The 57671-nt window shown below is 40.2% G+C and carries 50 protein-coding genes, 1 pseudogene and 1 riboswitch (2 of these 52 running past the window's edge); of the genes and pseudogenes, 44 read left to right on the top strand and 7 right to left on the bottom strand.

All coding sequences use genetic code 11. The annotated features are described in order from the left end of the window. The 18 genes and pseudogenes from M3600_RS02440 to M3600_RS02355 form a co-directional block, all read left to right on the top strand. Positions 1 to 94 carry the final stretch of an alpha-N-arabinofuranosidase gene (locus M3600_RS02440; RefSeq protein WP_251644686.1) on the top strand. Its footprint begins 1397 nt before the window's first position, so the window shows 94 of its 1491 coding nt (coding positions 1398-1491); its start codon lies beyond the left edge, outside the window; it ends in the stop codon at positions 92 to 94. A 3-nt stretch (positions 95 to 97) separates the two neighbouring features. After that, the gene (locus M3600_RS02435) at positions 98 to 370 is read left to right on the top strand and encodes a DUF6171 family protein (protein WP_233317168.1); all 273 of its coding nucleotides are present in this window, start codon (positions 98 to 100) and stop codon (positions 368 to 370) included. Positions 371 to 414: 44 nt separating this feature from the next. Continuing rightward, on the top strand, positions 415 to 1923 hold the full coding sequence (gene arfA / locus M3600_RS02430; RefSeq protein ID WP_233317167.1) for an arabinosylfuranosidase ArfA: 1509 nt from the start codon (positions 415 to 417) through the stop codon (positions 1921 to 1923). Between the two features lie 43 nt (positions 1924 to 1966). Then, on the top strand, positions 1967 to 3013 hold the full coding sequence (locus tag M3600_RS02425) for an aldose epimerase family protein (protein ID WP_251644685.1): 1047 nt from the start codon (positions 1967 to 1969) through the stop codon (positions 3011 to 3013). Positions 3014 to 3058: 45 nt separating this feature from the next. Next, on the top strand, positions 3059 to 4297 hold the full coding sequence (locus tag M3600_RS02420) for a sn-glycerol-1-phosphate dehydrogenase (RefSeq protein WP_251644684.1): 1239 nt from the start codon (positions 3059 to 3061) through the stop codon (positions 4295 to 4297). A gap of 508 nt (positions 4298 to 4805) precedes the next feature. Continuing rightward, positions 4806 to 6275, top strand: a pseudogene (iolA, locus tag M3600_RS02415) (methylmalonate-semialdehyde dehydrogenase). An 84-nt stretch (positions 6276 to 6359) separates the two neighbouring features. Further along, positions 6360 to 7178, top strand: a complete 819-nt coding sequence (gene iolB, locus M3600_RS02410; RefSeq protein ID WP_251644683.1) for a 5-deoxy-glucuronate isomerase — start codon at positions 6360 to 6362, stop codon at positions 7176 to 7178. An 18-nt stretch (positions 7179 to 7196) separates the two neighbouring features. Beyond that, entirely contained in the window at positions 7197 to 8192 is a 996-nt protein-coding gene (iolC, locus tag M3600_RS02405; RefSeq protein WP_251644682.1) for a 5-dehydro-2-deoxygluconokinase, read from the top strand. A gap of 11 nt (positions 8193 to 8203) precedes the next feature. Beyond that, entirely contained in the window at positions 8204 to 10114 is a 1911-nt protein-coding gene (gene iolD, locus M3600_RS02400; RefSeq protein WP_237941013.1) for a 3D-(3,5/4)-trihydroxycyclohexane-1,2-dione acylhydrolase (decyclizing), read from the top strand. Between the two features lie 15 nt (positions 10115 to 10129). Continuing rightward, entirely contained in the window at positions 10130 to 11044 is a 915-nt protein-coding gene (gene iolE / locus M3600_RS02395; protein ID WP_251644681.1) for a myo-inosose-2 dehydratase, read from the top strand. Then, positions 11041 to 12462: a sugar porter family MFS transporter gene (locus M3600_RS02390; RefSeq protein ID WP_233317159.1), complete on the top strand. Its 1422-nt coding sequence runs from the start codon at positions 11041 to 11043 to the stop codon at positions 12460 to 12462. The genes iolE and M3600_RS02390 overlap by 4 nt, the downstream gene beginning before the upstream one ends. A gap of 62 nt (positions 12463 to 12524) precedes the next feature. Next, on the top strand, positions 12525 to 13562 hold the full coding sequence (iolG, locus tag M3600_RS02385; RefSeq protein ID WP_237942257.1) for a bifunctional inositol 2-dehydrogenase/D-chiro-inositol 1-dehydrogenase: 1038 nt from the start codon (positions 12525 to 12527) through the stop codon (positions 13560 to 13562). 90 nt (positions 13563 to 13652) lie between these two features. Beyond that, the gene (locus tag M3600_RS02380) at positions 13653 to 14528 is read left to right on the top strand and encodes a sugar phosphate isomerase/epimerase family protein (protein ID WP_233317157.1); all 876 of its coding nucleotides are present in this window, start codon (positions 13653 to 13655) and stop codon (positions 14526 to 14528) included. A 14-nt stretch (positions 14529 to 14542) separates the two neighbouring features. Next, entirely contained in the window at positions 14543 to 15388 is an 846-nt protein-coding gene (locus M3600_RS02375) for a sugar phosphate isomerase/epimerase family protein (RefSeq protein WP_233317156.1), read from the top strand. A 36-nt stretch (positions 15389 to 15424) separates the two neighbouring features. Beyond that, positions 15425 to 16294 (top strand): class II fructose-1,6-bisphosphate aldolase, encoded by an 870-nt coding sequence (gene fba / locus M3600_RS02370; protein ID WP_237941017.1) that lies wholly within the window; start codon positions 15425 to 15427, stop codon positions 16292 to 16294. Positions 16295 to 16490: 196 nt separating this feature from the next. Then, entirely contained in the window at positions 16491 to 18164 is a 1674-nt protein-coding gene (gene treC / locus M3600_RS02365; protein ID WP_251644680.1) for an alpha,alpha-phosphotrehalase, read from the top strand. A gap of 30 nt (positions 18165 to 18194) precedes the next feature. Beyond that, positions 18195 to 18662: a PTS sugar transporter subunit IIA gene (locus M3600_RS02360; protein ID WP_282581423.1), complete on the top strand. Its 468-nt coding sequence runs from the start codon at positions 18195 to 18197 to the stop codon at positions 18660 to 18662. Positions 18663 to 18778: 116 nt separating this feature from the next. Continuing rightward, positions 18779 to 19594 carry a histidinol-phosphatase gene (locus M3600_RS02355; RefSeq protein ID WP_233317153.1) on the top strand — a complete coding sequence of 272 codons (816 nt, stop codon included), beginning with the start codon at positions 18779 to 18781 and terminating at the stop codon, positions 19592 to 19594. Positions 19595 to 19631: 37 nt separating this feature from the next. On the opposite strand, the gene M3600_RS02350 is transcribed toward M3600_RS02355, so the two are convergent. Further along, positions 19632 to 20600 carry a Gfo/Idh/MocA family protein gene (locus tag M3600_RS02350; protein WP_237941021.1) on the bottom strand — a complete coding sequence of 323 codons (969 nt, stop codon included), beginning with the start codon at positions 20598 to 20600 and terminating at the stop codon, positions 19632 to 19634. Between the two features lie 245 nt (positions 20601 to 20845). Here M3600_RS02350 and M3600_RS02345 point away from each other — a divergent pair, with 245 nt between their 5' ends. After that, complete coding sequence (locus M3600_RS02345; protein WP_251644679.1) at positions 20846 to 22558, top strand: methyl-accepting chemotaxis protein; 1713 nt, start codon at positions 20846 to 20848, stop codon at positions 22556 to 22558. A 73-nt stretch (positions 22559 to 22631) separates the two neighbouring features. On the opposite strand, the gene M3600_RS02340 is transcribed toward M3600_RS02345, so the two are convergent. Then, the gene (locus M3600_RS02340) at positions 22632 to 22979 is read right to left on the bottom strand and encodes a hypothetical protein (RefSeq protein WP_237941024.1); all 348 of its coding nucleotides are present in this window, start codon (positions 22977 to 22979) and stop codon (positions 22632 to 22634) included. A 173-nt stretch (positions 22980 to 23152) separates the two neighbouring features. Here M3600_RS02340 and M3600_RS02335 point away from each other — a divergent pair, with 173 nt between their 5' ends. The 4 genes from M3600_RS02335 to M3600_RS02320 all read left to right on the top strand — a co-directional run bounded on the left by M3600_RS02335 (position 23153) and on the right by M3600_RS02320 (position 26475). After that, positions 23153 to 24175, top strand: a complete 1023-nt coding sequence (locus tag M3600_RS02335; RefSeq protein ID WP_251644678.1) for a C45 family autoproteolytic acyltransferase/hydrolase — start codon at positions 23153 to 23155, stop codon at positions 24173 to 24175. A 125-nt stretch (positions 24176 to 24300) separates the two neighbouring features. Further along, positions 24301 to 25515, top strand: coding sequence for a Bcr/CflA family multidrug efflux MFS transporter (locus M3600_RS02330; RefSeq protein WP_233317148.1), 1215 nt, complete (start codon positions 24301 to 24303; stop codon positions 25513 to 25515). A gap of 138 nt (positions 25516 to 25653) precedes the next feature. Continuing rightward, positions 25654 to 26088, top strand: a complete 435-nt coding sequence (locus tag M3600_RS02325) for a MarR family winged helix-turn-helix transcriptional regulator (RefSeq protein WP_233317147.1) — start codon at positions 25654 to 25656, stop codon at positions 26086 to 26088. A gap of 90 nt (positions 26089 to 26178) precedes the next feature. After that, on the top strand, positions 26179 to 26475 hold the full coding sequence (locus M3600_RS02320) for a putative quinol monooxygenase (RefSeq protein ID WP_233317146.1): 297 nt from the start codon (positions 26179 to 26181) through the stop codon (positions 26473 to 26475). A gap of 42 nt (positions 26476 to 26517) precedes the next feature. On the opposite strand, the gene M3600_RS02315 is transcribed toward M3600_RS02320, so the two are convergent. Next, positions 26518 to 26910 carry a tautomerase family protein gene (locus tag M3600_RS02315; RefSeq protein WP_233317145.1) on the bottom strand — a complete coding sequence of 131 codons (393 nt, stop codon included), beginning with the start codon at positions 26908 to 26910 and terminating at the stop codon, positions 26518 to 26520. 164 nt (positions 26911 to 27074) lie between these two features. Between M3600_RS02315 and safA the strand changes: the two genes are divergently transcribed. The 3 genes from safA (at position 27075) to M3600_RS02300 (ending at position 30072) form a co-directional block, all read left to right on the top strand. After that, positions 27075 to 27665, top strand: a complete 591-nt coding sequence (gene safA / locus M3600_RS02310) for a SafA/ExsA family spore coat assembly protein (RefSeq protein ID WP_233317144.1) — start codon at positions 27075 to 27077, stop codon at positions 27663 to 27665. Between the two features lie 270 nt (positions 27666 to 27935). Then, the gene (locus tag M3600_RS02305) at positions 27936 to 28820 is read left to right on the top strand and encodes a cation diffusion facilitator family transporter (protein ID WP_233317143.1); all 885 of its coding nucleotides are present in this window, start codon (positions 27936 to 27938) and stop codon (positions 28818 to 28820) included. 94 nt (positions 28821 to 28914) lie between these two features. Further along, positions 28915 to 30072 (top strand): ROK family transcriptional regulator, encoded by a 1158-nt coding sequence (locus tag M3600_RS02300; RefSeq protein WP_233317142.1) that lies wholly within the window; start codon positions 28915 to 28917, stop codon positions 30070 to 30072. Between the two features lie 41 nt (positions 30073 to 30113). On the opposite strand, the gene M3600_RS02295 is transcribed toward M3600_RS02300, so the two are convergent. Genes M3600_RS02295 through M3600_RS02285 form a run of 3 tightly spaced genes read right to left on the bottom strand, consistent with a single transcriptional unit; the run spans position 30114 to position 33781 of the window. Then, positions 30114 to 31598, bottom strand: coding sequence for a UDP-glucose--hexose-1-phosphate uridylyltransferase (locus M3600_RS02295; protein ID WP_233317141.1), 1485 nt, complete (start codon positions 31596 to 31598; stop codon positions 30114 to 30116). Then, positions 31595 to 32596, bottom strand: coding sequence for a UDP-glucose 4-epimerase GalE (gene galE, locus M3600_RS02290; RefSeq protein WP_233317140.1), 1002 nt, complete (start codon positions 32594 to 32596; stop codon positions 31595 to 31597). The genes M3600_RS02295 and galE overlap by 4 nt, the downstream gene beginning before the upstream one ends. 15 nt (positions 32597 to 32611) lie before the next feature. Then, positions 32612 to 33781 carry a galactokinase gene (locus M3600_RS02285; RefSeq protein WP_233317139.1) on the bottom strand — a complete coding sequence of 390 codons (1170 nt, stop codon included), beginning with the start codon at positions 33779 to 33781 and terminating at the stop codon, positions 32612 to 32614. A gap of 264 nt (positions 33782 to 34045) precedes the next feature. Between M3600_RS02285 and M3600_RS02280 the strand changes: the two genes are divergently transcribed. The 9 genes from M3600_RS02280 (at position 34046) to M3600_RS02240 (ending at position 47698) form a co-directional block, all read left to right on the top strand. Beyond that, a complete protein-coding gene (locus tag M3600_RS02280; protein WP_233317138.1) occupies positions 34046 to 35038 on the top strand; it encodes a galactan degradation operon transcriptional regulator GanR in 993 nt (330 codons plus the stop codon). 186 nt (positions 35039 to 35224) lie between these two features. Continuing rightward, complete coding sequence (gene ganS, locus M3600_RS02275; RefSeq protein WP_233317137.1) at positions 35225 to 36502, top strand: arabinogalactan oligomer ABC transporter substrate-binding protein GanS; 1278 nt, start codon at positions 35225 to 35227, stop codon at positions 36500 to 36502. 89 nt (positions 36503 to 36591) lie between these two features. Continuing rightward, on the top strand, positions 36592 to 37848 hold the full coding sequence (gene ganP, locus M3600_RS02270; protein WP_251644677.1) for a galactooligosaccharide ABC transporter permease GanP: 1257 nt from the start codon (positions 36592 to 36594) through the stop codon (positions 37846 to 37848). Positions 37849 to 37851: 3 nt separating this feature from the next. Beyond that, positions 37852 to 38703 carry a galactooligosaccharide ABC transporter permease GanQ gene (gene ganQ / locus M3600_RS02265; protein ID WP_233317135.1) on the top strand — a complete coding sequence of 284 codons (852 nt, stop codon included), beginning with the start codon at positions 37852 to 37854 and terminating at the stop codon, positions 38701 to 38703. Positions 38704 to 38734: 31 nt separating this feature from the next. Beyond that, the gene (locus tag M3600_RS02260) at positions 38735 to 40798 is read left to right on the top strand and encodes a beta-galactosidase GanA (protein WP_233317134.1); all 2064 of its coding nucleotides are present in this window, start codon (positions 38735 to 38737) and stop codon (positions 40796 to 40798) included. Positions 40799 to 40929: 131 nt separating this feature from the next. Further along, the gene (locus tag M3600_RS02255; RefSeq protein ID WP_251644676.1) at positions 40930 to 43668 is read left to right on the top strand and encodes a glycosyl hydrolase 53 family protein; all 2739 of its coding nucleotides are present in this window, start codon (positions 40930 to 40932) and stop codon (positions 43666 to 43668) included. Between the two features lie 270 nt (positions 43669 to 43938). Beyond that, positions 43939 to 45522 carry a PTS sugar transporter gene (locus M3600_RS02250; protein WP_251644675.1) on the top strand — a complete coding sequence of 528 codons (1584 nt, stop codon included), beginning with the start codon at positions 43939 to 43941 and terminating at the stop codon, positions 45520 to 45522. Positions 45523 to 45645: 123 nt separating this feature from the next. Further along, the gene (locus tag M3600_RS02245) at positions 45646 to 46665 is read left to right on the top strand and encodes a threonine aldolase family protein (RefSeq protein WP_237941040.1); all 1020 of its coding nucleotides are present in this window, start codon (positions 45646 to 45648) and stop codon (positions 46663 to 46665) included. Between the two features lie 118 nt (positions 46666 to 46783). Then, positions 46784 to 47698 carry a dihydrodipicolinate synthase family protein gene (locus M3600_RS02240; RefSeq protein ID WP_237941043.1) on the top strand — a complete coding sequence of 305 codons (915 nt, stop codon included), beginning with the start codon at positions 46784 to 46786 and terminating at the stop codon, positions 47696 to 47698. Between the two features lie 156 nt (positions 47699 to 47854). On the opposite strand, the gene M3600_RS02235 is transcribed toward M3600_RS02240, so the two are convergent. After that, complete coding sequence (locus tag M3600_RS02235) at positions 47855 to 48253, bottom strand: (deoxy)nucleoside triphosphate pyrophosphohydrolase (protein WP_233317129.1); 399 nt, start codon at positions 48251 to 48253, stop codon at positions 47855 to 47857. 421 nt (positions 48254 to 48674) lie between these two features. Continuing rightward, a riboswitch (ZMP/ZTP riboswitch) is annotated at positions 48675 to 48755 on the top strand. 122 nt (positions 48756 to 48877) lie between these two features. On the opposite strand from M3600_RS02235, the gene M3600_RS02230 reads away from it, so the two are divergent. The 9 genes from M3600_RS02230 to M3600_RS02190 form a co-directional block, all read left to right on the top strand. Beyond that, a complete protein-coding gene (locus M3600_RS02230) occupies positions 48878 to 50077 on the top strand; it encodes a phosphoglycerate dehydrogenase (protein WP_233317128.1) in 1200 nt (399 codons plus the stop codon). 231 nt (positions 50078 to 50308) lie between these two features. After that, positions 50309 to 50509, top strand: coding sequence for a hypothetical protein (locus tag M3600_RS02225; protein ID WP_251644674.1), 201 nt, complete (start codon positions 50309 to 50311; stop codon positions 50507 to 50509). A 114-nt stretch (positions 50510 to 50623) separates the two neighbouring features. Continuing rightward, positions 50624 to 51829, top strand: a complete 1206-nt coding sequence (locus tag M3600_RS02220) for a M20 metallopeptidase family protein (protein WP_251644673.1) — start codon at positions 50624 to 50626, stop codon at positions 51827 to 51829. 153 nt (positions 51830 to 51982) lie between these two features. Then, positions 51983 to 52549 carry a phosphate propanoyltransferase gene (pduL, locus tag M3600_RS02215; protein ID WP_237941047.1) on the top strand — a complete coding sequence of 189 codons (567 nt, stop codon included), beginning with the start codon at positions 51983 to 51985 and terminating at the stop codon, positions 52547 to 52549. A 139-nt stretch (positions 52550 to 52688) separates the two neighbouring features. Further along, positions 52689 to 53657 carry an SIS domain-containing protein gene (locus tag M3600_RS02210; protein WP_251644672.1) on the top strand — a complete coding sequence of 323 codons (969 nt, stop codon included), beginning with the start codon at positions 52689 to 52691 and terminating at the stop codon, positions 53655 to 53657. A 104-nt stretch (positions 53658 to 53761) separates the two neighbouring features. Next, on the top strand, positions 53762 to 54580 hold the full coding sequence (locus M3600_RS02205; protein ID WP_251644671.1) for a PfkB family carbohydrate kinase: 819 nt from the start codon (positions 53762 to 53764) through the stop codon (positions 54578 to 54580). A 72-nt stretch (positions 54581 to 54652) separates the two neighbouring features. Beyond that, positions 54653 to 55363 (top strand): GntR family transcriptional regulator, encoded by a 711-nt coding sequence (locus M3600_RS02200; protein ID WP_251644670.1) that lies wholly within the window; start codon positions 54653 to 54655, stop codon positions 55361 to 55363. A gap of 348 nt (positions 55364 to 55711) precedes the next feature. Further along, positions 55712 to 56494, top strand: a complete 783-nt coding sequence (locus tag M3600_RS02195; RefSeq protein ID WP_282581424.1) for a transporter substrate-binding domain-containing protein — start codon at positions 55712 to 55714, stop codon at positions 56492 to 56494. Positions 56495 to 56807: 313 nt separating this feature from the next. Then, positions 56808 to 57671, top strand: partial view of a proline dehydrogenase family protein gene (locus M3600_RS02190; RefSeq protein WP_233317121.1) — the 5' portion only. 51 nt of this gene lie beyond the right edge of the window; only the first 864 of its 915 coding nucleotides appear in the window; the start codon lies at positions 56808 to 56810; the stop codon falls past the right edge of the window.

Below are 57671 nucleotides of genomic sequence, written 5' to 3'. Positions count from 1 at the left end.
AGCTGCATTTACAGATGTGTTAGTAAACGGAAGCAAGCTGTCTGTGAATATTCCACCGATGTCTGTAGTGACATTAGCTATAACAGGAGCTTAAAACATGATGCAAAAGAATGCATGCAAGGGCTGTGTCGAGAGTGTAATAGTTTCAGAGGAAGTCATTGAGGAGCTGCTTAAAGAGGCAGCAGAAACACCGGAAAAGCTTGTGCTTGATTCAGTCTATCAAGAAAGGCTGAGCATTTGCCGAGACTGCACTTCTTTACAATACGGGACGACTTGTGCCTATAGCGGATGTATTGTCCGCTATAGAGCAAAGTTTAAAAGAAAAGCATGCCCGAATATCGGAAACCCTAAATGGTCTAAAGTTGTATAAAGCTTATCTTTAAAAAACTTTCAAGAAGAAAGGAAGTAAAGCACATGACAGCGAATAAAGCAAAGATGATTCTAGAAAAGGATTTTAAAGTTGGAGAAATTGACAATCGGATTTATGGCTCATTCATTGAACATCTCGGAAGGGCTGTGTATGGAGGTGTCTATGAACCGAATCATCCGGAAGCAGATGAGAACGGTTTCAGGAAAGACGTTATCCATTTAGTTAGAGAACTTCAAGTGCCCCTTGTCCGCTATCCAGGCGGTAACTTTGTGTCCGGCTATAATTGGGAAGATGGTGTTGGTCCTGTTGAAAGCCGCCCGCGCAGATTGGATCTGGCTTGGAGAACGACAGAGACAAATGAAGTAGGTACAAATGAATTCATGAAATGGGCAAAACTGGTAGGTGCAGATGTAAACATGGCAGTCAACCTTGGGACAAGGGGAATTGATGCTGCCAGAAATCTTGTTGAGTATTGCAACCATCCAGGAGGTTCCTATTACAGTGATCTTCGTGCTGCGCACGGGGTGAAGGAACCATACAATATTAAAACATGGTGCTTGGGAAATGAAATGGATGGTCCTTGGCAAATCGGCCACAAGACTGCAGCAGAGTATGGAAGAATTGCTCAAGAAGCAGCCAAAGTGATGAAATGGGTCGATCCGTCCATTGAGCTGGTAGCCTGCGGCAGCTCTCATCGCAATATGCCAACATTTGCAGATTGGGAAGCAACAGTGCTTGACCATACATATGACCATGTTGATTATATTTCCTTACACCAATATTACGGAAATCAGTCTAATGATGTAGCCAATTATTTGGCTTTATCACTCGAAATGGATGACTTCATCTCCTCTGTCATCTCGATTGCAGACTATGTAAAAGCAAAAAAACGAAGCAAAAAGAAAATAAATCTGTCCTTTGATGAGTGGAATGTCTGGTACCACAGCAATGAAAACGACAAGTTGATCGAGCCTTGGAGCATCGCGCCGCATCAGCTTGAAGACGTTTATAACTTTGAAGATGCTCTGCTTGTAGGCTGTATGCTGATTACGATGTTAAAGCATGCAGACAGATTGAAGATTGCTTGTTTAGCACAGCTTGTAAACGTTATTGCGCCAATTATGACAGAGGATAATGGGCCAGCATGGAAACAGACTATTTTCTACCCGTATATGCATACATCTGTTTACGGAAGAGGAGTATCCTTGAATCCAATTATCTCCAGCCCGAAATATGACAGTAAGGACTTTACAGATGTCCCATTTTTAGAATCAACAGCCGTATATAACGAAGAACAGGAACAGCTGACTATCTTTGCTGTGAATCGTCATTTAGAAGAAGGTCTCCTGCTTGAATGTGATATTCGCAATTTTGAAGGGTATCAAGTTGTCGAACATATCGTTTTAGAAAACGATGATATCAAGGCGGAAAACAGTGCCGAAAAACAGCGCGTAGAGCCGCATACAAATGGGAATGCCGAATATAAAGACGGAATTATTACAGCTGTTTTGCCAAAGCTGTCCTGGAACGTAATCAGGTTAGAAAAACGATAATGCGCTATTAAACTAATAGCTGCTAGCGGAAGGGATAGATTATATGAACATAACAGTAGAAGCATATGGGAAAATCGGCGATAAAGCCGTAGATCAATACAAACTGACGAATGATAACGGAATGGATGTTACGTGTATCAACTACGGCTGCATTATTACAAGCATAGTAACACCAGACAAAAATGGCAGCTTTGAAAATATTGTTCTTGGATACGATTCACTTCAAGAATACGAGCAGGATTCCTACTTTTTAGGAGCGGTTGTCGGCAGGATAGCAGGCAGAATTAAAGGAGCTGGTTTTGAACTGGATGGCAAGCAGTATACACTTGCCAAAAATGACGGAGCAAACCATCTGCACGGAGGAGTAAAGGGCTATAACAGAGTCGTTTGGCAAGCGGAGCCAATAGAAGAGGACGGGGCAGTTGGCGTTAAGTTTACTCATACAAGTCCTGATGGTGACGAAGGCTATCCAGGTGAGCTGAGGCTAACAGTATCCTACTTGCTCAATAATGATAACGAATTAAGCATTACTTACGCAGGTACAGCAGATCAAAAAACAATCGTCAATTTAACAAACCACTCTTACTTCAATTTAAGCGGAAATCTTAAAAGAGATGTCCTAAACCATAAGCTGACAATAGCTGCTGACCGTTTTCTGGAATTGGATGGAGAACTGATTCCCACAGGTATCCTAGCAAACGTGGAAGATACAGTTTTTGACTTTAGGGAAGGACGACTTATTGCGTCTGGTGCTGAATCAAGAGATGAACAAATATCACTTGCAGGTGGCGGCTATGATCATCCATTCCTTCTGAATAAAGAGAAGACGGACGAAATTCTGTTAACGGAAGAAGAGTCAGGCAGAACTTTGACAATCAGTACAGATGAAGCTGGTGTTGTGTTATATACTGGCAATCAAATTGACGAGTCCAGCAGATTTTTTGAAGTTCCGGCAAAACGATACCATGGACTTTGCCTAGAAACACAAGGACTTCCAGATGCAATCAATCAACCTGAATTTCCGACATGGGTAATGGAGGCAGACGAGGAATTTAAAAGAAAAACAACTTACACTTTTGGAACATTATAATAAATAAACACGTGGACTTGGCGGGTGTTAGAGGAGGAGTTTGCAATGGAAAATTTTGTTGCCGAAATTCATGATCTATTTAAAACATGCAGCTGCGGAAATCATCATAATGACATACCGATTGAAACAATTATGGCAGAGAACGGAGCTCTGAACAAAGTAGCTTCCTTCCTGGCTGAAAAGTCTTTTGGCAGTCCGAAAATCGTTGCTGACAGCAATACGATGACTGCGGCGGGAGATAAATTGACAGAGCTGCTTAACTCAGCAGGTTTAGCGGTAACATCCTGTGAAGTAACTCCAGATGAGAACGGAGATGTAGTAGCAGATGAAAAGGCACTTGTTCAAGTGCTGCTTGAAACAGGGAGAAACAGCGATTGTATGATAGCAGTCGGTTCAGGGACAATTCATGATATTACCCGCTTTTGCAGCGCTACATTAAATATACCATTCATTTCCATACCTACTGCACCTTCCGTTGATGGATTTACTTCACTGGGGGCGCCGCTCATTGTTAGGGGTGTGAAGAAAACATTTCAAATGACATCACCTATTGCAGTATTTGCTGATATTGATGTCTTAAAAAAGGCACCGAAAGAGATGATTGCAGCAGGTGTCGGCGATATGATTGCCAAGTACACGTCTCTAGCTGATTGGAAGTTTGAGCGTTATGCAGCGGATGTTCCTTATTGTGAGCTTTCTGCTGAATTAACTCAGCTCGCATTGGATGAATGTGTTGCCAATATCGAAAAAATAGCGAAAGCAGAGGACGAAGGCATCACCATCTTAATAGAAAGTCTTATCAAGTCAGGCATCGCCATGCTTGTCTTCGGGCAATCACATCCAGCTTCAGGAGGAGAACATCATTTATCTCATTATTGGGAAATGGACCTTTTGAAAAACAATCGTCCCCAAGTCCTGCATGGAGCGAAGGTTGGCGTTACTACTATATTGTTAAGCTCCATATATAAGAGTGAGTTTCTTAATGAACTGGACAATATATTAGAGAATGGCGAAATACAAGAAAAGCATGGTAAAGTGTTGGCTAATTTAAGAGAGAATAAAGACAAAGTGAAAGAAATACTTGAAGCGATACCTGATCCTGAAAGCACTAAAAGGCTGATTGAAAATTTAGGTGGGCCAGTTTTGCCAAATGAACTAGGCATCTCGGATTCATTAGTGCACGACAGTCTAAAACATGCTCACCATCTTAGAGACCGTTACACAGTCTTGAAGTTTTTGAATGTAGTGTTACAAACAGAGTATGATTTTGCGGCAAAAGCATAATACAAAAAAACCTGCTGTTTAAAACAGCAGGTTTTTTTGTATTATGAATGGTTAACTTTTGAATATCTATCCAAAACTGTTGTGAAAATAAGTACCAAGAATCATTTTCAATAAAAACAAAAATAAATAGAGGAAAACACCTTTATTTGTAAAATATTTAGGTTGGTAGACAATTTTTTCAGTATTTACAGCTCTTATTCACTATTAATAACAAAAATGCACCAGAGATAGACAGGAAACCTATCCTTTTTATCTCTTTATCTCCAAAAATATGAAAAAATAAAGAGGAAAACGGTTGACTGAAAGCGTTATCCGTATTATGATGTAATCATAAATTATCAAAACATAACCAAAACATAACAACAAGATGATGATAGTATGAATAAGTTTTCCCAATATATTTATGAACTGCAGTATCAGCAGACAGAATAAAGTGAGAAGGGAAGCAATACAATCAACTTATTAGCTGTTCAAACAGCCGAAATAATATCTGGAGGAGGAAATGAAGATGTCTACAGTTACAGCAGAAAAACTGAAAAACTATATTAATGGTGAGTGGGTTGAAAGCAATACTTCTGTTTACGAAGAGGTATTTAACCCTGCTACAAAAGAAGTCATCGGTCGTGTTCCTATTTCCACTAAGGAAGATATTGAGCAGGCAACAGAAGCTGCAAAGGCAGCATTTGAAAAATGGAAGAATGTCGCGGTGCCAAGAAGAGCTAGAATATTATTCAACTATTAGCAGCTGCTTATGAAAAATAAAGAAGAGCTGGCAAGGCTGATTACTATTGAAAATGGAAAAAACTTAACAGAGGCTTTGGGAGAAGTACAAAGAGGAATTGAGAATGTAGAATTCGCAGCAGGTGCACCAACATTAATGATGGGTGACTCACTTGCTTCCATTGCAACAGATGTTGAAGCGACAAACTATCGTTACCCAATCGGTGTAGTCGGCGGAATTGCACCATTCAACTTTCCAATGATGGTGCCATGCTGGATGTTCCCAATGGCAATTGCTCTTGGCAATACTTTCATCTTAAAGCCATCTGAGAGAACACCGCTGTTAACAAGAAGATTAGTAGAGTTGTTCACAGAAGCAGGATTACCTAAAGGGGTATTCAATGTAGTTTATGGAGCACATGATGTTGTAAACGGCATCTTGGAGCATCCTGAAATTAAAGCAATCTCTTTCGTCGGCTCAAAGCCGGTTGGTGAGTATGTTTATAAAAAAGGTTCAGAGAACTTAAAGCGTGTTCAAGCACTGACAGGTGCAAAAAACCATACAATCGTCCTGAATGATGCTAACTTGGAAGAAACAGTCACTAATGTTGTTTCAGCTGCATTCGGTTCAGCTGGTGAACGCTGCATGGCATGTGCTGTCGTTACAGTAGAAGAAGGCATTGCAGATGAGTTTATGGCTGCATTAAAAGCGAAAACAAGCAGCATCAAAATTGGAAACGGCTTGGAAGACGGTGTGTTCTTAGGTCCTGTTATCAGAGAGGAAAATAAACAAAAAACATTAGGTTATATCGAAAAAGGTATTTCCGAAGGCGCAAACTTGATTGCAGACGGTCGACAAAATGCTCCAGAAGAAGGATATTTCGTTGGACCAACAATCTTTGATAATGTCACAACAGATATGACAATCTGGAAAGAAGAAATATTTGCTCCTGTATTGTCCGTCATCCGTGTGAAAAACTTAAAAGAAGCAATTGATATTGCGAACCAATCAGAGTTTGCTAACGGTGCCTGCTTGTTTACATCCAATGCATCTGCCATTCGCTACTTCAGAGAAAATATTGATGCAGGTATGCTTGGCATTAACCTGGGAGTACCAGCGCCGATGGCATTCTTCCCATTCTCAGGCTGGAAGTCTTCTTTCTACGGAACACTTCATGCAAACGGCAAGGATAGTGTAGATTTCTATACTCGCAAAAAAGTAGTTACAGCAAGATATTTGGCACCGACTTTTGATTGATAGATAGAATGAGAGTTTTTGTGAATTTTTTGGCCTCGATCAGAGTGGGAAACTCTGATCGTAAGGCTTAAGGAGGAAAAACGTATGAGTCAACTGCTGCGAAAATTTCAGCATACGGAAGCAATCGATGGTGTAAAAGTTATTCATGATGTTACGCAAGAAAACTCCCCGCTAAAATATGTTGGTTTTAAATTAATTGAATTATCCCAAAATGCTCAATACAAAGAGACGCTCGGTTTAGAAGAATGCTGCATTGTTGCTGTAACAGGAAAAATTACTGTTAGTGACGGCACAGCTGTATTTGAGAATATCGGCACTCGAGACAGCGTGTTTGAACGGATTCCAACAGACAGTGTCTATGTTTCTAATGGGAATGAATTCACAATCTCTGCAAACAGCAGAAATGCTAGAGTAGCCCTATGTTATTCCCCTTCTGATGAGGCAAAGCCAACGAAGTTGATTAAAGCAGAAGAAAACAGTGTAGAGCATAGAGGGAAATTTAATAACCAGCGCCTTGTCCATAATATCCTTCCCGATTCGCATCCTGCAGCCAACAGCCTTCTCGTTGTTGAGGTCATCACAGAAACTGCGAATTGGTCAAGCTATCCGCCCCACAAACATGACCAGGATAATTTGCCAGAGGAATCATTTTTGGAAGAAACATACTACCATGAAATCGATCCAAGACAAGGATTCCTGTTTCAACGCGTATACACTGATGACCGATCATTAGATGAGACGATGGCAGTTGAAGATGGTGATGTAGTAATTGTGCCTAAAGGTTATCATCCTGTTGGTGTGCCGGATGGTTATACATCTTACTATTTAAATGTCATGGCAGGACCGACAAGAATTTGGAAATTCAATAATGATAAAGACCATGAATGGATTTTAAACCGCTAAATTAGGAGGATGCTACCAATGAAATATGAATTCAATTCAGATAAAGAGTTTGACTTAATAGCAATCGGCAGAGCCTGCATCGACTTAAATGCAGTGGAATATAACCGTCCAATGGAAGAGACGATGACATTTTCCAAGTATGTAGGAGGATCACCGGCAAATATAGCAATTGGCAGCAGCAAACTAGGCTTAAAAGCTGGCTTTATCGGAAAAATTGCTGATGATCAGCATGGCCGCTTTATCAAGAGCTATATGCAAGGTGTTGGCATAGATGTTTCTAACATAGTGACAGACACAGAAGGACATAAGACAGGCCTTGCCTTTACAGAAATCAAAAGTCCTGATGAATGCAGTATCCTCATGTACCGTGATGATGTAGCAGATTTATATCTTGAGCCTTCTGAAGTAAACGAAGAATATATCAAAAGAGCAAAGCTGCTGCTTGTATCTGGAACAGCTCTAGCTGCAAGTCCTTCTAGAGAAGCTGTAATTAAAGCAGTCCAACTAGCTAAGAAGAATGGCGTTAAGGTAGCGTTCGAACTAGATTATCGTCCATATACATGGAAATCACAGGAAGAAACAGCTGTTTATTATTCTCTTATTGCAGAGCAAGTGGAAATTATTATTGGTACACGTGATGAGTATGATGTGATGGAAAACAGGAAAGATGGCCGTAATCATGAAACAGTGCAGCATCTTTTTGGCCAAAGTGCTGAATTAATTGTCATTAAGCATGGTGTTGACGGATCATACGCTTATGTGAAATCAGGTGATGTCTTCAGAGCGCAAGCGTATAAGACGAATGTATTAAAAACCTTTGGAGCTGGAGATTCCTATGCATCTGCCTTCTTGTATGCATTAATTTCCGGCAAGGAGATCGGCGAAGCTCTGAAATACGGAAGTGCGTCCGCTTCTATTGTAGTAAGCAAGCACAGTTCATCTGAGGCGATGCCGCAAGTGGAAGAAATTGAGGAACTGATTGCGAAAAATGAAAAGATTGAAGCATCAAGATAGGAGGCAAAAGAATGGAAACGATTCGTTTGACAACTGCACAAGCGCTGGTCAAATTTTTGAATCAGCAGTATATCCATGTTGATGGTAATGAGTTTCCTTTTGTAGAAGGAATCTTCAATGTATTTGGTCACGGAAATGTATTAGGAATTGGTCAAGCCCTGGAACAGGACCGAGGACATTTAAAAGTGATTCAAGGTAAGAACGAACAAGGGATGGCACATGCTGCTATTGCTTACAGCAAGCAAATGCTCAGACAGAAGATATTTGCTGTTTCCACTTCTTCAGGTCCTGGCTCAGCAAATGTTATTACAGCAGCTGCCACAGCGCACGCTAATAATATTCCTGTTTTATTTATTCCGGCAGACACTTTTGCATCAAGACAGCCAGACCCTGTTTTGCAGCAAATGGAGCAAGAGTACAGCATTGCAGTAACAACAAATGATGCATTTTTGCCAGTTTCCCGCTACTGGGACCGCATTACTCGCCCGGAACAGCTGATGTCAAGTTTGCTGCGCGCATTTGAAGTGATGACAGATCCAGGGAAGGCTGGCCCGGCAACGATTTGTATCGCTCAAGATGTCGAAGGGGAAGCCTTTGATTATGATGTGAAGTTCTTTGAGAAAAGAGTGCATTATGTTGACCGGAAAGCCCCTCATGAGCGTGAGCTCGACGGTGCTGTCAAGCTGATCCAATCCTCTAAAAAGCCGCTTATTTTAGTAGGCGGAGGCGCGAAATATTCAGAGGCAAGAGAAAGCTTAATCGCATTTTCTGAAAAATACAACATCCCGCTCGTTGAAACACAGGCAGGCAAATCGACAGTAGAAAGTGACTTCAAAAACAATCTTGGCGGTATGGGTATTACTGGTACTCTTGCTGCTAATAAAGCAGCAAAAGAAGCAGATCTCATTATTGGTATTGGTACAAGATATACCGATTTTGCGACATCCTCCAAAACGGCCTTTGATTTTGCTTCAGCTAAGTTTTTAAACATTAACGTAAGCAGAATGCAAACATATAAATTTGATGCATTCCAAGTCGTAGCAGATGCAAAAACAACACTCGACCGGTTATTCCCGCTTCTTGAAGGCTATGAAAGCGAATTTGGAAGCAGAATCGGCCAATTGAAAGATGAGTGGCTTGCAGAAAGAGAGCGATTAGGCAAGGTTGAATTCAACCGTGAAGCATTTAATCCTGAGATTAAAAACCACTTTTCACAAGAAATTCTGAATGAATATGCTAACGCTCTTAATACAGAGTTAGCCCAAACAACAGCATTGCTAACTATTAATGATAGTGTTGCAAAAGACAGTACGGTTATCTGTTCTGCTGGTTCTCTGCCAGGCGACTTGCAGCGCTTATGGCATTCTAGTACCCCGAACACATACCATCTTGAATACGGATATTCCTGTATGGGCTATGAAATTTCTGGAGCATTAGGTGTGAAATTAGCTGATCCATCAAAAGAAGTTTACTCCTTTGTCGGAGACGGAAGCTTCCTCATGCTGCATTCAGAGCTTGTGACATCCTTGCAATATAAGCAAAAAATTAATGTTCTCTTGTTTGATAATTCAGGGTGGGGCTGTATCAACAACCTGCAAATGGATCATGGCAGCGGCAGCTTCGATTGTGAGTTCCGCGATGCTGATAATCAGATTATGAACATTGATTACGCTAAAGTTGCAGAAGGCTATGGAGCAAAGGTTTATCGTGCCAACACAGTCGAGGAATTGAAAGCAGCTATAGAAGATTCGAAAAAACAAGATATTTCTACCTTGATTGAAATGAAAGTGCTGCCAAAGACAATGACAGACGGCTATGACAGCTGGTGGAATGTTGGGGTTGCTGAAGCCTCTAACATGGAAAGTGTCCAAAAAGCTAATGACTCCAGGAAGGCGAAACTTCAAGAAGCAAAACAATATTAAAAGGGGAGAATGGGGATGGGGAATCAAATCTTATGGGGTATGGCACCGATTGGCTGGCGCAATGATGATATTCCCGAAATTGGTGCCGGCAATACGTTGCAGCACTTGCTTAGTGATATTGTAGTTGCAGGTTTTCAAGGAACAGAAGTAGGCGGCTTTTTCCCAGAACCGAGTGTCTTGAATAAGGAGCTTGGTTTGCGAAACTTAAAGATAGCTGGGAAATGGTTCTCAAGTTACATCATCCGAGACGGCATGGATTCAGCGGCAGAAGCGTTCCATGAGCATTGCAAATATTTACAAGAAGTGAATGCGTCTGTTGCTGTTGTGTCTGAACAGACCTACAGCGTGCAAGGCACTTCAGAAAATGTATTTTTGACAAAGCCCTTCTTTACCGATCAAGAATGGAGTCTGTTGTGCAGCGGCTTGAATGAGCTCGGTAAAATTGCTGAAACTTATCAATTGAAGCTTGTCTATCATCATCATATGGGAACAGGGGTTCAGACATTAGCGGAAATAGACCGTTTGATGGATCATACAGATGCCAATCATGTACACCTTCTTTATGATACTGGCCATATATTCGTATCTGACGGAGATTATATGACATTGCTTATGAAGCACAGAGACCGTATCAAGCATGTTCATTTTAAAGATGTCAGAGAAAATGCGCTTACTGAATGCAGTAAGGAAGGCTTGTCCTTTCTGCAATCCTTCCTTCGGGGCATGTTTACAGTACCTGGGGATGGCTGTATTGACTTTACAGAAGTGTATGCCTACTTGCTTGAGACGAATTACAGCGGCTGGATTGTGATTGAAGCAGAACAAGATCCCGCAGTCGCAAATCCTTTAGAATATGCTCTTATCGCCAGAAATTATATAAATAAGAAATTGCTTGTCCAAACATACACGGAAAAGGGGAATGTTGTATGACTACAAGCAAGGATACCCATAAAAAACACTTGAAGAAAATCACCATTATTTCAACATTCGGGGGGCTGCTGTTCGGTTATGATACAGGCGTCATAAATGGGGCCCTCCCCTTTATGTCAGAAGAAGATCAGTTGAATCTTACTCCCTTTACAGAAGGGCTTGTCACAAGTTCTCTCTTGTTTGGAGCTGCTTTTGGAGCAATGTTTGGCGGCAGATTATCTGATCATCATGGCCGGAGGAAGAATATTCTTTATCTTGCTATCTTGTTTATCTTTGCTACATTAGGCTGTACTTTTGCACCAAGTGTAGAATTGATGGTTACCTTCCGCTTCATTTTAGGTCTTGCTGTCGGCGGAGCTTCGGTAACAGTACCTGCTTTCCTGGCAGAAATGTCGCCTGCTGAAAACAGGGGAAGAATGGTTACACAGAATGAGCTAATGATCGTATCAGGGCAGCTGCTCGCATTTACTTTCAATGCTATTTTAGGAAATACACTAGGTGATACAGCTCATGTCTGGCGATATATGCTTGTCATTGCATCCCTTCCTGCTGTATTTCTATGGTTTGGAATGCTCGTTGTCCCGGAAAGTCCGCGCTGGCTTGCTTCTAAAGGCAGAATCGGCGATGCACTGCGCGTGCTGCAAAAGGTAAGAGCAGAAGCAAGAGCACAAGCAGAACTGAAAGAAATTGAGAAATCGCTTGAAGATCAGTCTCAAATGAAAAAAGCGACTTTTAAAGATTTGAATGTTCCATGGGTTCGAAGAATTGTGTTTATTGGTTTGGGGATTGCTGTTGTACAGCAAATAACAGGCGTTAACTCAATCATGTATTATGGAACAGAAATCTTAAAGGATGCTGGTTTTGAGACAAGAGCAGCTTTAATAGGAAATATTGCAAACGGTATCATATCGGTTGTTGCTACGTTTGTCGGAATCTGGCTCCTAGGTAGGGTCGGCCGCCGTCCAATGTTGATTACAGGTCAAATCGGCACAACCATTGCCTTGCTGTTAATCGGAATCTTTTCTCTTACGATGGAAGGATCACCAGCATTGCCATATATCGTCTTATCCTTAACTGTAACCTTTTTAGCCTTCCAGCAAGGAGCTATCTCACCAGTGACTTGGCTCATGCTTTCGGAAATTTTCCCGCAAAGGCTTAGAGGACTTGGAATGGGAGTGACAGTGTTTTGCTTGTGGATCACGAACTTCTTAGTTGGCTTGCTGTTCCCTGTATTAATGGCAGGAATTGGACTGTCCACAACATTCTTCGTTTTTGTCGGATTGGGAATCATTGCGATTGCGTTTGTTAAGAAGTATTTGCCGGAAACAAAGGATCGCTCCTTAGAGCAATTAGAACAGGAATTTCGCAACTACGGGAAGAACCTCTCAGATGATGATGCAATACCAGAAGCGAAATAAGTTTTTTTGTAAGCGTATACCAAAGGATAGAAAAGAAACTAATCGAAAAGAGGATGAGAGATATGACATTGAATATCGGGGTAATTGGCACAGGTGCTATTGGGCGTGAACATATTAAAAGAATTACAAACACACTGTCAGGCGGAAAAATCGTAGCTGTTACAGATGTAAATCAAGAGTCGGCAAAACAGGCTGTTGAGCAATATGGTTTAGATGCTGTCGTTTATCCAGATGATGTATCATTAGTTGCAGCAAATAACGTGGATGCTGTTTTTGTAACAAGCTGGGGACCTGCCCATGAAGCAAGTGTGCTCGCAGCTATTAGTGCAGGTAAATATGTGTTTTGTGAAAAGCCTTTGGCAACAACAGCAGAAGGCTGCATGAGAATAGTAGAAGCAGAAATGAAGCATGGCAAACGACTAGTGCAAGTTGGATTTATGCGCCGTTATGACAGCGGCTATGTTCAGCTGAAAGAGGCAATTGATAATAAATTTATTGGAGAGCCATTATTAATTCATTGTGCTCACCGCAATCCGGAAGTTAATGAAATGTATACAACAGATATGGCAATCTCAGACACATTAATACATGAAATTGATGTTCTTCATTGGCTAGTAGATGATGACTATAAATCTGTGCAAGTTCTATTTCCAAGAAAATCTAAATACGCACATGAAAACTTAAGAGATCCACAAATTGTCCTATTAGAAACACATTCAGGCATTATCATAAATGTAGAAATCTCCGTTAATTGCCAGTATGGCTATGATATTCAATGTGAGGTAGTTGGTGAAGACGGGATTGTGAAGCTTCCTGAATTCCAAAGCATCACATACCGCAAAAATGCTACATTAGGTTCTAATATATTAGTAGATTGGAAGCAGCGCTTTCTTGATGCCTATGATACAGAGCTTCAGGATTTTATGGATTCTATTAAAAAGACTGGAGAACCAAACGGCCCGACAGCATGGGATGGCTATATCGCTCAAGTGACTGCAGATGCATGTATTAAATCCCAGCAATCAGGCGAAAGAGAAGAAGTTGTTCTAGCGGATAAACCAGATTTCTATAAAAAAGGATTATCAGCAGCAAGTCTATAATTTATAAGTATAAGTTTCTGCATGGTTGAGGGGATTTATTTTCCCCTCACAAGCATATTTATAATTTTCAAAGGGAAGAGGTTAAAAAATATGAGATTAGCATACGATCCATCACACTTTAGGGATAATACAGGTTTAAAGGAAACAATCGACAATGTAGCAAGACTCGGCTACGAATATGTAGAGCTTTCTCCGCGCAAGGATTTCATCTGGTTTTACGAATATCCAAAAGTTGATAAGCAGCTAATCAAGGATTTGAAGAGATACTGTTCAGATGCAGGGGTGAAAATTTCATCTGTTTTGCCTGTACAGCAATGGTCTTCCCCAAATGAATTAGAACGGCAGGCTGCTGTGAGGAACTGGAAACGATGCATTGAAATCACATCTGATTTAGGTGTTGATTTAATGAACAGTGAATTTGCCGGCGATAAAACCCGCCCAACCGAAAGTGAAGCATCCTTCATTCGCTCCATGGATGAGCTTATGCCTATTTTCGAAAAGGAAGGAATTGCCCTTAATCTGCAATCACATCCTCATGACTTCATTGAATTGAATATTGAGGCTGTTCGAATGATTCGCGCGTTAGATAAGGATTGGATTAAGCTTGTTTACTCTGTGGCACATGCTTTCTTTTATGATGACGGCATCGGCGATATCGGAAAACAGCTGGATGAGGCAAAGGACTTGCTGGCACATGTATTGATTGCAGATACGCTGAACCATAAAGCAGCATTTGGCTTGCGCTATATCGTCAATCCGCCGAATGCTAATGTGACTGTTCATCAGCACTTGAACCCAGGCGAAGGCGAAATTGACTTTGATACACTATACCGCAAGCTGAGAGAATTCAATTTCAACGGCATTATCACAAACTCTGTTTTTGCTTATCCGGATAAACCAGATTGGTCCAATGAAGTGACATTGAGATCCATTAAAGAAGGATTAGGATTATCAGCAGTTAAATAAGGAGGATTGTCAGAATGAAAATAGGATTAAATCAAGGGACAACATTGGAAAACTCAAGCTTAGAGAAGGATTTAGAGCTTTGTGAGAAATACGGCTATGACTATATAGAAATCAGATCAATCGACCAGCTGAAAGACTACTTAAAAACACATACACTTGAAGATTTAGCCCAGTACTTTCAAACTCATCATGTAAAGCCGCTCTCATTAAATGCACTAGTGTTCTTTAATAATCGCACAGAGGAAGAATATGCAGCATTGCGTGAAGAGTTTCAGGAAATGCTTGAGATTTCAAAAGTAATTAATTGTAAGAATATTGTTGTAGTACCGCTTGTTTCTGAACAGAAGATTCTGCGTAAAGACATTATCAACAGCAGTGTCGAGACTTTACGAGATTTGTCTGACTTGGCAGAGCCATATGGAGTGAAACTAGCAATTGAATTTATCGGCCATCCACATGCCACTATCAACACATTGGAATTCGCCAATGAAGTGGTCAAGGAAGTCGACAGACATAATGTTGGCATCGTGTTTGATACATTCCAATATTATGCGATGAATTCTACGCTGGAAAGCTTGAAAAACACAGATTCTGAAAAGATATTTATCTTTCATATTAATGACGTCGAAGATTATCAGCCTGGTATTTTAATGGATGTTGACCGAGTATGGCCAGGGCATGGAGCCATTGATTTAGACAGCATTATCCCTATCTTAAAGAATAAGGGTGTAGACCATGTGTCTGTTGAACTCTTCCGACCAGAATACTATCAGCTTGATGCGGAAGAAGTTATCAAGACTGCAAAGGAAACAACACTTCAAGTGCTTGCTAAGCATTTTGAAGCGGAAAAAGCTCTGTAAGTTTTAGGGGGAAAATAAATAGATGGAGGTGTAGCAATGGCGATTGTTTCGATGCATGATATGTTGAGAAAAGCGAAAGAAGAAAAGTATGCTGTCGGTCAATATAATATGAACAGCTTTCAGTGGGTTCAAGCAATTCTGCAGGCAGCCGAAGCTGAGCAAGCACCTGTCATTGTTGCCGCTTCCGACCGGTTAGTTGATTATTTGGGAGGCTTTAAAATAATTGCAGCAGGTGTATCTGCATTAGTAGAAGAATTAGAAATCACTGTGCCTGTAGCTCTCCATTTAGATCACGGCAAAAGCGTAGCAAGATGCAAGCAAGCGATTGATGCAGGCTTTAGTTCGGTCATGATTGACGGCTCCCATTCACCTATTGAAGAAAATATCAGGATGACAAGAGAAGTCGTTGATTATGCTAGGAACTTTGGTGTTTCTGTCGAAGCAGAGGTAGGAACGGTCGGCGGAAATGAGGATGGTTTAATCGGAGGTATTTCCTATGCAGATCCAAATGAGTGTTTGCAGCTCGTCAATGAAACTGGTATTGATGCACTGGCAGCAGCATTAGGATCTGTTCATGGACCGTATAAAGGAGAGCCAATCCTTGGCTTTAAGGAAATGGAGCATATTTCTCGGATTACAAATGTTCCGTTAGTCCTGCATGGCGGGTCGGGAATTCCGCTCCATCAAATCCAAAGATCGATTGAACTAGGTCATGCAAAAATAAACGTTAATACAGAATGTCTGCAGGCATGGGCTCAGGCTGTACGAGAGCTTCTCGTCCAGGATGACAAAGTATATGATGCGAGAACGATACTTGCACCTGGGCAAGCAGCGATAATAGCAACGGTGAGAAGCAAAATGAAAGAATTCGGAACAAGCCGGAAAGCTGTAAAGCTCGAAGCGTAAAGGAAATATGTAAATATTGGATGAAGACAAAGCTTATTGTGAAACCTAATCACAATAAGCTTTTTTGATTTTGTCAGAAGAAATCAAAAATGAAAACGCATTATTTTTTAATTGACAACATGTATATACATGTTATCATAAATATATAACCTGTATATACAGGGTTCATAAATGTAAATAATGGCGGTGTATATAGATGAATCAAACATGGTGGGAAAAGGCAGTTGTATATCAAATATATCCGAAAAGCTTCAATGATACTACTGGTAACGGTGTCGGTGATATTCAAGGCATTGTGGAAAAATTGGACTATTTGCATGAGCTTGGTGTAGATGTCATATGGTTAACACCAATTTATGCTTCTCCTCAAAGAGATAATGGCTACGATATTAGTGATTATTTCTCCATTCATCCTGAATACGGGACAATGGAGGATTTCGATGTATTGCTGAGTAAGGCTCATAAAAAAGACATTAAGGTTATTATGGACATTGTCGTGAATCATACGTCAACAGAGCATGAATGGTTCAAACAGGCGGCTTCCTCGAAAGATAATCCGTATCGAAATTATTATATTTGGAAAGACGGTAAAGAAGATGGAAGTGCACCGAATAATTGGCAGTCAAAGTTTGGCGGAAATGCATGGCAATATGATGAAAAAACAGGGCAGTATTATCTTCATTTGTTTGATGTCACACAAGCTGATTTAAACTGGGAAAATGAAGAAGTTCGCCATAAAATCTATGAAATGATGAACTTTTGGTTTGAGAAGGGCGTCGATGGCTTCCGCCTTGATGTTATCAACTTAATTTCAAAAAATCAGCAATTTCCATATGACAATGTGGGGGACGGAAGAAGATTTTATACCGACGGACCAAGAGTGCATGAATTTATTCATGAGATGAACAAGGAAGTCTTCTCAAAATATGATTCTATGACAGTTGGCGAAATGTCATCTACAACATTAGAGCATTGTATTCAATATTCCAACCCGACACGGGAAGAGCTTAGCATGACTTTTAATTTTCATCATTTAAAGGTTGATTATCCGAATGGAGAAAAGTGGGCGCTGGGCGATATGGATTTCCTTTCCTTAAAGAAAATATTATCTGATTGGCAGACAGGCATGAATAAAGGCGGAGGCTGGAATGCGCTGTTTTGGTGTAATCATGATCAGCCCCGGGTCGTTTCAAGATATGGCAATGATCAAAAATACCATAAGGAATCAGCGAAAATGCTTGCTACAGTCATTCACATGATGCAGGGAACGCCTTATATTTACCAAGGAGAAGAGTTTGGGATGACAGACCCTAAATTCGATTCTATTGAAGATTACCGGGATGTTGAATCAATCAATATGTTTCAACTATTAAAGCAAGCGGGAAAAACAGAAGAGGAAATCCTCGAAATATTAAGACGTAAATCTCGTGATAACTCAAGAACTCCTGTACAATGGAATGCAGAGGCAAATGCTGGCTTTACAACAGGAACACCGTGGATAAATACAGCTAGAAACTATCATGAAATAAATGCAGAAGCAGCCTTAAAGGATTCTGATTCGGTCTTCTATCATTACCAAAAGTTGATATCATTGAGAAAAGAGTACGATATTGTTACAAATGGCGATTATGAGCTATTGCTTCCAGATCACCAGCAGCTTTTTGCATATGTTCGTTCCAATGATAACGAAAAGCTGATTGTGGTTAATAATTTTTATGGAGAGCCTATTTCATTCGAATTGCCTGACACATTAGAGGTTGAAGGTTATACAAAAACCATGCTGTTATCTAATTACTCTGACTCAAAAGAGGATCTAGAAAATATCGAATTACGTCCTTATGAATCAATTGTGTTTTATTTAAAGAAATGACGTTCGTCCTAAATTCATGGAGGTGCTAGTATGTTCAAAAACCTGTTTAAGAAAAACCAGTCAAATGCAGATGAGAATTCCTTTATTCTTCCATTAGAAGGAAGACTTCTTCCTATTGAAGAAGTGCCAGACCCAGTCTTTTCCCAGAAAATGATGGGAGACGGTGCAGCCATTGATCCAACAAATGGCACACTAATCTCACCGGTTAATGGAACAGTTATTAATGTTTTTCCTACAAAGCATGCCATTAGTCTGTCAGATAACAACGGCAGAGAAATTCTCATTCATGTAGGATTGGATACAGTTACTTTAAAAGGGGAAGGCTTCACATCCTTTGTTACGGACGGTCAAAAAGTGAAGCAAGGTGAGAAATTAATGGAAATAGATTTTGAGGCAATTAAGGACAAGGTGCCGTCTGTTATTACACCAATTATTTTCACAAACCTAAAGGAAAATGAAAAGGTAGTTATAGAGGATAACCAGATAAAAATTGTGTAATTGATGCGGGCATGGAGAATTCTCCATGCTTTTTTTATAGTCCGCCTCACATGACAGTACGATTCAGATTCGTATATACTTAGTTTACAAGATAAAAAGCAAGTGAGGAGAGGCATATGAACAGCATCTTATTTGATTTGCATACACACCATGACAGATGTGGCCATGCAATTGGTAAAATCGAAGAGTATATTCAGGCAGGGATTGAGAAAGGGCTGCATTATATTGGTATATCAGATCATTCTCCCTTGTTCTTTCATAAAGAAGACCAGCCGTTTCCACGGTACTCCATGGGGAAAAGTGAGTTTGTTCACTATGTGGAAGAGGTCCTTAAGCTGAAGGAAGCCTATAAGGACAAAATTCATGTTCTGCTTGGAGTGGAAAGTGATTATTATCCACATCTTCTTCATATGTACAAAAAAGAATATGATAAATATCCATTTGATTATATTATCGGTTCTGTTCATTATGTGAATGGAAAGAGTATTTTTGATAAAAGCAGATGGCCAGGGCTTACTGCGTCACAGCAAGTTCAAGAGAAGGAAGATTATTACCGATTAATTCAAGGATCAGCCAAAAGCGGTGTTTTCCAAATCCTTGGTCATATTGATGCAATGAAAGGTTATTATCCTGCCTTTTCAGCCATTGAAACACCAATCTTAGATGAGACACTGAAAATTATTGGCGAATCAGGTGTATCCATTGAAGTGAACACATCAGGAAAAATGAAGGATGTGGGCGGCTGGTATCCAGCTGATGACATGTTAGAACGTGCCTTTTATTATAATGTCGATATAACATTTGGATCCGATTCTCATCATCCTGACCGAATCGGCGATGATTTGTTCGCTGTCCAGAAGAAGCTGAAACAGATTGGATATCAAGAAATGGTCTATTATGTTGGCCAGAAAAGGCAAACAGCACCACTATAAAAGAGAGAGGAATGCAGAACAACTGCATTCCTCTTTTTTATTCAAATGGATAACGTATACCCCATTGATTGCGAACATCTGTCATAATTTCCATCACATCAACCGTTAATGGCAATGTGCTTTCCTTTTCTTTTTCTGCAACAAATCGCTCCATATCTTCAATTTCATAATGCAAAGCTTTACTGCTCTCGCCTGCTTCCACCGTCTCTTGTGCACCATCTAAATAATGAATGGTTGCCTTATCGGCTCTAGGAAAATCAGGAACCATGATATAGCCGTTGTCGCCAGCGATAATGCCAAGCTTTTGTGTTCTGGCTCTCATTGCAAGTGTGACGACAGCCATTTCGTCTTCTTTGTTTTTTAGGATAATTCCTGACTGTTCATCTGCACCTGTTGAATATTTATTAACGGTTGTCAGAATCTCATGAGGCTGGCTTGAAAGAAAGGATCTAGCAAATGAAAGAGCATATGTACCGATATCAAGCAAGGCCCCGCCTGCCAAATCCATATTAAAATAACGGTTTGTAGGATCATCTTCCTTAGAGCTGCCAAACAGCACATTAACCATTTTCAATTTGCCGATACTGCCTGAAGTGATCCGATGACGCAATTCTTTATACAGCGGCATATGGTAAATAGTCATTGCTTCTGCTAGTACAAGCTGTTTGTCTGCAGCTAGCTTTACTGCAGCAAGAAGCTGCTCAGAGCTAACCGTAATTGCTTTCTCACAAAAGACATGTTTATTGTTTTCTAGGCTTTTCATAATGAATTCATAGTGGTTTGAGTGCGGGGTTGCAATATAGACAACATCTATTTTGTCATCGTGAAGCATTTCCTCATAACTTCCGTATGCCTTTGCAACATTATATTGCTTTGCAAACTGCTCTGCTTTTTCTAATGTTCGTGAACCGACTGCATAGATGCTCCCGTGCATGTCATTTAACGCTCTTGCAAAATCAGCAGCGATACTGCCAGGTCCAAGGATTGCCCAATTTAATTTTTTCATCTACTGTCACCTCTTAAATAGTTTCATAGCCCGAAACCTATATAGAATAATTCCCTATATTATTCCATTGTAAACCATTTACGTAAGTGATTACCAATCCTGTAACTTGAAATTTAAACCAAATATTATAACTAATTTGTACATTATTTGCAAGAATAATAAATTTTATAAAGTGCTAATGTTTAAGGTAGAGTTGGACGATAGAGCAAGTAGGGGAGAGAAATATAAAATGAGGAGCGAAAGGCATGAAAGTGATAAAAAACAGTAAAATTTCTATTAAAATATTAATGATCATTATATTCAGTGCTATATCATTAATTACAGTCGGAATTTATGCTATTAATGGTATGAAAAACATGGCTGACGGATCTGAAGAGATGTATAATGACCGCCTAATACCAAACACATGGGTGGCTAAAATAGTAAGCGACGATCAGGCGACAGATCGGTTTGTTTTAGAGCTGATGTTAAATGAGGATGACTCAAGAAATAGTCAGCTTAATGAAATGTACAAGAAAACAACTGACGAAATAGATCAGTATGTAAGCAAATTAGACCAGCTGGATTTGTCTTCAGAGGAACAGACAGCGCTTGATCAATATAAACAGTCACTGACTGAAATCAGTGAAACAACAAATGAAGCTTTAGCATTAGCATTGGACAATAAAAATGCAGAAGCATATCGTCTTTATTCTGACGAAGTAATAAGAAAACGGGAAGAAATGACAGATTTGCTCGAATCATTACAAAAGGCAAATGAAGACCAGGCAAGTAAAATCGCACAGGAAAACAAAGATAATTACAGTACAACGCTTGTGCTTTCCATCAGCATTATTGCGGTATTTCTAGTGCTGTCTGTATTATTCGGTCTCTATATTTCACGGACAATCACAAATCCAATTAAAAAGCTAAAAGGTTTAATGGAAAGTGGAGAAAATGGCGATTTCTCTCAAAGATCTGACTATGCATCGAAGGATGAAGTAGGCTCTCTGTCTTTAAGCTTCAATAGTATGGCTGACGGAATCAAAGAGCTTGTGGAAACAATCGGTGAAACATCTCAAGCTCTCGCTTCCTCTTCTGAGGAATTAAGTGCAAGCTCAGAGGAAAGCAGCAAAGCGAGTGAGCATATCTCAGAGACGATTCAGGAGCTTGCATCAAGCTCAGAGAATCAAATGAGATTAATGGCATCAAGCTCAGAGGGAATTAACAATGTAACGGCAAGCACGGAAAAAATCTCCGAAAACGCAGAAAAAGTAGCGCAAACAGCCTCCTCTACAGCTGAAGCCTCAAAAGAAGGGCTGCAAAACATTGAGGAAGTAACAGCTCAAATGAATTCGATTAATACAAATGTTGGGAACTTAGCTATGTCTATTGATACGTTGGAAGGACGTATTAAAGAAATCGGCGAAATCACAAAGGCAATTACGGACATCTCTTCACAGACAAACTTGCTTGCACTTAATGCAGCTATTGAAGCTGCAAGAGCAGGAGAGCAAGGCAAGGGCTTTGCTGTAGTAGCCGATGAAGTAAGAAAGCTGGCTGAACAGTCTGCCCAATCTGCAGAGCAGATCACAAGTCTTATCGGTCAAATTCAAGGCGATACAAGAGTTACGATTCAATCTATGTCAAGTGCAAAAAATGAAGTTGATTTAGGCTTAAACATTGTGAAAAATGCAGGAGAATCCTTCGGTAAAATAGAAGTGTCTGTTCTGGACTTAGTCAGCTTGTTTGAGAATGTGTTCACTTCATTGAAGGAATTGAAGGAGAATACAGAAGTTATTAATGTATCGGTAATGGAAGTAAACAGCATGGCAGGGGAAGCGGCAGCAAATACTGAAAATGTGTCCGCTGCGACAGAAGAGCAAGTGGCGTCAATGGAAGAGATTGCAGCATCGTCGTCTTCTCTAGCAAATCTTGCCGAAAGCTTGCAAGAACTTATCCGGAAGTTTAAAGTGTAAATCACGTATCCCCTAAAAAGGCAAAGGCAGCAACGCTGCTTTGCCTTTTTTTATGCGTCCATATTCAGGTCAATTATACCTCTAGTATGGCAGCATTCTCAAAACCAGTGTTTTTAATGATACGATTAAATTGCATTTTAAGCATGGGGCTTTTGTTAATAATGAGAATCATGCTTTTGCATCCTGTTTCCTGGTAAACACGGAAACAGCGCTCCATATATGGAATCATTGCCTGTGTCAGCACATCAATATCTAAACAGTTAATTCTTAATGTGTGCTCACAAGATGGGATGCAATTTACCTGTAAAGCGTATTCAGCAAGAAACTCCTCTACCTTTTCAGGTGTAAAAGTCCCCGCAATAATCATATCAATTGATTTGGCTGAGGGATTCACTGTAATTTCAAATTTTCCACTGTTCATGTCCCTAGAATCTCCTTATTAGATGATGCAGCCTCCTCTTAAAACGAAGAAAGTTTTTATTTCTGTTCTCAATGAGCAAAAATTGACAGGTCTCATCAGTCTGTCGGATATAAACTAATTATAATAGCAGTGCAAGCTTGCTCTGCTACAATTTTAATTTAGGGGGCATATAAATGACAACTTTCAAGGCTTATATTTGGCAGCTGAGAAAAAGTTCCTTTGAAATCGGTCAGGATTATGGAGTTTTCTTGAAGAAACAGCCAGATTTGCTGACTATGTATAAACATGTAACAAAAGAAACGATTGATTGGCGCAATATGGAAGCCATCTATAGGGAACTTGCTCCACATCTTCTAGAGGAGCTTCAAGGTGTGGCAGAAAAGCTAGAAGTTAGCTATACATCGGCTGCAGCCTGTTTTAGCGGTTATGATGTCCCAAAGACAAAAGCAATGGGCTGTACAACGCTCATTGATAATGGTGTTTATACAAGAAACTATGATTTTTCGCCCCTTTTATATGATGGCATTTTTTCCATGATTCAAACCAACAGTCAGTACGCTTCAGCGGGGTACAATTTACAGCTGCTTGGAAGGCATGACGGCGTAAATGAAAAAGGGCTTGTAATTGGTTTGCATTTTGTCAGCAATGAAGGATATAGAAAAGGAGTTTCCCCATGGGTAAGCTGCAGAATAGTGCTGGATAACTGTTCGACCGTGGAGGAGGCTGTCTGTTTATTAAAATTAATTCCTCATGCGGCTTGCTATAATTTCTCCATTGGTGATGAAAAAGGATATATGGCAACTGTGGAAACCTGTCCCGAAAAAGTTGAAGTTCTTTGGGGGAATGGCTCACTAGCATGTACAAATCACTTCAAGCATAAGAAGATGACCACAAAAAACCGTACAAATATAGCGGGATCGCTTCAAAGGCAGACTCATTTGGCGAAATTGATGGGAAGCAGCTGGAATCAGACTAAATTATTTGAGCATTTCAGTGAGGACACATCTCCGCTGTTTTTCACAGATTATCAGGACTTCTTCGGAACCATTCATACTTTCTCTTATGCTTTCGATCAAGGCTTAATTAAGACTGCTCTTGCTAAAAGCGCTCATCCGTTAGTGCTTGATTTTAAAAAGTGGGTGGGGGGAGATGACATTGTTGAGTCAGTGCTGACAGGGGAAATCAACGAAGGTTAGCATATTCCTTAGTATATAGAAATATTTTATCTAAAAATAACGATTTCAGCTATTCAAAGGGAGGATATCAAGTTATGATAGAAGCTAGCAAAAGTTAATTAAAAATATAGGAAGGTGGAAAGATTTTGTCCGATGTACTGGAAAGAAATAAAAGGCTGCGTTTAGCATTCCTGCTTGGTTCACTGGCTATTTTAGGTCCGCTTACGATCGATATGTACCTGCCATCCTTCCCGACCATTGTGAAGGATTACGGCACGACAGCCTCCCTAGTTCAGATTAGCTTGACTACCTGTCTGCTTGGCTTAGGAGCGGGCCAGCTAGTAATAGGGCCGATGAGTGATGTTATAGGACGGAGAAAACCTTTAGTCATTTTCCTGATTGTTTACTTAATCGCTTCTGTCATTTGTTCTTTTGCCCCAAATATTTACTTCTTTATTGTAGCACGCTTTGTCCAAGGCTTTTCAGCAGCCGGCGGGATTGTTATCTCAAGGGCGATTGTCCGCGATGTATACAGCGGCAAGGAATTGACGAAATTCTTTGCGTTATTAATGCTTGTTAATAACTTGGGACCAATCTTAGCACCTGTCGCAGGAAGCACGATACTCAAGTTTGGCGATTGGAATGTTGTATTTCTTGTGCTTGCATGTGTAGGAGTAATCCTATCACTTACTGTTTCTTTGCGTCTTAAGGAAACATTGCCTCCTGAGAAACGAGTGCCGAGTAATATAGGGCAAATTTTGCGGAATTTCGGGACGCTTCTAAAGGATCGCCAATTCAGAGGATATGCACTTACACAAGGCTTTATTGTAGCAGGGATCTTTGCCTATGTTTCAGGGACACCGTTTGTTTATCAAAATATTTACGGCGTTTCGCCAACAACATTCAGTCTGCTGTTTGGAATGAACGGAATTGCTTTAATGATTGGCTCCCAGCTTGTCGGAAGGTTTGCAGATACTGTTTCTGAGAGGACTTTCCTGCAAATTGGCCTCCTTATTGCCAATCTTTCAGGTATTACCTTATTCATTGCCCTGTTGCTTCATGCCCCATTGCTAGCCATTGTTATTCCCATTTTCTTTTTTGTGTCGTCCATTGGAATTATTTCAACAACATCTTTCTCATTAGCGATGGAAACACAAGGTCATATTGCAGGAAGTGCATCTGCATTGCTCGGTTTGCTTCCATTTATTTTAGGATCCATATCCGCGCCGCTAGTAGGTATTGCCGGCGAGCAAACAGCCCTTCCGATGGGTGTGATTATGTTTTTAGCGAGCTTTTTGGCGCTGCTGTCTTATTACGGCTTTGTAAGAAGGGGCAGCCGTGTGGTTGGCTCACCACAGTAATTTGTACAGATGATAGATAAGCCGCTTCTTAAACAGAAGCGGTTTTTCGAATTAATTCTTTGACAATTGGAGAAAATAGGTTTATATTTGATGTATCAATTATTGACATGTCAACTAATTGTTTGGAAGGAGAATACCATGAGTAATGATTGCCTCATACAGCTCCAGATTTTTTATCAGCTGCAAAAGCTGAATAATAATGTAAATACAAAGTTTGAGTCCTGTTTAGGCTCCAGTCCGACAAGGATTGAGATCTTGCATTGCCTCTATAATGCTGATGAGATAAGCCAGAGTGCCCTGCAGAAGGAAGTTAACATTGATAATGCAGCAGTTACAAGGCATTTAAAACAGCTTGAAGCAGCAGGACTAATATCGCGCCGTAAAAAAGCGGAGGATAACCGTGTCACGTTAGTTAGTTTAACAGAAGGCGGCCGGGAGGAAATTACCGTTTCCCTTCAGGCGAAAAAAAGCTTTATTGAACAGACGTTAAACGGTTTTAGTTCAAGCGAGCAGGAAACATTGCTTGATATGCTCTCCCGCTTGAGTAAAAATGTGTCTACGGTTGAAATATAAGATAGCTTAGATACAGTTTAAGTGCGGCTGCCTGCCTTAAGCAAGTCAGCTGCAGCCGCTTATTATACAAATTATAAGGAGGAAATAACTATGTTCATTATTCACGCAAAAATGAAATTACAAGAAGGTAAAGAAGCAGCATTTTTAAATGAGGTACAAGCTTTAGTTAAAGCATCACAAGCAGAAGAAGGAAATGTTGCCTATAATCTTGTGAAAAGTGTAGAAGAAGAAAACACTTATTTAATGATTGAAGGCTGGAAAGACCAAGCTGCTATCGAAAGCCACAACAAAAGCAGCCATTTCCAAGGATTTGTTTCTAAAGCAGGCGAATATTTAGCTGCACCGCTTGAAGCAGAATTATACCATGCAGAGAAAATCGAAAGATAACAACATAACAAAAAGGGCAGAGAATCCACTCTGCCCTTTTTACTATGTCAACTTACCAGTCAAAAATTGTGCTTCTCCAAACCCAAAGCTCCAATCCTCATCATTGTTTATCGTAAAGGATACCATAACGTCATTTGGGGTAATCCCGCATTGGCGTTCAAGTTCATCTGTCAGGCTTTTATAAAAAGTCTGTTTCTGATCAGGGGTGCGGTATCTGCTTGTCACACTTATTATGAGGACATTTTCACTTCTCGAAAAACCAAGCCCTGTATCCTCAATGACCATTTCATATGATTTGTGCTGGGAAACAATCTGATATCTGTCTCTTTCTGGCACCTGAAATGCCTCTACCATGACACGGTGAGATACATCAAGTATTTTTTTGATTTCTGTCTCAGATCTTCCTTCATACATATCGAAGCGTATTAACGGCATATTATCCTCCCCAATGTTTATGATTTAATATACCATAATATTATCATTAATTAACCAAGATGTCACCAAGATATTATCTTTTTTTCTGGAATAAGAATCGGGATATTTTTTTGAATATTTTTACCGGAAAAGACGCATCTTATCTTCGATAAGGAGGTGAAAACATGAAAAAACTAGTAATGGCGCTTCTGTGTTTATTTGCTGTTCCTACAATGGCTTTTGCTGATACATATACAGTCAAAAGCGGAGATTCTATGTGGAAAATAGCTGTTAAATATCAAATAGGCTTAAGGGAAATTATTGGAGCTAACCCTCAAATTAAAAACCCAAGCCTTATTTACCCTGGCCAAAGCTTAAACATTCCGAATATCGATTCTGTTAAAACAGTAGAACGTGAAGTAATTAGATTATGTAATATCGAAAGACAAAAAGCAGGCCTTGCTCCTTTAACAGAAAACTGGGAATTATCGAGAGTAGCAAGAGACAAGTCGATGGATATGGCACAAAAGAATTATTTCAGTCATACGAGTCCAACTTATGGATCACCTTTTGACATGATGAAAGCATATGGAATCAGCTATAGATCAGCTGGTGAAAATATTGCTAAAGGACAGACAACGGCGCAGCAGGTCGTAAATTCCTGGATGAATTCAAGCGGCCATAGAGCAAATATTTTAAGCAGCTCCTTCACTCAAATAGGTGTAGGTTACTATGCAACAGGACATCATTGGACTCAAATGTTCATTTCTAAATAAGCCTTTGGTTATTGCCGCCAACTTACTAAAAATAGCAGGCGGCAATAATCCCTCTTATATCTAATTAACGATTCCTCTGTTTAAATTGAAGAAAATTTCCAATAATGAATGGTGTCTCATCTTTTTGGCTTTCCGTCATATAAACGGTTAACGTATCTGTATTTTGGCTAGGTGAATAGTTGTGGTAATGACCAACAATTTTTCTCTAGACCCATAAGGTTCGCGTTTGTTAAGATACAAAGGTGATTTTTTTAGAGGGGAAGTATTGCTTTGTCGACAAGAGAACGAATTGCGAAAAAAGTAGCTTGGATTAGCGTTATAAGCAATGTAATATTAACGATAGGAAAACTGGTAGTCGGCTGGGCGGCAAACAGTGACGCTGTGTTTGCAGATGGTATTCATTCAGCTGCAGATGTTTTTGCTTCTGTCATTGTATTGTTTGTTATTAAAATAGCAAACAAACCGGCAGATCTTGAACACCCATACGGACATGGAAAAGCGGAAATCATTGTTTCTGGAATTGTTGGAATTGTTCTGTTTGCGGTGTCTTTATATGTTGTTTATGAAGCAATCATCGGCCTGTTTCACCCGATTACAGCTCCGAATATACTTGCTATGTGGATTGCCATTATTTCATATGGCGCAAAGGAATACTTATACAGGTACAGCATGAAAATTGCTAATGACCAAAAAAGTAAAGCAATCGAGGCAATCGCGTATGATCATAAAGCTGATATTGTTGCAAGTATTGCAGCAGCAGCTGGTGTTATTCTCTCCATTATAGGAGATAAGTTCGACATCAAGCTTTTGCTGTTTGGTGATAAAGTTGCGAGTATTATTGTGGCATATTTGATTTTCAGAATATCGAGGGAAATGCTCAAAGAAGCTTTTGATATTCTGCTTGAGCGCAATATTGATTCTGCTATCTTAAGTGATTATGAGCAAATCATCTCTTCTTTTTCAGAGGTAAAAAGAATAGACCGGCTCAGAGCACGTGAACATGGTCATTATGTGCTTGTCGATTTGCGGATTTCTATCGATCATGACAAGACAATCAAGGAGGGGCATGATTTATCGAGAGAAATAAAGCAAAAGCTGATGAAAAAGCATGATAATATTGAAGAAGTGCTTATTCACTTAAATCCTTACTATTAAAACAGCCTGTGGACGCCTAAGTATGAAGGCGGCCACAGGCTGTTATGGTATAATGAAGGATATATAGAAGGACTTTTAGATGGAGGATTTTTTTGTGGAGCGTGGCAGTTTTCAATGGATGAAGTCTGTTAACAAGACAATCATCCTTAATAAAATCAGGATGTCAGAGCCGATTTCGCGAGCGCAGATTGCGAAGGAAACAAGCCTTACTCCGCCGACTGTCAGCAGTATTGTCAAAGAGCTGATGACAGAAGGGCTTGTGGTGGAAAGTACGCTTGGCGAATCGAGCGGCGGCCGCAAACCGACAATGCTGCATATTAACAGCACAGCTTTTTTTGCAGTTGGAGTGGATGCGGGACCAGAAACAGTTGAGTGTGTGCTTACAGATTTAACAGGGAAGATCTATGATCGCAGCACAGCAAAATTGCAGTTGCCAATTACGAATGAAGCGTTTATTGGAACGTTAAAGCAAGCTGTAATAAATCTATTTCTTTGTTCCGGCATTGATAAGGAGCAAGTTATTGGGATTGGCATGGCTATGCACGGTGTAGTTGATGTCGATGCAGGAGAGGTGCTTGTTGCTCCGAATATAAGCTTACGCAATATACGTGTTAAAGAGCTTTTCGAGGAAGAATTCGGCATGACGATAAGAGTGGAAAATGATGCAAGGGCAATGGCATTAGGAGAGTCATGGTTTGGCGGGCATGGTGGTGTGAACAGCATGGTGGCAATAAATATTGGCAGAGGTGTCGGTGCCGGACTTGTTTTGAATGGCAAGCTCCATCACGGGGCACAGGGAATAGCTGGAGAATTCGGCCATATGACGATTGATCTCCATGGTGCAGTATGTGAATGTGGAAATCAAGGCTGCCTGCAAACATTAATAAGCGGCAACGCAATAGAAGAGCGCTCGATTGGTATTTGCGGCGAGCGGATAAGTGGTGAGGAGATATTCGCTTTAGCGCAGGCAGGCAGCGAGGTTCATGCCGACTTCCTTTCGCAAATCGGCGAAATGATTGGAATCGGCTTGACGAATTTAATTCATTTGCTCAACCCTGATAAAATTGTGCTGGGCGGAGGCGTCATGAAAAGCGAGCAGTATTTGCTGCCTGCCATCCAAAGAAAAATCGAAAGAACAGCATTGACGAAAGAAGCAGCAAAAACAGAAGTGGTGGCAACGAGCTTAGGAGATGATGCTACTGTATTAGGAGCTGTGTCCTTGCTGCTTGTCGAGCTGTTTGACCAAAGTTAAAAAAGCTGAACCTGCACTTAGGTTCAGCTTTTTTTGTACGTTTAGTTTAATATATCGAGGAAGCGCTGAAAGGATTGCTTTTCTTTAAAGACACCAGCATCTTCAAGCACTCTCACGAATTTTTTGCCTAACTCTTTTTTGACAATCTGTTCTGCTTCAGAAACAGTGGAGATGATCCCGTATTCTTGAACAATAGCATCAGCCCATTGCTGATGATAATCTTTAACCGTATTTTCTTTCCCGAGTAAAAGCTTTGTGATTTCACCAAGCTCCTCTTTTAAGCGGGGCGGAAGGACTGCCAGCCCCATCACTTCAATCAAGCCGATGTTTTCTTTTTTGATATGATGCACATCAGCATGAGGGTGGAAAATACCGAGCGGATGTTCAGCTGTTGTCCGATTGTTTCTTAAAACAAGGTCAAGCTCAAAGGACCCGTTTCGAACTCTGGCAATCGGCGTAATGGTATTATGAGGCACAGCTTCTGTAAATGCATGAATATGTGCTGCTTTATCAGAATAGCCTCTCCAAGATTTTAGAATTAGCTCTCCAGCATTGACAAGCTCTATGCTGCTTTTCCCTCTCAATCGAATCACTGACATCGGCCATTTAAGGACAGACGCAGTGACGTCAGGAAAATTATTTAAGGGAAATTGGAAGCTGTCCTCTGCTCGAGTCATCGCGAATTCATAACAGCCGCCTTGATAATGGTCATGACTGAGAATAGAGCCGCCGACAATCGGCAAATCTGCGTTAGAACCGATGAAATAATGAGGAAATTTCTCGGTAAAATGCAGCAGTCTTTCGAATGCTTGACGGTCAATTTTCATATCTCTGTGTTCGTCTGAAAAGACAATGCTGTGCTCATTATAATAAACATAAGGTGAATATTGTAAGTTCCAAGTTTCACCTGCAAGCTCAATTGGAATAATCCGATGGTTCGATCTGGCAGGATGGCCGATACGGCCGGCATAGCCTTCGTTTTCTTTGCAAAGCAGGCATTTTGGATAATGAACATCCTTCTTCATCGCACGTTCCCGCTTAATTTCCTCTGGATCTTTTTCAGGCTTGGACAGGTTAATGGTAATATCCATAACGCCGTATGCTGTATCAATTTTATAGGAAATATTATTTTTTATTCTGTTCATTTGTATATAGTTGCTGTTCTTACTTAATTGATAAAAGTAAGCTGTTGCAGCTGTCGGTGCTTGTTTATATTTATCGTAAAACGTCTCCCTAACCGCTGAAGGACGAGCTACAAAACAATTCATTAAATTGGCGGCGAAAATGTCCTTCATATCCAATAAGTTCTCGATAATAGCTTGATCAGTGGCATAGGAAACAAGCCAGTCGATTACATCATGAATAGAAAGGTCATCAGAAAGTTTCTCGACAGCAGATTCTTCTGGAAAAGCTTCCAGTTTAAAAAGCTGTATTACTTGATTTCTTACATAAATGACATCCGCAGCTTCAATCAACTCTGCTTCCTTTGCTTTTTGGACAAGTTTGTCTATATAAGCATAAATCATCTGGCCACTTCCTTCTTGTATCCGTTCGGATGGGACAAGTGCCAGTTCCAGGCATCCTTCATAATCTGCTCAATGGAAGTTCTGCTCGGCTTCCAGCCAAGAACTTCTTTTGCTTTAGCAGAACTTGCAATTAAGGTGCTCGGATCGCCGGCACGGCGCGGACCGATAACAGCAGGGATTTCTTTGCCTGTTATTGTACGGGCTGTATCGACAAGCTCCTTAACAGAGAAGCCTTGGCTGCTGCCAAGATTGAAAATATCACTTTTGCCGCCTTGTTGTAAATATTGTACGGCTAGTAAATGGGCGTCAATGAGATCCTCCACGTGAATATAATCTCTTATGCATGTACCGTCCGGAGTGTTATAGTCATCACCATATATGGTAACAAATGGGCGCTTGTTCAAGGCAGCCTGCAGAATAATCGGGATAAGATGTGTTTCAGGATCATGGTCTTCTCCAATTTCCCCTGTTTCTCTTGCTCCTGCTACATTGAAATAACGCAGTGATACATACTTTATGCCGTAAGCCTTGTCAGCCCATTCTATCATTCTCTCCATAGCCCGCTTCGTTTCTCCGTAAGGATTAGCTGGATTCGTTGCCATATCCTCTGTAATAGGAACTGTGTCCGGCTCGCCATAAGTTGCTGCGGTCGAGGAGAACACAATATTCTTTACGTTAAACTCTACCATTGCCTCAAGCAGCATTTGTGTACCGTGAACATTGTTATCATAATATTTAAGCGGGTTCTCCATTGATTCGCCGACAAGAGAGTTGGCAGCAAAGTGAATAACTGCCTCAATTTCTTCCTGTGCAAAAACAGAACGGAGGAAATTCATATCACGAATATCTCCCTCATAAAATGATGCATCAGGATGGATAGCCTCTTTGTTGCCAGTCTCTAAATTATCGATAATAATTACTTTTTGTCCACGATCATGCAGCTGATGCACAGCGTGCGATCCAACATAGCCTGCTCCGCCTACCACTAAAATGCTCATAAATAACCCACCTTTTTAAATTTCTTTTGCTCCGTCGCCGATAGTCGCTTTATAAAAGGTTGCTTCATAACCAATCTTCTTTAGATAAATTTCATTAACATTCTTTTTGAAATCCTCTGCTTTATCTTCTTCCACAATCGCAATCGCGCATCCTCCGAAGCCTGCACCAGTCATACGTGCCCCGATAACGCCAGCTTGATTCCATGCTGCTTCGACAATTGTGTCCAGTTCAGTTCCAGTCACTTCATAATCTTCTTTTAAGCTGACATGTGATTGATTCATCAGCTCACCGAATCTATTAAGGTCGCCATTGTTTAATGCGGACAGCGCTTCCAATGTTCGCGCATTTTCATAGACAGCATGCTTTGCACGCAATAGATTAACTGGGTCTTTAATAAGATGTTTTGCATTATCAAATTCCTCAACCGTCAAAGCACCTAAGCTTTCAATGGACAGCTCTGTCTGAAGATCACTTAAGGCGGCTTCGCATTGGGAGCGGCGCTCATTATACTTTGAACCAGCAAGGGTGCGCTGTTTATTTGTATTGATGATCATGATTACATGGTTTGCCAGCTTAATCGGTGCATACTTATACTCTAATGTTTGACAGTCTAGCAAAATAGCAGAATCCTTCTTACCCATTCCAATTGCAAACTGGTCCATTATCCCGCTGTTAACTCCAATATAGCTGTTTTCGACTTTTTGCCCAAGTTTTATCATCGGTATGCGCTCAATTGGAAGGTCGAACAGACCTTGAAGGAGTACACCTGTCACAAGCTCGATTGAAGCAGAAGAAGAGAGGCCGGCGCCGTTTGGAATATCGCCGTAAAACAAGATATCTGCACCAGTATCGATTGAAAAGCCGGCTTCTCGTAAATGATGAATCATGCCTTTTGGATAATTTGCCCAGTCATGAGCCTTATCGTATGCTAATGAAGACAGGTCACATTCAATGATACCGCTATCAGAAAAGTTAACAGAATAGAAACGAAAGACAGAATCATCCCGTTTTGTAGCTAGTGCGTAAGTTCCATAAGAGATGGATGCAGGAAAGACATGGCCGCCATTATAGTCTGTATGCTCACCAATCAGATTGATTCTGCCTGGAGCAAAGAACTTCCGAGGCGTAGTATCTGTAGAAAAAATAGACTGATATGTTTCAAGTAAAGGATAGTTAGTATTCATAATAGCCTCCTGTTATCGACTGTTTTAACTTTGTTAATTAATTTAATTAAGTCTATGTTCAGATTACTACTATTCTGCAGAGGACGCAATAAAAAATATAGTGATTTTTTTAAATTCGTGGCATTTTGAAAAAACAGTTTACATCATCATTATTATTTAATATAATTTAGTAAAAAATAAGTAAAAAAATTTACTGATTAAAAAGAGCTATTAAAGTTCATTACATAGATGAAAATGGTGAATGATAAGGCATGGAGGTAAAAGATGGCTACCATTAAAGATATCGCAGAAGAATCAGGGTTTTCGGTTTCGACGGTTTCCCGTGTATTAAATAATGATAAAAGTTTATCTGTTCCAGATGAGACAAGAGAAAAAATTTATGAAGTGGCAGAAAAGCTCAATTACCGAAAGAAAACAGTAAGACCGCTAGTTAAAAACATTGCTTTTTTATATTGGCTCACAGACACAGAAGAGCTTGAAGATATATATTTCAAGGAAATGCGGATTGAGATTGAAAAATCAGCAAAGAAAGCAAATGTTGAAATGTCTACATATAAAATATCAGAAGGAATCATTAGCATACCAGATACAATAGAAGGATTTATTGCTGTCGGTTCTTTTACAGAAACAGAGTTAGCTTATTTAAGAAAGATTACCACAAACGGGGTATTTATTGATACTACTCCTGATCCGGATCATTTTGATTCTGTTCGGCCTGATTTGGCGCAAATTACGAAAAAAACGATAGATTTCTTAATGGAAAAAGGACATACGGAAATTGGCTTAGTCAGTGGTACTTATCATAACCCCAATACAGATAAGGATGAAATGGATGTCAGGGAAAAAATCTTCCGGGAAATTATGGCGGAAAGAGGGCTTTTAAACGAAAGCTACATTTTCTGCAGAAGAGGCTTTTCTGTGGAGAACGGCTATACTTTGATGGGCAGGGCCATTAAAAAGCTTGGTGACGATATGCCGACGGCGTTCTTTACCGCTGCTGATCCAATTGCGGTGGGCTGCCTGCAGGCATTGAATGAGCACGGTATATCCATACCTAACAGAGTCAGTATTATCAGCATAAATAATATCAGTATTGCCAAATATGTATCGCCGCCGCTGACTACTTTTCATATTGATATGAAGGAAATTTGCAAAAACGCCATCACCTTATTGTTAGAGCAGGTAGTGGAGAAAAGAAAAGTGGTTAAAACCTTATATTTAGGCTCAGAGCTTATTATAAGAAGAAGCACGAATTAAGCTAAAAGCAGCACTGTAAAGAGTGCTGCTTTTTTTTGTGAAGAAAAATAATTTCGTAAAAAATTTTACTTAATAAAGTAAAATAATTGTTTACATATTTCTTTACCGGTGCTATATTGATTTTAGTGAAACGCTTTCACATCAATTGGTGCAATTAGGAAAACTATTGGAAAGGATGTCCTATATATGAAAAAGTCTAAAAAGTATTTAAGCCTGATTGGAGGCATCGCTTTAACTTTATCACTGGCAGCCTGCGGACCTCAAGACAGCGAAGGTTCAAGCGGACAGAAAGCTTCATCTAATAAAGACTACGATCTATTAGTCTGGGAAGATATTGAAAAATCAGAAGGAATTAAAGATATCGTTGCTAAGTTTGAAGAAGAAAATGATGTTACAGTAAAAGTAGTGGAAAAACCGTACGCACAGCAAATCGAGGATTTACGCCTTGATGGTCCTGCAGGAACTGGTCCAGATGTTTTAACAATGGCTGGCGACCAAATCGGAACAGCAGTTACGGAAGGACTTATTAAAGAGCTTGCTGTTGATGACAGCACAAAATCCATCTATACAGAGTCTGCTCTGCAGTCACAAATAGTGGACGGAAAAGTATACGGTTTGCCAAAAGCAGTAGAAACGACAGTGCTTTATTATAACAAAGATTTGATCTCAGAAGAAGAACTGCCAAAAACATTGGATGAATGGTATGAATATTCCAAGCAAAACACATCTGGAGACAAATACGGATTCCTTGCTTTATTTGACCAAATTTACTATGCACAAAGCGTGTTAAGCGGCTACGGCGGTTATATTTTTGGTGAAGATGAAAGCGGTGCTTATAAGCCTGATGACATTGGTTTAAACAATGCTGGGGCATTAGAAGGTGCACAATATATTCAGAAGTTCTATAAAGAAGGACTGTTTCCAGCTGGAATTATCGGCGAACAAGGAATCAATGTGCTAGAGTCATTATTCACAGAAGGAAAAGCTGCTGCAATTATTTCCGGACCATGGAATGTTGAGCCATTTAAAAAAGCTGGCATCAACTATGGTGTTGTGAAATTGCCAGAGCTTTCTAACGGTAAAAATATGAGTGCATTCATCGGCGTGAAAAGCTACAATGTCAGCTCTTACTCTCAAGACGCAGAGCTTGCTGAAAAGCTGGCAGTATATTTGACTAATGAGGAAAATTCAAAAACAAGATACGAATTGACACAGGAAGTACCGGCTGTACAGGCATTAGCTGATGATCCGGCTGTGAAGGAAAGCGAAATAGCAAAAGCAGTTGCTGAACAGTCGCAATTCTCTGAATTGACACCGAATATTCCGGAAATGAATGAAGTTTGGACACCGGTTGATGCTGCCCTGCAGACAATCGCAACAGGCAAAGCAGAGCCAAAGGATGCCTTGAATCAGGCAGTTGAGACAGTTAAAGGTCAAATTGAAGCAAAGCATAGCAGCAACTAAAATTTACTGACAGTGCCAAACAAAAATTGTTTGGCACTGCATAATTCCGGCTCATTACATAAAGTAAGAATAATCAAGGGGTGAAAAAGGTGCAACATCGCAATAAAGCTCTTATTCTATCAATTATTCCAGGAGTTGGGCAGTTCTATAACAAGCAATGGGTAAAGGGTCTGCTGTTGCTTTTAACAGGCATAATGTTCTTTTTAGTATTTGGAGATTTGCTTAATATGGGTTTCTGGGGAATCTTTACTTTAGGAACAGAAGTACCTCGTGATAATTCTATTTTCCTTTTAGCAGAAGGAATCATTGCCATCATAGTTACATGCTTTGGATTAGCGGTATATTATTTTAACTTAAGAGATGCTTATAGAAACGGAAAATTACGTGATGAAAACATGGAATTAAGTTCATTGAAAGAACAATACCATAATCTGGTTGCGCAAGGATATCCGTATCTTGTGAGCGGACCTTCTTTATTCATTTTAATTTTTGCGGTAATTTTCCCAATCCTTTTCAGTTTCGCGTTAGCCTTTACGAATTATGACTTATACCATTCTCCGCCGGCACATTTGACAGATTGGGTCGGATTGAAAACATTCGCTGAAATTTTCACAGTAGATATATGGCGTTCGACATTCTTCGATGTGCTTGCATGGACGGTTGTGTGGACAATTGTTGCCTCAACTGTGCAAGTTAGCATTGGTATTGGGCTGGCAGTCCTTGTTAACCAAAAGGAAATCCGCTTTAAGAAATTTTTCCGCACAATTCTAGTATTGCCTTGGGCAGTGCCAGGTTTTGTTACGATTTTGATTTTTGCAGGATTATTCAATGACAGTTTCGGTGCAGTCAACAACGATATTCTTGCAGCATTAGGCATAGGGCCGATACCGTGGCTGACAGATGCTAGCTGGTCAAGAGTTGCCTTAATCTTAATGCAGGGCTGGCTTGGATTCCCATATATATTCCTAGTAACAACAGGTGTGCTTCAGTCTATTCCAGACGATTTATACGAAGCAGCAACGATTGATGGTGCGAGTATTTTTGCAAAGTTCAAGCATATAACAATGCCGATGATCTTAATCGCAATGGCGCCAATCATCATTACACAGTTTACGTTCAATTTTAATAACTTTAATATTATCTATCTATTTAATGGCGGCGGCCCTGCAGTGCCTGGTTCAACAGCGGGCGGCACCGATATTTTAGTATCGTGGATTTATAAGCTGACAATGCAATCAAGCCAGTACTCTTTGGCTGCCGCATTAACGATTCTGCTTTCTGTATTTGTTATTGCGATTGCTCTATGGCAGTTCAGACGCACAAATTCATTTAAAGAAGGAGCGTAAGAGATGAAGACAAACATGAAGCAAAAAAGATTCTTTCGGCTCCTTGTCTCCTATGGCATCTTAGCTTTTATGACAGTAATCATCATTTATCCTTTGCTTTGGACAATCGGAGCAAGCTTTAATCCTGGCAACAGTCTTATTAGTACGTCCATTATTCCGAGCAATCCGACATTGGATCATTATAAAGAGCTGTTCGCAGGCAAAGAGAGTCTGCAATATGCCAACTGGTATATGAACTCGCTAAAAATCAGTGTCTTTACCATGATAGGAACGGTTATCAGCGTATCGTTCACAGCATATGCGTTTTCTCGTTTCCGTTTTAAAGGCAGAAAAAATGCACTTACAGTGTTCTTGCTGCTGCAAATGATTCCGCAGTTCTCTGCATTGATTGCCTTGTTCGTTTTAGCTCAGCTTCTTGGGCTTATGAACAGCCATTGGCTTTTGATCTTACTATATATTGGCGGACAAATACCAATGAATACGTATTTAATGAAGGGCTATATGGATTCCATTCCGATGGATCTTGATGAAAGTGCCAAAATTGATGGCGCAAGCAATACAAGAATTTTTTGGCAAATCCTCATGCCGTTATCAAGACCGATGATTGCCGTTGTAGCAATGAATGGATTCACAGGACCGTTAGGAGATTTCGTTTTGTCATCAACTATCCTGCGCACACCGGAATCTTACACATTGCCGATTGGACTCTATAATCTTGTTAATGAAGTGATGGGTGCAAGCTATACAACATTCGCTGCAGGAGCCATTTTAATAAGCATTCCAATTGCCATCATATTTATTCTGCTGCAAAAGAACTTTGTATCAGGTCTGACTGCAGGTGGAACAAAAGGTTAACTAAAAATAAGGAAACAAAAAGGAGACTTTTATGGCAAACAAAGAGAAAACATTTGTTACAGATGCTAAATTTATGCTGCATGGCGGCGATTATAACCCTGATCAGTGGCTGGACCGTCCAGATATTTTAGCGGATGACATTAAGCTGATGCAGCTGTCCCACACAAACACTTTCTCGCTTGGGATATTTGCGTGGAGCGCCTTGGAACCAGAGGAAGGTGTCTACCATTTTGAATGGCTTGATGAGGTGATAGAAAGAATTCATGGTATTGGCGGCAAAGTGATTTTGGCTACGCCAAGCGGTGCAAGACCTGCATGGATGTCCCATAAATATCCGGAGGTGCTGCGTGTTGACGGAGCTAGAAGGAAGCAGCTCCATGGCGGGCGCCATAATCACTGCTTCTCTTCTAGTGTTTATAGAGAAAAAACACAGCAGATTAACAGATTGCTTGCTGAAAGATACGGCAGCCATCCGGCTTTGCTGATGTGGCATATTTCCAATGAATATGGCGGGGAATGTCATTGTGATACCTGTCAGGAAGCCTTCCGACAATGGCTGAAGAAAAAGTACGACAATAACTTGACGGCTGTCAATGATGCTTGGTGGGGGCCGTTTTGGAGCCACACATACAGTGACTGGTCACAGATTGAATCTCCTTCTCCAATCGGTGAGAATGCAGTGCACGGCTTAAACTTGGATTGGCGCCGATTTGTGACAGACCAGACAATTGACTTTTTTGAGAATGAAATTGTTCCAATTAAAGAGATTTCACCAGATATTCCGATTACTACAAATTTGATGGCAGATACATTTGATTTGATTCCATTCCAAAGTCTTGATTACAGCAAGTTTGCGCGTCACGTAGATGTGATAAGCTGGGATGCATATCCTGCTTGGCATAATGATTGGGAAACAACAGCGGATTTAGCGGTGAAGGTTGGCTTCATTAATGATTTATTCCGCAGTTTAAAAGAGCAGCCGTTTTTGCTGATGGAGTCAACACCAAGTGCTGTCAACTGGCATAAAGTCAATAAAGCGAAACGTCCAGGCATGCATTTGCTTTCTTCTATGCAGATGGTTGCCCATGGTTCTGACAGCGTTTTATACTTCCAGTGGCGCAAATCGCGTGGGTCGTCAGAGAAGTTTCACGGTGCAGTTGTTGACCATGATAACAGCCCGGATAACCGGGTGTTCCAGGAAGTTGCCAAGGTCGGTACAACGCTGGAAAAGCTGACCGATATTGTCGGTACAAATCGTGTAGCAGATACAGCCATCCTGTATGATTGGGAAAATAACTGGGCGCTGAATGATGCGCAAGGCTACGGATTAGACACGAAGCGCTATCCGCAAACATTGCAGCAGCATTATCGCACATTTTGGGAGCAGGATGTTCCAGTTGATGTAATCACAAAGGAAAACGATTTTTCTAAATACCGTCTGTTGATTGTGCCGATGCTCTATTTAGCAAGTGAAGAGACGATTGCCCGCTTAAAAGCGTATGTAGCAAATGGCGGTACGTTAATCATGACATATATAAGCGGAATCGTGAATGAGCATGACTTAACGTATATGGAAGGCTGGCATCAAGATCTGCAAGACATGTTTGGCCTAAATCCAATTGAAACAGATACACTTTATCCGAAAGATGCTAACACTGTCCATTACGAAGGAAAGGATTATGTACTGAAGGATTATGCAACCGTTGTAAATATTGCCTCTGCTAATGTGGAAGGTGTGTATAAAGAAGATTTTTATGCAAACACAGCAGCAGTAACAAGCAATGCTTATGAGAATGGGAAAGCTTACTATATTGGCGGCCGATTAGATGATGAGTTTCATCGTGCTTTCTACGGCAAGCTTATTGAAGAATTGTCATTAAAGCCAGATTACGCGATAACACATGGCAGCGGAGTATCTGTTCAAGCAAGACAAGATGAAGGTAAAGAGTATCTCTTTATTATGAACTTTACAGAAGATACGCAGCCAGTTGTCCTTGGCAGTGAAGTAAAGGATGTTATTACTGGTGAGCAGCTTCATGGCAGTATAAAGCTAGATAAGTATGAAGTGAGAATAGTAGAGAAAGTAAAAGGCTAATTTTTAGGAAGAGAATGCGAGAACAGCAAGGAGTATCATGCATCATTTTAAAAAAATGAATGTATTAAGCACTGTGCTGTAACTCGTATTCTCTTTTTGTTGTAAAATTCTCTAATTAGAAGGTGATGTTGATGAAAAAGAAGTGCGGTAAATGGAGGAAAGTACTTCCTTTATTGTATGTATTGATATTAATGATAAGTCTAATGCCGACAAACACTAAAGCAGCAGAAAACAGCTATGCAGTGAATGGTGGAATGGAAACAGACTTCTGGACAGATGGTTCTTGGAGCTTTCAAGATTTAGATGATAGTCAGGTTGAGGTACATCATTTTGCTTATGCAGAAGATACTTGGATAAAACCTGCTGAAGGACAGTATGCTTTGAAATTCTGGATAAAGGACAATGCCAGTGCTCAAACCTTTAAAGTGAAGCAAACAGCTGCCTCACTTCCTGCCGGAAAGTACGAATTAACCGTGCAAACGATGGGGGGAGCAGATAAAGAAGCTGGACAGGTAGCGTTATTCGCAGGTTCAAGCAAAACAAGTCAGGCAGCTACAAAAGGCTATAACAACTGGGAGACACAGTCATTGACGTTTGAACTGTCTCAGGATACAGCAAACTTTGAGTTTGGCGCTGAAATTGCAGGACAGCCGAATACTTGGGGTTATTTGGACGGCTTTTCTCTGAAAAAGGTCGATGGCAGTGCAACGGAACCAGTGGAAAGTGATATTTTCGTTGAAAAAGTTGAGGGCTTAAACGATAACTTTATCAAGGGAGTCGATGTTTCCAGCGTTATTACCCAAGAAGACAGCGGTGTTACATATTACAATGAAGCAGGACAAGAGCAGGATATTTTCAAAACATTGGCAGATTCAGGCGTTAATTATGTACGTGTCCGCATCTGGAATGATCCGTATGATGCAAGCGGAAACGGATATGGCGGCGGAAATAATGATTTGGAAAAAGCAAAGGAAATAGGAAAAAGAGCGACAGCGAATGGAATGAAGCTGTTAGTAGACTTCCATTATTCGGATTTTTGGGCAGATCCTGCTAAACAGCAGGCACCTAAAGCTTGGGCCAATTTAAGTCTTGAAGACAAGAAAAAGGCGTTGTACTCGTATACGAAGGATAGTTTGCAAGCATTGCTTAACGAAGGAATCAACATCGGCATGGTCCAGGTCGGCAATGAAACGACAGGTGGATTTGTGGGCGAAAAGGACTGGACAAAAATGTCTGAGCTGTTTAATGAAGGCAGCAAGGCAATCAAGGAAGTGGATCCTAACATCCTGACAGCCTTGCATTTCACTAATCCGGAAACAGCAGGCCGCTATGCATCAATAGCAAAGACACTCGATGATAACAATGTCGATTATGATGTATTTGCAAGCTCTTACTATCCATTTTGGCATGGGTCATTAAGCAATTTAACATCTGTTTTGAAAAATGTCGCAGACACATACGGTAAAAAAGTAATGGTCGCCGAAACATCCTATACATATACAAGTATTGATGGAGATGGCCATGAAAATACAGCACCAAAAAGCTCTGGACAAACATTAAATTATCCTGTCACTGTTCAAGGACAAGCAACAGCGGTCCGGGATGTGATAGAAGCGGTCGCTAATGTGGGAGATGCAGGCATCGGCGTGTTTTATTGGGAGCCTGCCTGGATACCAGTCGGCAGCCCAGATAAGTTAGCACAAAATAAAGCCATATGGGAGAAATACGGTTCTGGCTGGGCGTCAAGTTATGCTGCAGAATATGATCCCCATGATGCCGGAGCGTGGTTTGGCGGAAGTGCAGTCGATAACCAGGCATTATTCGACTTTAACGGAAAACCGCTCGCTTCGTTAAATGTGTTTAAATACGTGAACACAGGAGCAGTTGCCCCAGTTAAAATAGAGAAGCTGACAGACGTTACAATTGAGGCAGCAGCAGGGGAAGACATCAAGCTCCCTGAAACCGTAACAGCTGTTTATAATGATGGCACAGAAGGGCCGATTGCTGTCACTTGGGATGAGCAAGCTTTAATCGAGGCAATTAATGCAGGCATCGGTGAGTATGTTATTAACGGGACAGTAGAGGGCGGTTTGTCAGTTAAGGCAAATCTTACAATTAAACCGGAAAACTTTGTGCAAAATCCAAGCTTTGAAGAGGCAGATAAAAGCATGTGGAAAATTACGTATCCGAATGATTTAGCACCACATGCCGATTTTCTAAAAAATCCCGCAGATGCTAAATCTGGTGAACATTCTTTGCATTTCTATTCAGCAGACCGTGTAGACTTTACTGTTGAACAGACAATCACAGGACTGACTCCAGGCTACTATGATGCTTCCATGTTCATTCAAGGCGGAGATGCAGCTGCTGCCAATATGAAGCTGTATGTAAAAACGAATGATAAACAATATGATGTGCCAACTAATGTTACTGGGTGGAATATTTGGGCAGATCCTAAAATCAGCGATATTCTTATATTGAATGGAACTGTTACGATCGGTGCAAGCATTCAGGCGAACGCTGGCGCATGGGGAAGCTTGGATGATTTCTCCTTCGTAAAAACTGCTGATTACGAGGAAGCTGTAGAAGAGGAGGAGCAGACACCGCCTGCACAGGATGATCAAGCAGAGGACTCAGATGAGCAGGAGGAAGTTTCAGCAGGTGAAGAGATAAACAATGAAACTACTGTAAAACAAGAGGAACCAAAACAAGAAACAGAAAAGCATGAAACAAATAAGCAAGTGAAAGAGGAAAACACACAACAAGAGCAAAAAGGCAACAGCCTGCCTGATACAGCTACAAGCATTTTTAACTTCTTGCTGTTAGGTTCTGTTCTTTTAGTTAGCGGCGCAATTTTGTATAAAATATAAAAGCAAGCCTGTCACTTTTTGAGAGAAGTGACAGGCTTTTTTGATTTTATTTAATAAAAAAGGAGAATATTACAAGTTTAATTATATATTTATTTCGGCAAAGGTGTACAAGTTATGACACTTTTATGAAATTTAAATACTTCTAAATTATCAAAAAATAACTAGAGAATTTAACCTGTATATGTTATTTTAGTATGGTAGCACTTTACCAAACTACCAAGCTAAAGAAGTGTTTATTTATACATATATTAATTAAAGGGGTGATGTGCAATGAAGAATATTGTCATTATTGGCAGCAGCGGCGGAAATCTGTTTAACCTCGGCGGCGCAAAACCAGTACAGCTATTGGAAGAAATATTAAAACAAGCACATGCAGCTGGATTGAATGTAGCTAATATCCAGTTTATCGCTGCGAAAGAGTCGATGGATACAGCAAAGGACCATACGAATGCGGCTATTTACGGCTATAAAGATAATGAGGTGCTATCTTTGTTTGAGGCTTCTTTAAAAGAGGTTAATCTTGAAGCAGCAAAGCTTGATAACATGATTGCAGCAAGTATTAGAAAAGGGGAAGTGGACGGCATCATTGCGATGAGTGCTGACACAAAAGCTGTTAACAAGGAGACTTTAGCTGCCGCCATTGAGAGAAAGCTGCCAATTGTCGGTACAGGAGGAACCTCTATGGCTGCAATGACAGCAATGGGCGCCAATGTTATTTCTTCCTCTGGTACGACAGGATCAACAAGCAGAACAAGAGCCATTTCGTTCATATCCTCCTTGTGTAAGCATTGGAACATAAAATTTAATCCCATCATCGGCTCATACGAAAAGACGCAAGCAACAAATACAGCTCCGTGGAAAAACATTAATATAAGGGGCATTATGGTTTCATCACTGCCAGGCTTTATCGCAATGGCGCTTATTCTCGCTATTAGCCAGATTCCAGCGCTGAAAGGATTAAGTGACATATTTGATTTAATGATAAATGCCTTACCAGTAATGCTTGCAGTTATAGCGGCTAAACAGGTTTCTGAACTGGATGAAGTGTCTATTATCGCGGGTGTTATTGCTGGGATATTGTCTGTTCAAGGCGGTATTATTGGCGGAATAATCGGCGGGATTGCAGCAGGTCTTCTTGTACAATTTTTCTTCCGCAAATGCATACAGTGGAAATTCCCAATCACGACTGTCAATATTGTCAGCGGCGGTTTATCGGGACTAATTGCTGGCTTATTCGTTTACTATTTAATCGGTCCGATTGCTTTACAGGCTGGCAACCTTATTAAGGATGTTATTGAACAAGCGGTAGCTTTTAATCCGATACTTGCCGGTGTACTAGCAGGCGTGCTCATATGGCCTGCAATTTTAGGCGGGGTTTATCATGCAGCAATCTTGCCAATTGTGCTGCTCGAAATGGAGAAAACAGGAAACAGCTTTTTAGGAGCTGTCGATATGGTTGGCTTAGTAATGGTGGCTGCAGGAATTAATCTTGCGAACATCGTTGCGCCAAGAGACAGAGGAGAGAGTGCTGTAGCTGCACCGGGCTTTTTAATCAATATGGGCTTTGGGACATTTGTAGAATCAGCGTATCCGTTCATGTTCTCCAATAAAATCGTCTTTGGCGGAGCACTTGTTTCAGCAGGAATTGGCGGAGGTCTTGTCGGCTTATTCAATGTAAGAGGAACAGCTTATGTTCCGTCCTTTACAGCACCATTCCTTTCCAATAACATTGCAGGTTTTATTATCGCAATGGTTGTTCCCCTTGTCGTTGCTTTTCTGATTACACTAACTGCAAATAAGCTATCTTCCAAAAAGAGCACAGGAAAGAAACGGGAAGATGAAGTTGCAGTTTAATTGAAAGAAATCCCATTTTAAACAATGGGATTTTTTTTATTTAGGAAAACGAATATAATTAGTGTAGATATCTATTTTTAACTAGGCAATATGTTTATTGTATTGCCAGACTGGAGGCAAAAGATGTACAGCTTTAAAAATGATTATAGTGAAGGTGCCCATCCAAATATATTGCAAGCACTAATAGAAACAAATCTTGTACAAGAAGCTGGTTACGGAGAAGACAGCTACACAATACAAGCGGTGAAACTTTTAAAGGAAAAAATGGGCCATGCAGATGCAGATATTCATTTGCTCTCTGGCGGCACACAAACAAATTTGACAGCGATTTCTGCCTTTTTAAGACCACATGAAGCGGCAATTGCTGCAACTAGCGGTCATATTTTCGTTCATGAAACTGGAGCAATTGAGGCCACAGGGCATAAAGTTGTTGCCATTGATACAGAGGACGGCAAGCTGACACCAGCACATATTCAGCAAGTGTTGGACGAACATACTGATGAACATATGGTTAAACCAAAGCTTGTTTACATATCCAATTCAACAGAAATTGGCTCTATTTATTTAAAGAGTGAGCTAGAAGCGCTGAAAAGCTTCTGTGACAGCCATAATCTTTTGCTATTTTTAGATGGAGCCAGACTTGGTTCTGCATTATGTGCAGACGGCAACGATCTTCAATTAAGCGACCTGCCCCACTTAGTGGACGCATTCTATATCGGAGGCACGAAAAACGGTGCCTTGCTTGGTGAGGCGCTTGTGATTATTCGTGATTCCTTGAAAGAGGATTTTCGTTATCATATTAAGCAAAAAGGAGCACTGCTTGCTAAAGGCAGACTTTTAGGAATTCAGTTTTTAGAGTTATTCCGTGATAATCTTTTCTTTGAGCTTGCTGAACATGCTAACAACATGGCAAGTCTTTTACGAACAGGTCTGCATAAGGAGAATATTGATTTCCTTATTGATTCTCCAACCAATCAACTGTTTCCGATTCTGCACAATGATCAGATCAAAAAGCTGCAAGACAAGTATGCTTTCTTAGTGTGGGAAAAAACGGATGCAGATAAATCAGCAATCCGCTTAGTAACGTCTTGGGCGACGAAAGAAGAAGCTGTCATTCAGTTTTTGAAAGATATAAAAGGGTAATAACAAAGTAAGCATGAAGACTTTTTTCATGCTTATTTTTAGTTATATGTAAGGGTTTACAATTGGGAAAATCTGCTGGTATAATCAGATTACATTATTAGGTAAAGGAGGAAGCAAATTGAACAAATTCAAGGGAATTATTCCACCTGTGTCCACGATTTTTGACGAAGAAGGCAAGCTGAGTGAAGTGGAAATGGCACAGTTGATTGACAGGCTGATTGAAGCAGGTGTTGACGGCTTGTTGTTTCTGGGGACTGGCGGGGAATTCAGTCAGATGTCTAGGGAGGAAAGATTACAGACAGCTGAGTTTGCGGTGAGGCATGTAAAAAGGAGAGTGCCTGTGTTAATTGGCACTGGCAGCACCAATACAAGGGAAGCGGTAGAATTAAGTGTACATGCCCAAAAAATAGGGGCAGATGGCGTTATGGTCATCAATCCTTTTTACTGGAAGCTGACTGATGACAATCTATATGGTTACTTCAGCAAAATTGCCCAGTCTGTTGACATTCCTGTTCTCCTCTATAACTTTCCTAACCTTACCGGCCAGGATTTAAGCCCTGAGTTTGTGGCCCGCCTTGTCGACGATCATCCCAATATTTCTGGCATTAAAGAAACCGTTGATTCTATCGGGCATATCCGTGATATGATAATGCAAGTAAAGCGTAAACATCCTCACTTTTCTGTTTTATGCGGTTATGATGACCATCTCTTAAATACGCTTCAGCTTGGCGGAGATGGAACGATATCTGCAAGCGGCAACTTCGCACCGCAAATTTCCATCGGCATTTACCGTGCCTTTTTAAACGGCGACCTTGTTAAGGCCTCCATCCTTTATAAGCAGCTAGCTATACTTCCGCAGCTTTACAAGCTTGACAGCCCATTTGTAAATGTTATAAAGGAGGCAATAAAGCAATGCGGCCTCGACATTTCTACATATGTTCTGCCACCGTCAGCACCACTTAATGAAAAGAAGATTTCACAAGTTAAGGAGATTTTAGCAGAAGCGGGAGTTTTACCTGCGGCAAAATCATAAAATTCCGTAACAGATGAACAATTGGTTCATCTGTTTTTTGTTTCTGTGTATAAACAAAGTGATATCTTAAAAATGATGGTCCTATTGCCAGCTTTCTATCAATCAAGTCGCTTAATTTCAGACCTAATTTCCAGAATAAAGCCTTAATTAATATTGTCAGATGTATTCATTTATCAATTTATGTACTGCTGGAATATCAGCTGGAGCCCATTTTAATGATTCAAGATTCTCTCTCTTTAGCCAAATTAATTTAGAATGTTCCTTTGCATTTGGGCTGTCAGAAATAATAGTTGCCTTTATGCAAGTTAGGGTAATAATAAAGCTCTCATATTCATGCGTATTTTCGTGAAATAAATCGGTCGCTTTTATTTGGCAGCCAAGTTCCTCCATGATTTCTCTTTCTAATGCTTGAAATGCATTTTCACCAGCTTCTATTTTTCCTCCAGGAAACTCCCAGCTGTTCGGAAGAGACATAACAGGTGAACGAAGGGCACATAATATTTCGTTTCGTTCGTTTTCTATAATTGCTGCAACTACATGAACTACCTTTTTCAATATGAGTATCCTCCTGTAACTCGAATGGTACCATAATAGCATTTTTTTCGAGTAAGAGCATGCTTCATCTAAAAAGCATTTGGCAGTTAAAATGGCAGCATAAAGGCTGGTCCAAAATTAAAGGAACAGCATACTTTAATGAAGAGATGCCTTTACACTGTTTTTCCGCGATAGAAATCCTCAAAGAAGATATCTTCGACTAATTAGATTAAAAATAGACATAGCTCTCTCTGTAGAATAGAGGCGTAGATTGATTTATACAAAATAATCTGTTAGTGAGCTTATTCTTTAGAATCCCGATTAATAGAAATATAAAGTTATTCCAGTAAAATGGCTTGGGATTTGGAAAATAATAAACTTGGTGAATTTTTAAATAATCATTGAATCTTATTGGAGAATTTGTTAAATTAGAAGAAATCAAAAGGCTGTGTGTGACTGGCGAAACGCGGGATTAACCGTAGGGGAGCACATAGTGTCGATGCCGTTCGCCTGGGCAGAGGTAAGGGAATAAAGCTTTCTCTTTTTCCTTTGCCTCTTTCTCTTTATTGGAAGAGATTTTGGGCTGTTTTTGGTCAAATAGCAAAGAATTTTGCAAACTATTTTATGGGAAGAGGAGCAACTTACATGAGCACAACCCTTTTAGACAAAGTAAAAACAATCAAAACCTTGAATAATATCGCAGGCAGCGGATTGAACGTATTTAAGAAAGAGAATTTTATCATTGATAATGACAGTGAAAATCCTGATGCGATTGTAGCTCGCAGTTATAATATGCATTCTATGGAATTTGGGAACAAATTAAAGGCGATTGCTCGTGCAGGTGCAGGTGTTAACAATATTCCTGTTGAAAATTGCACAGAAAAAGGAATTGTCGTTTTCAATACACCTGGAGCAAATGCAAATGCAGTAAAGGAAATGGTTCTGACTTCCTTAATGGCTTCTTCTCGTAATCTGTTTGATGGTGTTGCTTGGGCGAAAAACCTGAAAGAAGAAGGCGACCAAATTCCAAAGCTTGTTGAAGCAGGTAAAAAGCAGTTTGTCGGTAAAGAAATTAAAGGAAAAACACTTGGTGTTATCGGTTTAGGAGCGATTGGAGCACTTGTTGCCAACGATGCTCTTGATTTGGATATGGATGTAATCGGCTTTGACCCATTCATCTCTGTTGATACAGCATGGAATCTTTCTCGAAATGTACAGCGTGCGATGACAATTGAGCAGCTGTTTACAGAAAGCGACTATATTACTGTTCATGTACCATTAACTAATGATACAAAAGGGATGTTTAACAAAGAAGCATTCAGCATCATGAAGGAAGGTGTTCAAATTCTGAACTTCTCCCGCGGAGAGCTGGTAAATGAAATCGATATGGCGGTTGCTCTTGAAAATGGCGAAGTCGGCAGATATATCACTGATTTTCCAAATGAAAATGTATTGAAAATGAAAAATACAATTCCTGTGCCTCATCTAGGTGCTTCAACACAGGAATCAGAAGAAAACTGTGCGATTATGGCTGCACGCCAAGTGAAGGATTACTTGGAAACAGGGAATATTAAGAATTCCGTTAACTTCCCAAATGTATATCTTCCTTATACTGGCAAGCAGAGAGTCGCAGCATTCCATAAAAACGTGCCGAATATGGTTGGACAAATCACGATGGCAATCTCTGGATACAGTTTGAATATCGCTGACATGGTTAACAGAAGCCGTGGTGAATATGCATACACGATGATTGATATTGACAATGAGGTGGCTGGCGATATCATCCCTTCATTAGAAGCAAAAATCCGTGAAATTGAAGGAATTGTAACTACTCGTATAATTTAAGATAATAGCTCTCACTTTGATGTGGGAGCTTTTTTTATAATAATAAAAATTAATAGTTTAAATAATTTTAATTTTCTTATAATTATTTGACTAGAAAGATCTCAAAAAGTATAATGAAACCATTATTTTCTAAGGTTTGTTTAATGTCAACGTGAATCATATTAGAGGAACAAGCAGGCCTTCTACATAAAAAAGCAGGAAACGCCCACCCTAAAAAGGTTGGGAGGTGCAATGATGGGAAAAGACAAAATGCCTGATTTTAACAGCCTTGATGATCGTCTTATTGGAGATGGCTTGAACCAAGCAGCTTTTTCAATGAAAACAAATCTAGATCCAAAAGACCCTTTAGAGGACAATCCGTATTTTGATAAAACGAAGGAATATAGCAAAGAAGAACTAGAGAAATTTAGAAAGTTTTTCGGCGGCCGATAAAAATGAACTCCTGTGCCAAGGCATGCAGCCTGCTGCCTTGGTATCTTAACTATATAAGCATAGGTGTAAATTTAAATTTCAGAATTTACTGAATAATAAAAGGGAGGAATAGATATGCTGGAGAACTGGAACGAACAATTGGAGGAAATGTATAACAAGATGGTGGAATGGAGACGGCATTTTCATCAGTATCCAGAGCTAACTAACCAAGAATACAAAACATCTAAACTGATTGCAGACATCTTGACTGATTTTGGTATTAAAATCCGAACAAATGTCGGTGGGATGGGAGTTCTTGGGTATATTTACGGAGCGAAACCTGGTAAGACAATTGCACTGCGGGCCGATTTCGATGCATTGCCGATACAGGATGAAAAGAACGTACCATATAAGTCGAAGGTTGATGGTGTCATGCATGCATGCGGCCATGACGGGCACACAGCTACCTTGCTGGCAGTTGGCAAGGTGCTGAATGAAAATCGAAAAAATCTTGCAGGAAACGTCATTCTTTTGTTTCAGCATGCAGAGGAAGGCGGAGGCGGTGCCGAAAAAATGATAGCAGACAATTGCCTTGAAGGAGTAGATGCAGTGTTTGGCAATCATTTATGGAGTCTTTATCCTACAGGGGAAATAGCATATACGAAGGGGTATACAACCGCTGCTGGCGATGGTTTCTCGATTAAGATTAAAGGCAAAGGCGGTCATGGATCATCTCCTCATGATACAGTTGATTCTATTGCGGTAGCAGGCCTGCTTATTAACCAGCTTCAATATATCGTCAGCCGCAAGGTGAATCCACAGAAAACAGCTGTACTAACAATTGGTTCCATTCATGCAGGGAATGCTGCAAACGTCATTGCTGATTCTGCCGTAATGAAGGGCACGGTGAGAACATACGAAAAGGAAGTACAACAGCTTGTAAAAGAAGCAATGGAAGAGGCGATTAAAGGCATCTGCATGAGTTCGAAAGCAGATTATGAATTCAACTATAAGTATGGAATGCCAAGTGTATATAATCATCCTGCTGAAACGGATATTTTTGCAAACACCGTTAAGACCTCCCTGCCTGAGTTAGTAATAAAAGAAGTACCTGCCCTCCTTGTAAGTGAGGATTTTGCATTATATCTAGAGAAGAAGCCGGGGATGATATTTTTTACAGGAGCAGGAAACGAGGAATTGCAAGCAATATATCCACATCACCATCCAAAGTTTGATTTTGATGAAAAAGCAATGCTTTATGCCGGAAAAGCAATGCTTGCTATCAGCCATTATTATTTAGCAGAAATACCGTCAGGATGTGCGGCAGTTACGGTAAAATAAGGATAACCTACCTTTTATCCATACAGGAGAAAAGGTTTTTTTTATTATAGGTTTATGGCAGACATATTGGGGCGATACAGGATATGATTAATCTTGATTAAACTGCTTTTATTAGGGAAAGGTAAAAAAAACGTTTAAAGGAGCTGACAAAAAATGCAAATCCCGATCGGTGTATCAAATAGACATATCCATTTAACAAAAGAAGATGTAGAAAAGCTGTTTGGAGAAAATTATGAGCTGACAAGTAAAAAAGAATTATCACAGCCTGGAGAGTTTGCCGCAGAAGAAACGGTGACTATCAAAACGGATAAGTCTGAAATTAACAGGGTGCGAATTCTTGGTCCAATCCGTACGCTGACACAAGTGGAAATTTCAAAAACAGATGCCCGCCAGCTGGGCATTAATCCACCCATCCGCCCTTCCGGCAAAATTGAAGGAACACCTGGCATTACGATTATTGGTCCTCATGGAGAAATCACAATAGATAAAGGGGTTATTATTGCAGAGCGGCATATTCATATGACACAACAGGATGCTGACAATTTTGGTGTAAGTGATGGACAATATGTTAGTGTAAAAACGGACGGGGAAAGGGAGCTTATTTTCAATAAAGTATTAATCAGAGTTAAGGATACTTATGCCTTGGACATGCATATTGATACAGATGAAGCAAATGCTGCAGGAATTCAGACAGGGGATAAAGGGGTATTAATAAAATAGTTAAAAAACACGGTCTTTAGGGACCGTGTTTTTTATTAGAAACGAAAAGGTTGACGAAAAAGCAATATGTCGCTATTATTTGTATTAATAATACGTTTTAATACGTATTTTAAAATGGGCGGATAGGGGAGAGATAAAATTGAATATTAAGGAAATCATTAATGAAATACACACAAAAAAGGAAGAAGGAATGAAAGATATTTATTTAGTGGCCTGTGGAGGTTCTTTAGTCGATATGTATTTATCTGAATATTTCCTCAAAAGTGAAGCGAAAAGAACGAGAGTGTCCCTATACACGAGTAATGAGTTTGTGCATGCGGTGCCTAAAGCGCTGGGAAGTCATTCACTTGTTGTTGTCTGCTCCCATGGAGGCAATACGAAAGAGTCTGTGGAAGCAGCAAAAACGGCAAAAGAAAAAGGTGCATCGACTATTACATTGACACATAATGAAACAGGTGCATTAGTCGAATATGGAGACTATAATATTCTTTATAAATGGGGAGAAGAAACAGACGTAAAAGACAACCCAATGGCAATTATTTTTGCCATTGCCGTCGAAGCTTTACACAGTATAGAAGGTTATCATGCTTATCATAAAGTAATAAAAGGGTTAGAGCAAATCAATACAGTTATTGCAAAAGCACGCATACAAGTAGCAGAAAGAGCAAGAGCCTTTGCTAAAAAATATGAGCATGAGAATATGTTCTATGTTTTGAGCAGCGGTGCTTCATACGGTCATGCCTACGGGTTTTCAATTTGTTCTTTAATGGAAATGCAATGGGTTCATGCTTCAGCCATACATACTGGGGAGTATTTTCACGGTCCATTTGAAGTAACAGATAAAGAAACACCATATATTTTACTTATGAATGAAGGCAGAACGAGAGCTTTAGATGAAAGGGCGCTTAGCTTCTTGAAGCAATATGGAGAAAAGCTAGAAGTGGTTGACTGCAAGGAATTAGGGATTAATACAATTGATGATGAGGTTGTCGAGTTTTTTAATCCGATTGTTTTCTACAGTATTTTAAGTGTGTACCGAGCAGAATTGGCAAAAATCAGACAGCATCCGTTAGAAACAAGAAGATATATGGGCAAGGTTGCGTACTAAAGTCGTTTTCTTCAGCTGTTTTTACACAATTGATTAAAAATTGAGCAGTATTGTATAATTGGCGTGGGTTTTATACAGGTGATGTGATGGGGGAGAGGATTGCGGTGAAAGTATTAGGGATTGGCGATAATGTTGTCGATAAATATACATATAAAAGAATAATGTATCCAGGAGGAAATGCTCTGAATTTCAGTGTTTATGCGAAAACGATTGGCGCTGATGCTGCTTATTTAGGGATATTCGGCACAGATGATGAGGCACAGCATATTAGAAATGTACTGAAGGAATTAGCAATTGATACAAAACGCTGCCAGGAAGTCGAAGGAGAGAGCGGCTATGCATTAGTCGGACTAGAAAACGGTGATCGGGTGTTTTTGGAGAGCAATGATGGCGGAATAAGGAAGTATCATAAGCTCCAACTAAATAAGGAGGATATAAAATATATCCAATCCTTTGATTTGCTGCATACTAGCAAGTACAGCTATTTGGAAAAAGAGATGCCGAATATTAAAGCTGCGGGTGTACCAGTTTCCTTTGATTTTTCTGATGATTTCACAGAGGAATACTTGCTTGAAATTGGGCCATTTGTTGACTATAGCTTTCTTTCATGCAGCCACTTAACAGAAGAGGAAGCAAAGGCTGTCCTAAAGAAAATGGTATCACTTGGAAGCACACTTTCTATAGCAACAATGGGAGCAGAAGGAGCATTGCTGTATGATGGAGTAAGCTTTTACAAGCAAATACCGAAACTAATCGAGGCTGTTGATACATTAGGAGCTGGAGATTCCTTCCTGACAGCATTTCTGCTGCACTACTTACAACAAGAACAAGATGGTTTGGAAACTGCACTTGCTAAAGCTGCCGAATTTGCGGCAGCATCTTGTCTTGTAGAAGGTGCTTTTGGTCATGGCAAAGCTTATTAAGTGGAAAAGATTTATTTATTTTTAAGTCTTTGTTATTCTTGGAGTAAATGAATAGAATAGGTGATAACTAATATGATTAAGCAAGAGAATCGTGTCCCTCTCTATATACAGCTGAAAGAAACGCTGCGCACAGCTATTATTGCCAATCGCCTTAAAGCTGGTGACAAGATTCCGACAGAGGTGGAGCTCAGTGACAAGTATAATATCAGCAGAGTTACTGTCCGCAAAGCGATTACCGAATTGGTGGAAGAAGGCTATCTTGTAAAAAAGCAAGGCAAAGGGACATTTGTTCAGACACAAAAGATTGAAAGAAAGATTCTTCATTTAAAGAGTTTTACCGCTTCTTGTGAAGCACATGGCCTGAAAGTAACAAGTAAGGTTATCAAAAAGGAACTGATTGATCCAGATGACAATGAAAAAGAACGGTTAATGCTAGACGATGATGACCAGCTGATTCATATTCAAAGGGTCAGATATGCAGACGATCGTCCGCTCATGCTCGAAAATAATTTCTATTCCTTTAAGCGGTATAAATTTTTGCTGGAAGAGAGTCTCGACGGCTCCCTTTATGAGCTGTTAGAAGAGAAATACGGTATTAACCTAAACAATGCAGGAGAAACTTCCTTGGAAATTGTAAGAGCATCTGACCAGGAAGCGCCGCTGCTTGATATTACAATTGGAGAACCGCTTTTCTATTTGGAAACAGTCGTTTCTGATACTGCTGTCCCTGTTTATTTAGGAAGACAGTATATTGTCGGCGAACGATATAAGTTTTCGTTTTAAAGCCAGCTTGCAACCTTCTTAGAGGAGGTTGCTTTTTTGTATTTTGCTGCTAAACGGTTGCCCACGCTCGAGGTCATAAGTCGCCGATAAGCAGGCGCCCTGCACTTTTCTGTCCAGTTCCGGGCGCCATCGGCTCGAGGTCATAAGCCAAGCTGTCCAAGAAGGTGGAAGAGCGCCACCTTCTAAGGCCATCTCGTCTTATGCAAGTCGCCGATAAGCAGACGCCCTGCACTTTTCTGTAAATTCTAATAATATATTGACTATGCTGGTGGAAAGTAGTATAAATAAATAAAACGTCATGAAACGTATTAAATAATACATATGATTGTGGAGATGGAGGGGTTCTTTTTGAAGAGGAGATTTGTGGGGATGGTTATGCTGGTTGTTTGTATGCTTGGTTTAGCTGCATGCGGGAAGAGTGCGGCTGGTGGAGAGGAAGGTAGTAAGCAATTGGTGATGGGAACTTCAGCTGATTATGCTCCGTTTGAGTATATTGATACGGCAACGAGTGAGGAGATTATTGGGTTTGATGTGGATCTTGCGAAAGCGCTTGGTGAGAAGCTTGGCTATGAAATAGTCATTCAGGACATGGATTTCAGTGGTTTGATTACATCACTGCAATCAGGTAAGGTTGATTTTGTTATGGCTGGTATGGAAGCGACTCCTGAGCGCAGCAAGAATGTGGATTTTACTAATCCTTATTTTCGAAGTGATATTTCTATGGTTGTAGCCAGTGATGGAGCTGTTCAGACTTTTGAAGACATTAAAGGGAAAGTAGTGGGAGTACAAGTTGGTTCCATACAAGCGGAAAAGGCAAAAGAACTGCAAAAAGAAGTTGATTTCACTGTGGAGACAAGGGATAGAGTGCCTGACTTAGTGGAAGAGATTAAAAGCGGCCGTTTTGAAGGAGTTTTAATGGAAGATGTTGTTTCCAAAGGATATATAAAAAACAATGATAATCTGAAAGTTATCTCTGTCCCAAATAATGAAACTGGCGGCGCTTCTATTGCCTTTCCAAAGGACAGTGAGCTGACAGAGAAATTTAATACAGAATTGGCAGAGATGAAAGAAAATGGTGAAATGGATCAACTCGTTTCTAAATGGTTTGGCGGCGTTAAATCAGTAGATTAACAAGTAGCAATATATTATAGAAGAAACTAGGGGAAAAGAGGATGCAGATTAGTCTGCATTCTCTTTATTTTTATAGGCGAGAATGGAGGAATTTAGTAAAACATATATTCATTGTAAAAAATAAAAAAATGTGTTAGATTTTCTTACTTTTTTATACAATTCTGAATAATTATATTATATAATCAACTTAAATAAACAACATTGTCTAAACAAACGAAGTAATTGAACACTTTTGTTCAAAAAGATGAATTTTCCACATTCAATATGAATAAAATGGAGCAAGAGGCTTGAGTATAAGGAGGATTGACGTAAAATGGAAGCGCTTATGCGGAATATGTTTCAGTCATTAGCAAAAAATCAGCCAGCCAACAGACTTGCGAAAAAATATGGGCTTCGTTTAGGTGCAGCTAGGTTTGTTGCAGGAGAATCAATCGGAATGGCAATTGATGCGGTAAAAAGATTAAACAAACAAGGTAAGGTCGTAACTCTCGACCATTTAGGTGAATTTATCTCAACAGAGGCAGAGGCAGTAGAATCTGCTGCGATGTGTATTCAAACGTTGGACGCCATTGCTGAAGCGAAGGCAGAATCAAATCTTTCTCTGAAGATGACTTCCCTCGGATTAGATATCAGCAGGGAGTTATGTATGAAAAATATGCGTAACATTCTCGACCGGGCGAAGTCGTACGGAAATTTCGTGAGAATTGATATGGAGGATTATGGTCATTGTCAGGAATCAATCGACATTTACAAGGAGCTTCGTCAGGAATATGACAATGTCGGAATTGTTCTTCAGGCCTATCTATACAGGACAGAAGGAGATATTGCTGATCTGCATGATCTGTCTGCTAATCTTCGGCTAGTGAAGGGAGCGTATAAAGAGTCACCGAATGTCGCTTTTCCGGAGAAAAAGGATGTTGATAACAACTTCAAAAAAATTATTGAACAGCATTTGCTTAACGGCAACTATGCAGCTGTAGCGACACATGATGAGGCGATGGTCGAGTATACGAAATCCATTGTAAAACAGCATGGTATTCCAAATGACCAATTCGAGTTTCAAATGCTGTACGGCATTTGTGAAGAGCTGCAAGACAGACTTGTGAAGGAAGGCTACAAGGTTCGGATTTATGTTCCTTACGGTATCGATTGGTTCGGTTATTTTATGAGGAGGCTT

The sequence above is a fragment of the Niallia sp. MER 6 genome, assembly GCF_023714395.1.
Classification (GTDB): Bacteria; Bacillota; Bacilli; order Bacillales; family Cytobacillaceae; genus Niallia.
The sequence above is the reverse complement of the archived record's forward strand: the minus strand, read 5'-3'. Positions and strand labels throughout refer to the sequence as shown.

Excerpts from the sequence above, each read along its gene's own strand:
- M3600_RS02345 (WP_251644679.1), top strand. The coding sequence starts at position 20,846 with ATGAAAGTGATAAAAAACAGTAAAATTTCTATTAAAATATTAATGATC.
- M3600_RS02250 (WP_251644675.1), top strand. The coding sequence starts at position 43,939 with ATGAAGAATATTGTCATTATTGGCAGCAGCGGCGGAAATCTGTTTAAC.
- treC (WP_251644680.1), top strand. The coding sequence starts at position 16,491 with ATGAATCAAACATGGTGGGAAAAGGCAGTTGTATATCAAATATATCCG.
- iolD (WP_237941013.1), top strand. The coding sequence starts at position 8,204 with ATGGAAACGATTCGTTTGACAACTGCACAAGCGCTGGTCAAATTTTTG.
- M3600_RS02355 (WP_233317153.1), top strand. The coding sequence starts at position 18,779 with ATGAACAGCATCTTATTTGATTTGCATACACACCATGACAGATGTGGC.
- M3600_RS02335 (WP_251644678.1), top strand. The coding sequence starts at position 23,153 with ATGACAACTTTCAAGGCTTATATTTGGCAGCTGAGAAAAAGTTCCTTT.
- iolG (WP_237942257.1), top strand. The coding sequence starts at position 12,525 with ATGACATTGAATATCGGGGTAATTGGCACAGGTGCTATTGGGCGTGAA.
- iolB (WP_251644683.1), top strand. The coding sequence starts at position 6,360 with ATGAGTCAACTGCTGCGAAAATTTCAGCATACGGAAGCAATCGATGGT.
- M3600_RS02230 (WP_233317128.1), top strand. The coding sequence starts at position 48,878 with ATGAGCACAACCCTTTTAGACAAAGTAAAAACAATCAAAACCTTGAAT.
- M3600_RS02340 (WP_237941024.1), bottom strand. The coding sequence starts at position 22,979 with ATGAACAGTGGAAAATTTGAAATTACAGTGAATCCCTCAGCCAAATCA.
- galE (WP_233317140.1), bottom strand. The coding sequence starts at position 32,596 with ATGAGCATTTTAGTGGTAGGCGGAGCAGGCTATGTTGGATCGCACGCT.
- M3600_RS02245 (WP_237941040.1), top strand. The coding sequence starts at position 45,646 with ATGTACAGCTTTAAAAATGATTATAGTGAAGGTGCCCATCCAAATATA.
- ganS (WP_233317137.1), top strand. The coding sequence starts at position 35,225 with ATGAAAAAGTCTAAAAAGTATTTAAGCCTGATTGGAGGCATCGCTTTA.
- ganQ (WP_233317135.1), top strand. The coding sequence starts at position 37,852 with ATGAAGACAAACATGAAGCAAAAAAGATTCTTTCGGCTCCTTGTCTCC.
- M3600_RS02360 (WP_282581423.1), top strand. The coding sequence starts at position 18,195 with ATGTTCAAAAACCTGTTTAAGAAAAACCAGTCAAATGCAGATGAGAAT.
- M3600_RS02220 (WP_251644673.1), top strand. The coding sequence starts at position 50,624 with ATGCTGGAGAACTGGAACGAACAATTGGAGGAAATGTATAACAAGATG.
- fba (WP_237941017.1), top strand. The coding sequence starts at position 15,425 with ATGGCGATTGTTTCGATGCATGATATGTTGAGAAAAGCGAAAGAAGAA.
- M3600_RS02320 (WP_233317146.1), top strand. The coding sequence starts at position 26,179 with ATGTTCATTATTCACGCAAAAATGAAATTACAAGAAGGTAAAGAAGCA.
- M3600_RS02200 (WP_251644670.1), top strand. The coding sequence starts at position 54,653 with ATGATTAAGCAAGAGAATCGTGTCCCTCTCTATATACAGCTGAAAGAA.
- M3600_RS02375 (WP_233317156.1), top strand. The coding sequence starts at position 14,543 with ATGAAAATAGGATTAAATCAAGGGACAACATTGGAAAACTCAAGCTTA.
- M3600_RS02435 (WP_233317168.1), top strand. The coding sequence starts at position 98 with ATGATGCAAAAGAATGCATGCAAGGGCTGTGTCGAGAGTGTAATAGTT.
- M3600_RS02295 (WP_233317141.1), bottom strand. The coding sequence starts at position 31,598 with ATGATTTATGCTTATATAGACAAACTTGTCCAAAAAGCAAAGGAAGCA.
- M3600_RS02325 (WP_233317147.1), top strand. The coding sequence starts at position 25,654 with ATGAGTAATGATTGCCTCATACAGCTCCAGATTTTTTATCAGCTGCAA.
- M3600_RS02420 (WP_251644684.1), top strand. The coding sequence starts at position 3,059 with ATGGAAAATTTTGTTGCCGAAATTCATGATCTATTTAAAACATGCAGC.
- M3600_RS02390 (WP_233317159.1), top strand. The coding sequence starts at position 11,041 with ATGACTACAAGCAAGGATACCCATAAAAAACACTTGAAGAAAATCACC.
- M3600_RS02260 (WP_233317134.1), top strand. The coding sequence starts at position 38,735 with ATGGCAAACAAAGAGAAAACATTTGTTACAGATGCTAAATTTATGCTG.
- M3600_RS02350 (WP_237941021.1), bottom strand. The coding sequence starts at position 20,600 with ATGAAAAAATTAAATTGGGCAATCCTTGGACCTGGCAGTATCGCTGCT.
- arfA (WP_233317167.1), top strand. The coding sequence starts at position 415 with ATGACAGCGAATAAAGCAAAGATGATTCTAGAAAAGGATTTTAAAGTT.
- pduL (WP_237941047.1), top strand. The coding sequence starts at position 51,983 with ATGCAAATCCCGATCGGTGTATCAAATAGACATATCCATTTAACAAAA.
- iolE (WP_251644681.1), top strand. The coding sequence starts at position 10,130 with ATGGGGAATCAAATCTTATGGGGTATGGCACCGATTGGCTGGCGCAAT.
- M3600_RS02425 (WP_251644685.1), top strand. The coding sequence starts at position 1,967 with ATGAACATAACAGTAGAAGCATATGGGAAAATCGGCGATAAAGCCGTA.
- M3600_RS02380 (WP_233317157.1), top strand. The coding sequence starts at position 13,653 with ATGAGATTAGCATACGATCCATCACACTTTAGGGATAATACAGGTTTA.
- M3600_RS02280 (WP_233317138.1), top strand. The coding sequence starts at position 34,046 with ATGGCTACCATTAAAGATATCGCAGAAGAATCAGGGTTTTCGGTTTCG.
- safA (WP_233317144.1), top strand. The coding sequence starts at position 27,075 with ATGAAAAAACTAGTAATGGCGCTTCTGTGTTTATTTGCTGTTCCTACA.
- M3600_RS02285 (WP_233317139.1), bottom strand. The coding sequence starts at position 33,781 with ATGAATACTAACTATCCTTTACTTGAAACATATCAGTCTATTTTTTCT.
- iolC (WP_251644682.1), top strand. The coding sequence starts at position 7,197 with ATGAAATATGAATTCAATTCAGATAAAGAGTTTGACTTAATAGCAATC.
- M3600_RS02315 (WP_233317145.1), bottom strand. The coding sequence starts at position 26,910 with ATGCCGTTAATACGCTTCGATATGTATGAAGGAAGATCTGAGACAGAA.
- M3600_RS02255 (WP_251644676.1), top strand. The coding sequence starts at position 40,930 with ATGAAAAAGAAGTGCGGTAAATGGAGGAAAGTACTTCCTTTATTGTAT.
- M3600_RS02225 (WP_251644674.1), top strand. The coding sequence starts at position 50,309 with ATGATGGGAAAAGACAAAATGCCTGATTTTAACAGCCTTGATGATCGT.